Source organism: Chryseobacterium edaphi, assembly GCF_025628985.1.
GTDB classification, from domain to species: Bacteria; Bacteroidota; Bacteroidia; order Flavobacteriales; family Weeksellaceae; genus Chryseobacterium; species Chryseobacterium edaphi.
The window spans coordinates 346,029-403,699 of record NZ_JAOTEM010000001.1 but is presented as its reverse complement, the minus strand read 5'-3'; the positions used below and the strand labels follow the sequence as shown (position 1 = coordinate 403,699).

The 57,671-nt window shown below is 34.7% G+C and carries 44 protein-coding genes (2 of these 44 cut by a window edge); 19 read left to right on the top strand and 25 right to left on the bottom strand.

What is annotated here, in order from left to right:
- The 7 genes from NZ698_RS01935 to NZ698_RS01905 form a co-directional block, all read right to left on the bottom strand.
- Positions 1-682, bottom strand: the 5' end (the start) of a protein-coding gene (locus NZ698_RS01935; RefSeq protein WP_263001324.1) for a choice-of-anchor L domain-containing protein. 1,685 nt of this gene lie to the left of the window's left edge; 682 of the gene's 2,367 nt are visible here — the first part of the coding sequence; it begins with the start codon at positions 680-682; its stop codon lies beyond the left edge, outside the window.
- 131 nt (positions 683-813) lie between these two features.
- Positions 814-1,344, bottom strand: coding sequence for a hypothetical protein (locus tag NZ698_RS01930; RefSeq protein ID WP_263001322.1), 531 nt, complete (start codon positions 1,342-1,344; stop codon positions 814-816).
- Between the two features lie 10 nt (positions 1,345-1,354).
- Positions 1,355-2,125, bottom strand: coding sequence for a TIGR02757 family protein (locus NZ698_RS01925; protein WP_438265544.1), 771 nt, complete (start codon positions 2,123-2,125; stop codon positions 1,355-1,357).
- Between the two features lie 6 nt (positions 2,126-2,131).
- Entirely contained in the window at positions 2,132-3,046 is a 915-nt protein-coding gene (locus tag NZ698_RS01920; protein WP_263001320.1) for a ribonuclease Z, read from the bottom strand.
- 121 nt (positions 3,047-3,167) lie between these two features.
- A complete protein-coding gene (gene rdgB / locus NZ698_RS01915; protein ID WP_263001318.1) occupies positions 3,168-3,743 on the bottom strand; it encodes an RdgB/HAM1 family non-canonical purine NTP pyrophosphatase in 576 nt (191 codons plus the stop codon).
- Between the two features lie 15 nt (positions 3,744-3,758).
- Complete coding sequence (locus NZ698_RS01910) at positions 3,759-4,268, bottom strand: hypothetical protein (protein WP_263001316.1); 510 nt, start codon at positions 4,266-4,268, stop codon at positions 3,759-3,761.
- Between the two features lie 3 nt (positions 4,269-4,271).
- A complete protein-coding gene (locus NZ698_RS01905; protein WP_263001315.1) occupies positions 4,272-5,102 on the bottom strand; it encodes a CPBP family intramembrane glutamic endopeptidase in 831 nt (276 codons plus the stop codon).
- Between the two features lie 170 nt (positions 5,103-5,272).
- Here NZ698_RS01905 and NZ698_RS01900 point away from each other — a divergent pair, with 170 nt between their 5' ends.
- Positions 5,273-6,454 carry an MFS transporter gene (locus NZ698_RS01900; RefSeq protein WP_263001313.1) on the top strand — a complete coding sequence of 394 codons (1,182 nt, stop codon included), beginning with the start codon at positions 5,273-5,275 and terminating at the stop codon, positions 6,452-6,454.
- A 275-nt stretch (positions 6,455-6,729) separates the two neighbouring features.
- Positions 6,730-8,325, top strand: a complete 1,596-nt coding sequence (locus NZ698_RS01895) for a peptide chain release factor 3 (RefSeq protein WP_263001311.1) — start codon at positions 6,730-6,732, stop codon at positions 8,323-8,325.
- Between the two features lie 75 nt (positions 8,326-8,400).
- Here the strand turns inward: NZ698_RS01895 and NZ698_RS01890 are convergent, their stop codons facing one another.
- Positions 8,401-10,758: a reprolysin-like metallopeptidase gene (locus NZ698_RS01890; protein WP_263001309.1), complete on the bottom strand. Its 2,358-nt coding sequence runs from the start codon at positions 10,756-10,758 to the stop codon at positions 8,401-8,403.
- Between the two features lie 415 nt (positions 10,759-11,173).
- Between NZ698_RS01890 and NZ698_RS01885 the strand changes: the two genes are divergently transcribed.
- Entirely contained in the window at positions 11,174-12,109 is a 936-nt protein-coding gene (locus NZ698_RS01885; protein WP_263001307.1) for a DUF4349 domain-containing protein, read from the top strand.
- 214 nt (positions 12,110-12,323) lie between these two features.
- Here the strand turns inward: NZ698_RS01885 and NZ698_RS01880 are convergent, their stop codons facing one another.
- Both NZ698_RS01880 and NZ698_RS01875 read right to left on the bottom strand, forming a co-directional pair.
- On the bottom strand, positions 12,324-12,689 hold the full coding sequence (locus tag NZ698_RS01880; protein ID WP_263001305.1) for a hypothetical protein: 366 nt from the start codon (positions 12,687-12,689) through the stop codon (positions 12,324-12,326).
- A 32-nt stretch (positions 12,690-12,721) separates the two neighbouring features.
- Complete coding sequence (locus NZ698_RS01875; protein WP_263001303.1) at positions 12,722-13,861, bottom strand: acyl-CoA dehydrogenase; 1,140 nt, start codon at positions 13,859-13,861, stop codon at positions 12,722-12,724.
- Positions 13,862-14,100: 239 nt separating this feature from the next.
- Between NZ698_RS01875 and NZ698_RS01870 the strand changes: the two genes are divergently transcribed.
- Entirely contained in the window at positions 14,101-15,879 is a 1,779-nt protein-coding gene (locus NZ698_RS01870; RefSeq protein WP_263001301.1) for an AMP-dependent synthetase/ligase, read from the top strand.
- A gap of 244 nt (positions 15,880-16,123) precedes the next feature.
- Here the strand turns inward: NZ698_RS01870 and NZ698_RS01865 are convergent, their stop codons facing one another.
- Together NZ698_RS01865 and NZ698_RS01860 are read right to left on the bottom strand one after the other, a co-directional pair.
- Positions 16,124-16,900, bottom strand: coding sequence for a zinc ribbon domain-containing protein (locus tag NZ698_RS01865; protein ID WP_263001299.1), 777 nt, complete (start codon positions 16,898-16,900; stop codon positions 16,124-16,126).
- 2 nt (positions 16,901-16,902) lie between these two features.
- On the bottom strand, positions 16,903-18,000 hold the full coding sequence (locus tag NZ698_RS01860; RefSeq protein ID WP_263001297.1) for a Nif3-like dinuclear metal center hexameric protein: 1,098 nt from the start codon (positions 17,998-18,000) through the stop codon (positions 16,903-16,905).
- A gap of 63 nt (positions 18,001-18,063) precedes the next feature.
- On the opposite strand from NZ698_RS01860, the gene NZ698_RS01855 reads away from it, so the two are divergent.
- Both NZ698_RS01855 and NZ698_RS01850 read left to right on the top strand, forming a co-directional pair.
- Positions 18,064-18,891: an ion transporter gene (locus tag NZ698_RS01855; protein ID WP_263001295.1), complete on the top strand. Its 828-nt coding sequence runs from the start codon at positions 18,064-18,066 to the stop codon at positions 18,889-18,891.
- Between the two features lie 45 nt (positions 18,892-18,936).
- A complete protein-coding gene (locus NZ698_RS01850) occupies positions 18,937-19,098 on the top strand; it encodes a hypothetical protein (protein WP_160316003.1) in 162 nt (53 codons plus the stop codon).
- 79 nt (positions 19,099-19,177) lie between these two features.
- Here NZ698_RS01850 and NZ698_RS01845 read toward each other — a convergent pair whose 3' ends face one another.
- The 5 genes from NZ698_RS01845 to dnaE form a co-directional block, all read right to left on the bottom strand.
- Positions 19,178-21,142, bottom strand: coding sequence for a T9SS type A sorting domain-containing protein (locus NZ698_RS01845; protein ID WP_263001293.1), 1,965 nt, complete (start codon positions 21,140-21,142; stop codon positions 19,178-19,180).
- A 211-nt stretch (positions 21,143-21,353) separates the two neighbouring features.
- Positions 21,354-22,949 carry a GEVED domain-containing protein gene (locus NZ698_RS01840; protein ID WP_263001291.1) on the bottom strand — a complete coding sequence of 532 codons (1,596 nt, stop codon included), beginning with the start codon at positions 22,947-22,949 and terminating at the stop codon, positions 21,354-21,356.
- 240 nt (positions 22,950-23,189) lie between these two features.
- On the bottom strand, positions 23,190-25,871 hold the full coding sequence (locus tag NZ698_RS01835) for a T9SS type A sorting domain-containing protein (RefSeq protein WP_263001289.1): 2,682 nt from the start codon (positions 25,869-25,871) through the stop codon (positions 23,190-23,192).
- Between the two features lie 321 nt (positions 25,872-26,192).
- Positions 26,193-29,462 (bottom strand): fibronectin type III domain-containing protein, encoded by a 3,270-nt coding sequence (locus NZ698_RS01830; protein WP_263001287.1) that lies wholly within the window; start codon positions 29,460-29,462, stop codon positions 26,193-26,195.
- A gap of 308 nt (positions 29,463-29,770) precedes the next feature.
- A complete protein-coding gene (gene dnaE / locus NZ698_RS01825) occupies positions 29,771-34,438 on the bottom strand; it encodes a DNA polymerase III subunit alpha (RefSeq protein WP_263001285.1) in 4,668 nt (1,555 codons plus the stop codon).
- A 238-nt stretch (positions 34,439-34,676) separates the two neighbouring features.
- Here dnaE and NZ698_RS01820 point away from each other — a divergent pair, with 238 nt between their 5' ends.
- A complete protein-coding gene (locus NZ698_RS01820; RefSeq protein ID WP_263001283.1) occupies positions 34,677-36,749 on the top strand; it encodes an alpha-ketoacid dehydrogenase subunit alpha/beta in 2,073 nt (690 codons plus the stop codon).
- A gap of 79 nt (positions 36,750-36,828) precedes the next feature.
- Complete coding sequence (locus NZ698_RS01815) at positions 36,829-37,854, top strand: bestrophin family protein (protein WP_263001281.1); 1,026 nt, start codon at positions 36,829-36,831, stop codon at positions 37,852-37,854.
- A gap of 352 nt (positions 37,855-38,206) precedes the next feature.
- On the opposite strand, the gene NZ698_RS01810 is transcribed toward NZ698_RS01815, so the two are convergent.
- The 3 genes from NZ698_RS01810 to NZ698_RS01800 all read right to left on the bottom strand — a co-directional run bounded on the left by NZ698_RS01810 (position 38,207) and on the right by NZ698_RS01800 (position 41,032).
- Positions 38,207-39,211 carry a glycosyltransferase family 2 protein gene (locus NZ698_RS01810; RefSeq protein WP_263001279.1) on the bottom strand — a complete coding sequence of 335 codons (1,005 nt, stop codon included), beginning with the start codon at positions 39,209-39,211 and terminating at the stop codon, positions 38,207-38,209.
- Between the two features lie 247 nt (positions 39,212-39,458).
- Positions 39,459-39,857, bottom strand: coding sequence for a branched-chain amino acid ABC transporter substrate-binding protein (locus tag NZ698_RS01805; protein ID WP_263001277.1), 399 nt, complete (start codon positions 39,855-39,857; stop codon positions 39,459-39,461).
- 5 nt (positions 39,858-39,862) lie between these two features.
- Positions 39,863-41,032, bottom strand: coding sequence for a THUMP domain-containing class I SAM-dependent RNA methyltransferase (locus NZ698_RS01800; protein ID WP_263001275.1), 1,170 nt, complete (start codon positions 41,030-41,032; stop codon positions 39,863-39,865).
- Positions 41,033-41,168: 136 nt separating this feature from the next.
- Here NZ698_RS01800 and NZ698_RS01795 point away from each other — a divergent pair, with 136 nt between their 5' ends.
- Positions 41,169-41,918: a class I SAM-dependent DNA methyltransferase gene (locus NZ698_RS01795; RefSeq protein ID WP_263001273.1), complete on the top strand. Its 750-nt coding sequence runs from the start codon at positions 41,169-41,171 to the stop codon at positions 41,916-41,918.
- A 272-nt stretch (positions 41,919-42,190) separates the two neighbouring features.
- Positions 42,191-42,910 carry a ZIP family metal transporter gene (locus NZ698_RS01790; protein ID WP_263001271.1) on the top strand — a complete coding sequence of 240 codons (720 nt, stop codon included), beginning with the start codon at positions 42,191-42,193 and terminating at the stop codon, positions 42,908-42,910.
- A 155-nt stretch (positions 42,911-43,065) separates the two neighbouring features.
- On the opposite strand, the gene NZ698_RS01785 is transcribed toward NZ698_RS01790, so the two are convergent.
- Both NZ698_RS01785 and NZ698_RS01780 read right to left on the bottom strand, forming a co-directional pair.
- A complete protein-coding gene (locus NZ698_RS01785; protein ID WP_263001269.1) occupies positions 43,066-44,472 on the bottom strand; it encodes an OmpP1/FadL family transporter in 1,407 nt (468 codons plus the stop codon).
- 55 nt (positions 44,473-44,527) lie between these two features.
- Positions 44,528-45,607, bottom strand: a complete 1,080-nt coding sequence (locus NZ698_RS01780; RefSeq protein WP_263001267.1) for a prolyl-tRNA synthetase — start codon at positions 45,605-45,607, stop codon at positions 44,528-44,530.
- 146 nt (positions 45,608-45,753) lie between these two features.
- On the opposite strand from NZ698_RS01780, the gene proS reads away from it, so the two are divergent.
- The 7 genes from proS to NZ698_RS01745 all read left to right on the top strand — a co-directional run bounded on the left by proS (position 45,754) and on the right by NZ698_RS01745 (position 53,610).
- Positions 45,754-47,229, top strand: coding sequence for a proline--tRNA ligase (proS, locus tag NZ698_RS01775; RefSeq protein WP_263001265.1), 1,476 nt, complete (start codon positions 45,754-45,756; stop codon positions 47,227-47,229).
- A gap of 126 nt (positions 47,230-47,355) precedes the next feature.
- Positions 47,356-48,693 carry an OmpA family protein gene (locus NZ698_RS01770; RefSeq protein WP_263001264.1) on the top strand — a complete coding sequence of 446 codons (1,338 nt, stop codon included), beginning with the start codon at positions 47,356-47,358 and terminating at the stop codon, positions 48,691-48,693.
- A gap of 122 nt (positions 48,694-48,815) precedes the next feature.
- Entirely contained in the window at positions 48,816-50,138 is a 1,323-nt protein-coding gene (locus tag NZ698_RS01765; protein WP_263001262.1) for an Nramp family divalent metal transporter, read from the top strand.
- Between the two features lie 251 nt (positions 50,139-50,389).
- Entirely contained in the window at positions 50,390-50,926 is a 537-nt protein-coding gene (locus NZ698_RS01760) for a nucleotide exchange factor GrpE (protein WP_263001260.1), read from the top strand.
- Between the two features lie 65 nt (positions 50,927-50,991).
- Positions 50,992-52,113 (top strand): molecular chaperone DnaJ, encoded by a 1,122-nt coding sequence (gene dnaJ / locus NZ698_RS01755; protein ID WP_263001259.1) that lies wholly within the window; start codon positions 50,992-50,994, stop codon positions 52,111-52,113.
- 87 nt (positions 52,114-52,200) lie between these two features.
- Entirely contained in the window at positions 52,201-52,551 is a 351-nt protein-coding gene (locus NZ698_RS01750; RefSeq protein WP_263001257.1) for a prevent-host-death protein, read from the top strand.
- Between the two features lie 45 nt (positions 52,552-52,596).
- Complete coding sequence (locus NZ698_RS01745) at positions 52,597-53,610, top strand: glycoside hydrolase family 43 protein (protein WP_263001255.1); 1,014 nt, start codon at positions 52,597-52,599, stop codon at positions 53,608-53,610.
- Between the two features lie 5 nt (positions 53,611-53,615).
- Here the strand turns inward: NZ698_RS01745 and NZ698_RS01740 are convergent, their stop codons facing one another.
- Both NZ698_RS01740 and NZ698_RS01735 read right to left on the bottom strand, forming a co-directional pair.
- Entirely contained in the window at positions 53,616-54,533 is a 918-nt protein-coding gene (locus tag NZ698_RS01740; RefSeq protein WP_263001254.1) for an acyltransferase family protein, read from the bottom strand.
- A gap of 118 nt (positions 54,534-54,651) precedes the next feature.
- Positions 54,652-55,536 carry a DUF808 family protein gene (locus NZ698_RS01735; RefSeq protein WP_263001252.1) on the bottom strand — a complete coding sequence of 295 codons (885 nt, stop codon included), beginning with the start codon at positions 55,534-55,536 and terminating at the stop codon, positions 54,652-54,654.
- 156 nt (positions 55,537-55,692) lie between these two features.
- Here NZ698_RS01735 and NZ698_RS01730 point away from each other — a divergent pair, with 156 nt between their 5' ends.
- Together NZ698_RS01730 and NZ698_RS01725 are read left to right on the top strand one after the other, a co-directional pair.
- Positions 55,693-56,604, top strand: coding sequence for a hypothetical protein (locus tag NZ698_RS01730; RefSeq protein ID WP_263001251.1), 912 nt, complete (start codon positions 55,693-55,695; stop codon positions 56,602-56,604).
- Between the two features lie 56 nt (positions 56,605-56,660).
- Entirely contained in the window at positions 56,661-57,521 is an 861-nt protein-coding gene (locus tag NZ698_RS01725) for an alpha/beta hydrolase (protein ID WP_263001249.1), read from the top strand.
- A gap of 39 nt (positions 57,522-57,560) precedes the next feature.
- On the opposite strand, the gene NZ698_RS01720 is transcribed toward NZ698_RS01725, so the two are convergent.
- Positions 57,561-57,671 carry the 3' end of a DedA family protein gene (locus NZ698_RS01720; RefSeq protein WP_263001247.1) on the bottom strand. 606 nt of this gene lie beyond the right edge of the window, so the window shows 111 of its 717 coding nt (coding positions 607-717); its start codon lies off the right edge, out of view; it ends in the stop codon at positions 57,561-57,563.

Sequence of the window (57,671 nt, the reverse complement as noted above, 5' to 3'; positions counted from 1 at the left end):
CAAGTCCTGCACCACCTGGTAATACGGCAAGATTGGTATAAGTGCTTCCAGGAGTATTTGGTTTTAGAAGAAGAGCAAAAGCATCTTCATATCCTTGACATGGGTATCCACCATCATACTCTTCCGAAGCAAAAATATAATTAAACTTCATTTGTGAACTTGATGGAACGAAATCAAATTCTAAAATGACTGCATCTTCCAAATCAAGAGTATTACCTGCTAAAGCGGTTTCCAGATCGGTATCTGTACCCGTAGTAAGGTCAACCCCAAGTTGCGGTTCCGGGTTATTTCCTGCCAAACGTGCTGTACCTGTTGTTAAGACAATTCCTTCTGCAAAAGGAAAATTTGAAGTACCTTTATTAAAGTATCCCCAAAATCTCTCATTATTAGTTACGGGTTGAACCGGTGAAATTGTAACATTTGAAATATTTGGCGTTCCACATGAAGTTGAACTTCCCACTAAAACATCTGTAACCAATTGCGCTGGTGTAAAATTGGATGCAGGATAAGGAGTTACATTTACGTCTATTAAATCGCCAGCTTTGGCTGAAGAAGACGGCTTTGAATTTTTTGCTTCCTCTAATCTTCGCTGCTTTACAGTTTGTGCATTGGAAAAGGCACTTATAAGGAATAACAAAAAGAAACTTAACCTAAAGTAGTTTTTCGATCGATATTTTAACATTTTGTAATTGTTTGTCCAAAAATAATAAAAATAATCCTAAATGATTAAGATTATGTCTATAGATTTACGAATTAACATCAAATTTACAATATGATTTAGAAAAACAAAAATTACGTATTTTTACTATCAGATCAGTCCTTCTTTAGATCATCAATCATATTCTGAAGTTCCTGAATTTTATCTTTCAGCAATTTAATTTCGTTTTTATTAGAATTTACATTACTTTTCAAAATCGCTTTTTTCGCTTTTTCGATATGATCTTCATCGTCGTCTTCATCATTAATTTCTTCAATATCTTCCTGGATATCTTCAATATCTTCTGTTATCTCTTCGATGTCTTCACTGATCTCCTCTAAGTCTTCCTGAATATCTTCGATATCTTCACTGATCTCTTCAATATCTTCCTGAATATCCTCAATCTTTTCATGACTTTTATTCACCGACATCTGAATAAGTATTGAAAGGTAAATTGCCTCCAGAGAAAGCACTGTTGTTAACACAAGCAACATTTTATCAAAATCGACAACATCAAAGAAAGGCAGCAAAAATGAAGTGATAAAAAGTAGGGTATGAATAATGAGAGACGGTATCGAGCCAATCCATGAGGTGATTCCGTCTGCAAGTTTCTCCAGAGATTCTCTTCTTTCGTGTGATGTTTTCATTATTTTTTGTTTAAAATAATTCTTTTGTTACCCCCAAACCGAATAGAGCAAAATCATATTTTGCAGGGTCTTGATCGTCAAATTTTCTGATAATTTCATCCAGTTCTAAAACAGTTTTCCAGTCGTTCTGAGTTCTTAAAATTAAGCCTAATTTTCTCGAAATATTTCCGGTATGAACATCTAAAGGTATGGATAAATGTTTTGAATCAATATTCTCCCAAATGCCAAAATCTACGCCACGATTGTCATTTCGTACCATCCAACGCAAAAACATGATGATTCTTTTCGAGGATGAATTTTTATAAGGTGAACTGATGTGTTTGTGACTTCTATGCTTCTCAACATTCAAAAACTCAGTCCTGAATCTTTCAATAGCGTGATAAAAATTGGTTTCGGAACCTTTAATAATAAATAAATTTTCCAGACTTTCATTTTCACTATAAATTCTGTTGAATTGCTTAATAAAATATACAAAATCTTCACCATTAAAAGTTCGGTGAATACTTTTTCCTTCAATTGATTTCAAATCATTTTCAGAATAATTTTTCACAAAATCATACGGAGAATTGCCCATTATATCGAGCATCTTCTCAGCAGATTTAATGATCGCCTTCCTGTTTCCCCAAGAAATTGTTGCAGCGAGAAAACCAGCAATTTCAATATCCTGCTTTAAAGAAAAACGATGCGGAATCTGTATAGGATCATCCTGAATGAATTCAGAATTATTGTAGATATCGGCTTTTTCATTTAGAAAATCTCTTAATTCTTCAAAATTCAACATAACAGTTTAAATTTTCACAACTTCTAAAGCTTTCGGTAAAAACGTGTTTGGAAAAATGGTTCGTGCCTCGTCCGTAAAAACAGTCAAGTCGCCGTATCTGTTAGAAAAATGACCTAAAATAAGCTTTTCAACTTCAGCTTTTCTGGCAATTCTCGCAGCTTCCAAAGCTGTGGTGTGACCCGTGTAATCTGCCATTTCTTTCAGATCATGCAAAAAAGTAGACTCATGATACAAAACAGTAACATTTTTAATGATCGGAATTACAGATTCCAAATATCTTGTATCACTGCAAAAAGCATATGAAACAGGTTGCGCAGGTTCTGTCGTCAGAATTTCATTTTTCAGAACATATCCATCGCTCAATTCAAAATCTTTTCCGGCTTTTAAATTGTGATAATCGCAGGTTTCTATTTCTTTATATTTTGAAATTTCCTGCATATTCAAATGTCTGTCTTTCGTTTTTTCTTTAAAAAGATAACCGTTACAGTAAATTCTGTGATCCAAAGGGATTGTGTAAACCTCTACTCTATTGTCTTCATAAATTTTTTCTGAATAATCTTTATCCAATTCATGATAAATTACTTCAAAACCACGATGGGTTTCCGTAATCGTGAAAATGGTTTCCAGCATTTTTTTAATTCCTTTCGGACCATAAACATGCAACGGAACCTCTCTTCCCAACAAACGAAAAGACGCAATCAGTCCCGGCAAACCAAAACAATGATCGCCATGAAGATGGGAAATAAATATATGATTGATTTTTGAAAATCTTGCTTTTGCTTTTCTCAGCTGTACCTGCGTTCCCTCACCGCAATCAATCAGAAAACATCTTTCTTCCATTTCTAGAAGCTGAGATGTTGGTGACGTGTTGATGGTAGGAATTGCTGAATTAAAGCCTAAAATGGTTAAATAAGTACTCAAATCAATAGTTTATTACGAGCAAATGTACGATAAAAGTTTGAGGCAAAGGTTGAGATCAAGGTTGAGGTTGAGTTTAAAAACAGTTATCTTTAAATTAATCTAAACCCTTTCTATTATAAAACTAACCCTTTAATTTTAAAAAATCTAAAAATAAATCGAGAGCCTTTTTTCTATGACTAATCTGGTTTTTATCTTCAGGATTCATTTCTGCAAAAGTCATTTCATATCCTTCAGGAACGAAAATCGGGTCGTAGCCAAAACCTTTGTGTCCTTTATTCTCCGTGAGTAAATTTCCGTGAGCTCTGCCGTCAAAATACTTTGCTCCGTTTTCGTCGTAGTAACATAAAACTGTAATGAAATATGCTTTTCTGTTCTGAACATCTTCCATTTCGCCCAAAACTTTCTCAATATTTTTGGCGAAATCGTGATCTCCTGCGTAACGTGCAGAGAAAATTCCGGGTCTTCCGTCCAAAGATTCTACAACCAAACCGCTGTCATCTCCCAAACTTGGAATTCCCGTTTTTTCGAAACAATATTTAGCTTTAATTAAAGCATTGGCGTTGAAAGAATCTCCGTCTTCCACAATTTCTTCATGTATATTGTAATCTGTCAAACTTTTCACGATAAATTGATCGCCTAAGATCTGCTGAATTTCTTCTTTTTTGTGTACGTTATGTGTGGCAACTAATAATTCCATGATATTTTTAAAATTTTATTTCTTTAAAAAGAAACTTATTATTAATGTAATAAACGATAAGAATAAACAGATTATTGAAATGATATAAAATAATATAATCCTTGAATTCACATGTTCATCTTTTAATATGGTCACTTCTTTTATATGATTATTTTTTGAGTATGATTTAAGAAAATATTTTCCTTCGTGACTAATATTAAATTCTGAGTAAGATGTATATTTTTTATCCCTAATTGTGACAATATCTGTCGTAAATATCCATTTTGGATTCAGTGAGTCGGGAAATTTTCTGACTATTCTATTTTGCGCATCTTTTAATTCAAAAAAATAATTTTGATAGTTAGACTCTTCATGATTGTCATCCATAAGATAAACAGTATATGCACCCTTATCAAGATTAATTTCAGATTCTCCAGGAATCTTTACTTCAATAAAATTAAATTTTAAAAAAGTAAAAGTTAGCAAGAAAACAAGTATTGATGTGAGAAAAAAAATGCCTGCAATTATTCTAAATTTCTTTTTCATAAATTAAATTTCCGAATAATGCACTTTATATTTCTTCATAAACAAATAGTAAAACAAAGAAAAAAGTACAATCCCAACTCCTAAAATCACCCATTCTGAAACCTTGAGAGCTTTCGAAAAGCTTTCATTTTTCGTATAAAGGATTAAAACTGATGAACAAAGATTGTTGAAACCATGTAACAACATTGGTAACAACAAAGATTTTGTTTTGTGATATACCAAACCTAAAACGCATCCCAACAAAACCGCACCTACAAATTGCCAAGGATTTGCATGTACCAAACCGAAAATAATTGAAGCAAAAACAATCGCTTTCCACGGTTGCATTCCATTATTGATCATGCCTTTCTGAATAATTCCTCTGAAAATAATTTCTTCAAAAATCGGAGCTATAATCACAGCGGTGAGAACCATGACAACAGGATTATCTGTTAATTGACTCATTAGATCCGTAAAAAAATCATAATACTTTCCGAAAAACGGTCCTGTAGTCGGAATTTGAGACGTTACAAACTCACCGATAAACATCATTCCCAACATCATCGGAAATATGAGTAGATAAGTGTAAAAATTAGTAGGTGAAAAGTTGAAATTCAGTTTTTGTTTGGTCTGTAATCTTACTACAAAAAAATCGAAAAAAGCAATTGATATTAAAAATACAACTGCATTTGAAGCCATCAAAAACCAATCTTTGTATTGCAGATTTTCTTTAAAAAACAGCATCCAGAAAACATTGAAAAATCCTACAGCCAAAGATCCTACGACAAAACCTGCGAATAATATCAAACCTCCAATCCAGGTGAATGTAAATTTCGGGTATCTGCTGTTTTCCATTTTTTAAATTTGAAAAACAAAGATAATTGATTTTATGAAAATACAGGATAATAAAGCTGCTATGAACAATAGTGATTTATTTTAAAAACGATTTATCTTATCTATTTAAAACTTATAACCCATTTTAAATTATTTTTCTGAAGTATCTTTGCACCTTAATTTTTATGAATATGGATCATGCAGTCAAACAGCCGGAAAATGTTAATTTACCATTACTTACCTACGTTGGTTTTACTTTTTTAGGATACTTTATTATAGGTCTATCACTTTCGGTTCTTCCGATTTTCATTAGTAAAAGCTTAGGATTCAGTTTGGTGATTGCCGGATTGGTGATCAGTTTACAATACGTTGCCACATTTTTTCTAAGAGCGTATTCCGGGAAAATTATCGATGGAAAAGGCTCTAAACCTGCAGTTTTATCCAGCATGTTGGGATTTTCTCTTACAGGAATTTTCCTGATTCTGGCTTATTATTTTAAATTTTCACCATTAATCAGTTTAGGATTTTTAATCATCACACGACTTCTGACGGGTTGCGGAGAAGGAATGATTGGTGCAAGTCCGATCAATTGGGCAATTATGGCTTTGGGTGAAAAACATACGGCAAAAATTATTTCTTACAACGGTGTCGCATGTTACGGAGCTTTAGCAATCGGTGCTTCATTAGGAGTTGTTATTGAGCATCAGTTTGGTCTTTACGGAATCGGAATTCTTTCTATTTTAGTTGGAATAGTCGGTTTTCTCTTTGCTAAAACTAAAACAAACTATACCAATTCTCATACTCAGGATTCTCAATCATTCTGGAAAGTTTTAGGAAAAGTTTCACCTTTCGGAATTTGTCTGGCTTTAGGCGGAATTGGTTTTGCAAGTATTTCTACTTTTATTACATTATACTACAACTATTTTCATTGGAATAACGGTGCTCTTTGTCTCACTGTTTTTGGTGGATTGTTTGTTGCAGGAAGATTGGTATTCAGCAACGTCATCAATAATTATGGTGGAATAAGAGTCGCAATCGCTTGTCTTTTAGTAGAAACAATCGGACTTTTAATCATATCCTTTGCCAACAATTCTGAAATGGCACTTTTTGGAGCTGGAGTTACAGGATTAGGATTTTCATTAATTTTTCCTGCACTTGGTGTTGTTGCTATTAAAAGTGTTTCTCCGTCAAGTCAGGGTTCTGCATTGGCAGGTTACGGACTTTTCATTGATCTTTCTCTCGGTATTGCAGGTCCGCTGATTGGAGGTGTTGCAGATATTTGGGGAATGAAATATATTTTTCCGTTTAGTGCTTTGATGGTTTTGACAGGTTTAGGAGTTGCTTATCTGCTTAAAAGAAAATCTAACTTTTAATTTGATTTTACCGCAAAAGACACAAAACATTTTAACACATTAGTTTAGTTAAGATTAAATTCTTTAAACACAGAAGAACACATTAGTTTTAGAAAATCTTTGATTTTTAGTCTTATGTGAACTTTTTATTTTCAATTTATTTTAGCTAAAAAACTTACGTGATCTAATGTGTTTAAAATTATAATTTTTGCAATTTTAAACATCAGATAAAAGTTTAAAAATCCGATTTTCAGAATCCGATAAAAATCCCGATTTTTGCAAATTCAAAATACACTATGTCAGACTTAATCAAAGAAATAGAGAAAAGAAAAACATTCGGAATTATTTCTCACCCAGATGCCGGAAAAACCACGCTTACAGAAAAACTTCTACTTTTTGGAGGTGCAATTCAGGAAGCAGGAGCCGTAAAATCGAACAAAATTAAAAAAGGGGCAACCTCCGACTTTATGGAAATCGAGAGACAGAGAGGAATCTCGGTTGCAACTTCCGTATTGGCATTCGAATATAAAGGTTTCAAAATCAACATTCTTGATACTCCGGGTCACAAAGATTTTGCTGAAGACACCTACAGAACCTTAACAGCTGTAGATTCTGTAATTGTTGTCATCGACGTTGCAAAAGGTGTTGAGGAACAGACTGAAAAATTGGTGAAAGTCTGCAGAATGAGAAACATTCCGATGTTGGTTTTCATCAATAAGCTTGACCGTGAAGGTAAAGATGCCTTTGATCTTTTGGATGAAGTTGAGCAGAAATTAGGTTTGAGAGTTGTTCCGCTTTCTCTTCCGATTGGGATGGGTGCAGATTTCCAGGGAATTTATAATATCTGGGAAAACAATATTCAGTTATTTTTAGAAGAAAAGAAACAGAAAGTTGGTGAAGCCATCAAATTCGACGACATCAACGATCCTACAATAGATGAAATCATTGGTGCAAAACCTGCGAAGAATTTAAGAGAAGAATTAGAATTAATACAATCTGTTTATCCTGAGTTTAGCCGTGAAGATTATATGAATGGCGATTTGCAGCCTGTATTTTTTGGTTCAGCTTTAAATAATTTTGGTGTGCGTGAATTGTTGGATGCATTTATCGAAATTGCTCCAATGCCGCAACCGAAAGAAAGCGAAACCCGTATGGTGAAACCAGAAGAATCTGCATTTACAGGCTTCGTTTTCAAAATTCACGCAAACATGGATCCTAAACACAGAGACCGTTTGGCTTTCGTGAAAATTGTTTCAGGAACATTTAAAAGAAATGAAAACTATCTATTAGTGAGAGAAGGCAAAAAGATGAAATTCTCCTCTCCGAATGCTTTTTTTGCCGATAAAAAAGAAGTTGTGGACGAAAGTTTCCCTGGAGATATTGTCGGACTTCATGATACCGGAAGTTTCAGAATTGGTGATACTTTGACAGGTGGTGAAAAAATCAGCTTCAAAGGAATTCCAAGTTTCTCTCCAGAGCATTTCAGATATATTAATAATAATGATCCTTTAAAGGCTAAACAATTGGCAAAAGGTATTGATCAGTTGATGGATGAAGGTGTTGCTCAATTATTTACTTTAGAAATGAACAACAGAAAAATAATCGGAACGGTGGGTGCACTTCAATACGAGGTTATCCAATACCGTTTGGAACACGAATACGGTGCAAAATGTACTTACGAACAACTTTCTATGCACAAAGCTTGTTGGATTGAAGCGGATGAAAAATCTGAAGAGTTTAAAGAATTTGCAAGATTAAAACAGAGGTTTTTAGCAAGAGACAAATACAATCAATTGGTATTCTTAGCTGATTCATCATTTACAATTCACATGACACAAGAGAAATTTCCGAATGTGAAACTGCATTTCATTAGTGAATTCAGACAGAATTAATTTTACCACTTATTTTTAAATCATAAAAAAAACCGTTCATCTGAACGGTTTTTTTTATGAGTATGATGATCAATATTATTTATTAAGCATCAATAATTTCTTAACAATCTTCTCATCATCTACTGTTACATGAATCATGTAAGCTTCTGTAGGAAGAGTTCTCAAGTCAATTTTCTCATCTGCTCTATTGTCAACAGTTCTTGAGAATATATGTCTTGTTCTTTTTGGTACAACCAGTTTTCCGTCCATAGAGTAAATTTCGTAAGTAACTTTATAAGGAGCAGGAAGTCTTTTGTCATCAAACTTCGGAGGGAAATCAGTTTTAATGTAGATATATCCGTTATTAGATGGTACAGGATAAATCATCATTCCTTGGAAAATTGGTGACTGAACTGCTGGGTTACCCGGATTTCCACCACCACTTGGAGGAATTACAACTGCTGAAGAATTGATTGTAAAGCTTTGTGAGTTAACATTTAAAAAAATATTATTTAGACCCTTAACCATAATTCTTGCATTTGCCACAGTTCCTAAACCTCCTGGTACAGTATAAGAATAAGATCCATTGTTAGGAGCACTTGCAACTAACACTGTAGGGAATGTAAGACCTCCATCTTTTGATAATAAAATGGTAACATTTGGTGTACTCACAGGAGCAGCTGTTGTTCCCGCTACATTCCAAGTGATTGTCTGTGCCTGACCTTCATTCCATACTACTCCTGCAGTATTTTGAGAAGTAACAATAAAAGGTCCTGCAGCAGCATTTACTGTTACAACCGCATCATCAGAATTGTTTCCGGAACCTCCAGCCCTGTTATCACGAGTTGTAAATCTGAAATTGTATGTTCTGGCAACATTTGACAGAGCCTCTACAACGATTCCTGAAGGAGTACCAGCTGGGCTTGACAATGTTGTTACCCCTGCAACTATTCGATCTAATGGTGGAAAATATCTGTAAGGAACTGTTTGTGGAGTGTGTGATCTAAAAGTAGGTCCACTAGCTTTTGTCGCAGATGCTACAGAGTTTGCTCCTGTTTGACCGGCAACTGCGGTGTCCATTTGTTCCCAAATAAACGTCAGTGGATCTCCGTTTCCATCAGTACCCGCTCCAGTAAGCATAAATGGAGTTCCTTTTGGGATGGTATAATCTAAGCCTGCATCAGCTGTGGGAATTGCATTTCCTGTGTTTGTAACTACAGGACAAGTTTTATTTTTAATATTATTAGTAATTTGTTGAATACTTACAGCATGAAAATACGCATCTGAATTCAACTGTACATTCTGATTCGTAATACCTGCATAAGCCATGATAGTTGATCCAGAGCCAACTTCCATATTTACTCCAGTTCCTTCAATATTATGAGAAAAAGTGTGATTTCCTCCAAACTGATGACCTAATTCATGAGCTACATAATCAATGTCAAAAGTATCTCCCGACGGAACTCCATTTGCAGGAGAAGTATATCCTCTTCCTTTCGTTCCATTAGTACAAACACAACCAATACAACCTGCATTACCACCACCTCCGGTGGCACCAAACAAGTGACCTACATCATAATTGGCTTCTCCAATTGTTGCTGTAAGATTGGTTTGCAATTCTCCATTCCAAGCTCCACCTGTTCCGGCTGCAGCTCCAGAGTAAGGATCTGTAGATGCATTTGTATAGATAAGTGTACTATTGTTGGCGATAAGAATCATTCTTGCAGCAAAATCCTTTTCAAAAACTCCATTTACACGAGTCATTGTATTATTCATAGCTGCTAAAGCACCAGCTACTGTTCCGCCGAAATAAGTTGTATATTCTCCAGTACAAGATAAAGCAAGTCTGAAAGTTCTTAATTTCCCGTCATCCGCATTTGGTCTTGCAGTAAGGTTTGAATTGTCAAGTCCTTTTTGAGCGACATCAATTACTGAACATTCAAATTTATCTAAACTCTGCTTTTTGTCAGATTTTTTATAAACAACATAAGTAGAAAGATCTTTTGTATATGGTTCAATAAAAACTGCAGATTTATTATCATAAAGCTCCATAGAAGATAAACCTAAAGGCGACATACTAAAATACACTGTAAAATGCGAATCTTCCAGACTCTCACCTACATAAGATTTTATATCCGGATATTTTGCTGCCAATTCCGGAGCAAAGTTTGAATTCTCTCTTACTTTGAAATTTTCAAGAACTCCTTCAGCATTTGGAAAAGAGATGATAACATCAGATTTTCCACTCGTTGAAAAACTTTGTGGTGCTTTTGATAGTGCATTTTTTAAACCTGCAAAATCTAGACTGTAAACTTTTGGATGAAGAATATTAGTTTTATTTTCTAATATCTCAGAAGTATTTTTTGGAGAAACTTCCTTCCAAAGGCGGTTTGTTTGTGCTGAAATAATATTGGAAATAAAAAGCACTCCCATCAAGAGTAGTTGTTTTTTCATGTAAATTCTATTTTGATTACGAAATGTCAAAATTAATGAAAATTTATAACACTAAAAACAAAATTATTTAAGAAACTTTTAGAAATATAAAGAAACATATCATAAATATTGAATAATTTACTTTTTAATCGATAAAATATCCTGTCAGTTCCAAAAATTTGATTCTTTTATTACAATTGACATATCCAAAAAAAAATATGGTTGTCAGTAAAAAAGTTAATCCTCGATCTTTGAAAGATCATTTTTAAATAAAAAAATTGAATTTAGAAATAGAAAATATTGTTGTAAAACCTTTACAAACAATTTACAAAAACCTATCTATCAACACATTAAACATTTACTAAAATCATACACTTCTTTTACAAGCCACAGCAGATTTAACCTTCTAAATTTACTTCAACAAAAAAATAATCTTATGAAAAAGTATATCTTATTAGTTGCTGTATCAAGCACTTTCATTATGTGTAAAAAGGGAGAAGCTGCAACTTCTCAAATGGAAAACACCGTAGCAAAAGCCGACAGCGCTTTAACAAATACTGCTGAAAAAGTAAATTCGGTAAGTAAAGATGCGGAAGCTGTTTTTGATTCGGCAAGTATTAAAATTAAAGATTTTGAAAAAACGAAAAGTGATGTTACCGAAAAAATAGAGTCAACTTCTAAAAGCATCGATTCTATATCAGACAAAATCGCCAATATGAAATTGGAGTCTAAAATTGAGAAAAAAGATTCTTCACAAACAAAAAATGAAAAAATTGTAGTAAATGTTCCTGCTCCGAAAATCATTAAAGAAACGAAAATCGTTTACAAAGACAAACCGAAAACAAATTCTGAAATTTTAACCGTTTCTAAAAACAGAATTCAAAAATCCGGAGTTCTTGAAATTAATGTTAATAATGCTGAAACTGCTAAAGAAATTGTAAAAGAACAGGTCAAAAAGTATGACGGTTTTATCAGAAGTGAAAATATTTCACTTAACAATAATGATAAGAAAATTGCTTATTTAAAAGTAAAAGTTCCTATTCAGAAGTTTGATTATTTAATGGATGATCTTAGCTACAATATTGGAGAAGTTGAAAATAAAGGCATTGATGTTTCAGGTCACGATTTTGTGAACAATACTTTATGTGATGTAGAAATTACTTTATACGGAGCTGATTCTGATCTTGCCGTACAAAATAAACCGGAAGGTTTCGGTGACAAATCTCTGGCTGCAGTTTCTTCAGGATGGAATGTCATTACTTCTATTTTCCTTTTTATTCTTCCGCTTTGGCCTATGTTTTTGATTGCCGGGATTGCTTATTATTTTTATAAAAAAAGAAATAAAAATCTTCCCGGAAATAATCCTGATTAAAAAATTAATAAATTTTTAAGGAAAAAATATTCATTGAAAAGAAATTCCTCATACATTTGTATTAATAAATGTTAAACTTTCAACAAAAGTCAAATTGTATTTAACTTAACTCTTTAAATACAATCAAACAATAAAGAAATTAATAATTTTCATATATTAATATTTTGTGATTTGGTGTAAAGTAAAAGGCTCTCGATTTGAGAGCCTTTTATGATTATTTCATGTTCACTATTTTATCTACAACAAACTTTGTATTTCCTCTCCAAGGCAAAGTACCATTGTATTCTTTGTAATGAAGATCAAAGGTTTTACCACTGTTGAGTTCCAATTGTTTGAAAATTTCAGGATCTTTTACAGAAAATTCAAACTCATAGCTTGTAATTGTTCCCGTTTTTCCTCTTCCGAAACCTTCCTGAATCAATTTTCCTTCGTAGGTTTTGAAAATATAGCCTTTATTAATGGCGTAATTCAAATATCCGGATTTTACACCTTCTCCAAAAACGAAGTAAAATTTATACCAGACAAAAACTCCTACAAGAAGTAAAATAACTCCTAAAGTGATTAACCAAGATTTTTTCATACAAAATATTTAGTGTTTTAAATTTACATCGATTATTTTGAAATACTTCTCGAAATCACAATTTTCTGGATTTCCGAAGTACCTTCATAGATCTGAGTGATTTTTGCATCTCTCATTAATCTTTCTACGTGATATTCTTTTACATATCCGTATCCTCCATGAATTTGTACCGCTTCAATCGTAGTATCCATCGCAACCTGAGAAGAATATAATTTTGCCATAGCTCCGATTTCAGAAATATCTTTTCCGGCATCTTTTTCTACAGCAGCTTTGAAGCAAAGCATTCTTGCAGCCGTAATCTGAGTTGCCATATCTGCCAATTTGAAAGCGATTGCTTGATGATGGATGATTTCAGTTTTGAAAGCTTTTCTTGTTTTGGCGTATTTAAGAGCCATTTCGTAAGCTCCGGAAGCAATTCCTAAAGCCTGAGAAGCGATCCCAATTCTACCACCGTTCAAAACAGCCATTGCGAAATTGAATCCGAAACCGTCTTCACCAATTCTGTTTTCTTTAGGCACTTTTACATTATTGAAAAGCAAAGAATGCGTATCACTTCCTCTGATTCCCAATTTGTCTTCTTTTGGTCCGATCTCAAAACCTTCCCAACCTCTTTCTACAATGAAAGCGTTGATTCCTTTATGCTTTTTCTCAGGATCTGTCTGAGCAATTACCACATAATAAGAAGCTGTTCCTCCGTTGGTGATCCAGTTTTTCACACCATTTAAAAGATAATAATCACCTTTATCTTCGGCTGTCGTTTTCTGAGAAGTTGCATCAGAACCCGCTTCCGGCTCAGACAAAGCAAATGCTCCGATCACCTGACCGCTTGCCAAAGGTGTAAGATATTTTATTTTTTGTTCTTCAGAAGCATATTTTTCAAGACCTGCACAAACCAAAGAGTTATTTACAGACATCACAACTGCTGCAGAAGCATCAATTTTTGCAATCTCTTCCATTGCCAAAACGTAAGAAACGCTGTCCATCCCGGCTCCACCGTATTTTGGATCGACCATCATTCCCAAAAGTCCCATTTCTCCCATTTTCTTCACCTGCTCAGTAGGAAATTTCTGGTCACGGTCTCTTTCTATTACTCCCGGTAATAGCTCGTTTTGTGCAAAATCTCTTGCTGCCTGCTGAATCATCAGCTGTTCTTCTGATAAATTAAAGTCCATAAAATTATAATTAGATGGTCGTAAATTTACACTTTTTAACCAAATCTGAAAATACTAATGATATTTAGTGAAACTAACTTCAAATTTTCCAGTATTCATCAGGTTTTACCGCTGAATTAATTATTGAAAATTACTGTAGAGATCTGATCTTTTTATACTTAATTATTTATTTCAAAAATCTAAATTTATAATTAAAAAAAATGCTTATATTTAAATTCTTTACTAAATATATAATAATTATGTCAATTAAAAGATTATTCGATATACCCCACCTTGCATTAGAAAAATTTCCTAATGATGTCATGTTTGCCACAAAACATCAGGGAGAATGGCAAAAAACATCTACTCAGGAATTTATTAATCAAGGGAACAAAATTTCAAGAGGTCTTTTAAAACTGGGAATCAAACCTGGAGATAAAATCGCTTTGATCACTACCAATTCCCGTACAGAATGGGCAATAATGGATTTGGGAATTTCTCAGATCGGCGTAGTTTCTGTGCCTGTTTACCCAAGTATTTCACCGGAAGACTATGAATTTATTTTTAATAATGCCGAAATAAAATACTGCTTTGTTTCGGATAAAGAACTTCTGGCGAAAGTGATGAAGATCAAGCATAATGTAGCTTCTCTTCAGGGAGTTTTTACGTTTGATAATATTACAGGAGCTGCAAACTGGAAAGAAATTCTAGATCTTGGAGAAGATGATTCTACTCAAATCGAGGTGGAAGATCTTTCAAAAGCTATCAATACACAAGATTTAGCAACTTTAATATATACTTCAGGAACAACAGGAAAGCCAAAAGGTGTTATGTTGACTCATGAAAATATTGTTTCAAACGTTTTAGGTTCGGTTCCTAGAATTCCAAAAAAGAAAAGTTTAGATTATAAAGATACAAGAGTTTTAAGTTTTTTGCCGATCTGTCATATTTTTGAAAGAATGCTTTTTTATCTTTTCCAATATAATGGTTTTTCAATTTACTTTGCTGAAAGTATTGAAAAAATGGGTGAAAACGTAAAAGAAGTGAAACCTCATTATATGAGTGTTGTTCCGAGATTAGTGGAAAAAGTTTATGACAAAATCTATAATACTGGTTCTTCTGCAGGCGGATTTAAACAAAAAATATTCTTCTGGGCTTTAAATCTAATTCAGAAAAAGAAGGAAGTTACAAAACCTACAGGCTTGTCAGAAATTATCGCCGACAAACTTGTCTTCAAAAAATGGAGAGAAGGTTTGGGCGGTGAAATTATCACTTTGGTTTCGGGTTCTGCTGCTTTGTCAACAAGATTGAATTTAATGTTTCAAAATGCCGGAATTCCAATTCTTGAAGGATATGGTTTAACAGAAACCTCACCAGTGATCTCAGTAAACTCTTTTGGTAAAATGAAGGTTGGAACTGTAGGTCATCCTTTAGACAACTTAACCGTGAAAATTCAGGAAGATGGTGAAATTACCGTGAAAGGACCATCTGTATTTAAGAGCTACTTTAAAAATGACGTGCAGACTAAAGAGACTTTCACAGAAGACGGATTTTTCAAAACCGGAGACATCGGACATATCGACAGCGAAGGATTTTTGCAGATCACCGACCGTAAAAAGGAAATGTTTAAAACTTCCGGCGGAAAATATATTGCTCCTCAAACGATTGAAAATTTAGCCAAAGCTTCAAAATTTATTGAGCAGGTGATGGTTGTTGGTGACGGCGAAAAAATGCCTTGCGCATTTGTACAGCCGGATTTTGAATTTGCTAAAAACTGGGCAATGAGAAACAACCTCAACATTGGTACTACTCCAAAAGAAATTGCAAACAGCCCCGAACTGAAAGAAAGAATTGAAAAAGAAATCGACAATATCAACGAACATTTAGGAAATTGGGAACAGATCAAGAAAATTGAGCTTACTCCTGAAGTCTGGAGCATTGAAGCGGGGCTTCTGACTCCAACGCTGAAACTGAAAAGAAAAGCAGTGAAAGAGAAGTTCAAAGATCTTTACGATAAAATGTATGGTCATCATGATTAGAATAAATAAACCGTTTCAGATTTGAAGCGGTTTTTTGTTTTTGTTATAAACACTAATTCACAAGTAATTAAAATTCCAAGATTTTTAAATAGGTAAAATTAAAACCACCCCGTCAAAAATTTACTCTAAATTTTCGCCAACCCTCCAAAGGATGGGAATTATGATTGCGTTTATTGAAAAGTTTAGGTAAATAGAAAACGGCTTCAAAATTTGAAGCCGTTTTTTTATTTTATAGAAGTCTGTATTAGAATTTGATTACAGAATTCATTTTTTCAGTTTCTTCGTTTACCAACTCGTCGTCAACAAGAATTTTTCCTGAATGCTCATCGATGATGATTTTTTTTCTCTGAGCAATTTCCATTTGCTTTTGTGGTGGAATTGTGAAGAAAGATCCTTTCGGAGCACCTCTTTCAAGACCTACAACTGCAAGACCTGTAGAAGAGTTGGCTCTGATTCTGTGATAAGAAGCCAATAATCTTTCGTCGATTTTAGAAGCAAATTCTTCAGATTTTGTGATCAGATAATCTTCTTCTTTCTGAGTTTCAGAGATCAATCCTTCCAATTCTTCTTTTTTGAATTTAAGGTGATTTTTAAGATCGTCGATTTTAGTATTCAACTCATTCAGAGTTTCTTCTTTATGACCGATTTTAGCTCCGAATTCTTTGATTCTCTTGTCAGAAAGTTGAATCTCAAGTTCCTGATATTCAATTTCTTTTCCTAAAGCTTCAAATTCTTTATTGTTTCTTACGTTATCCTGTTGAGATTTGTATTTATCGATTAAAGTTTTTGCATGATTGATCACTTCATTTTTGTTGCTGATCTGATCATTCTGCTCTTTAATCTCTGCGTGAAATTTTTCCGCTCTCTTTTCCAGGCCTTCAATCTCAATTTCAAGATCTTCAACCTCGATTGGCAACTCTCCTCTTGTATTTCGGATCTCATCCAATCTTGAATCGATGATTTGCAAATCGTATAAAGCTCTTAATTTTTCTTCAACTGAAATTTCGGTGATTTTTGCCATATCTATAGGAAATAATTTACTGGGTTTGTTTTTTCACTAGATTTTAAGACTGCAAATGTACTAAATTTTTGTGACAAAATTTCAAATAATTGTTGACTTACCAATTGCTCCGATTCGTAATGTCCGATGTCGCAAATCAGCATTTTAGATTCTGCCAGGAAATAATCGTGGTATTTGAGATCTCCGGTAAGATAAGCGTCACATTTTTTTGAAAGTGCAGCTTTTATTCCACTCGCTCCGGAACCTCCCAAAACTCCTACCCTTTTTATTTTTTTATGATTTAAATCTGAATGTTTAATCACATTTAAATTAAATTTTTCTTTAACGAAATTCAGAAAATAATTCTCATCCACTTCAGTTTCAAATTCGCCATACATTCCCAAGCCTGAATATTGATTTTCATTTTCGAGCTGATAAATCTGATGTGCTACTTCCTCGTAAGGATGTGCAGATTTCATGGCGGTAACGATTTGATTTTGTTTAAAAGATTCAAAAATCACAGAAATCATATCTTCTTCAGCATTTTCACGAGTATTTTGTGTTCCCGAAAACGGATTCGAACCTTCAATCGGTCTGAATGTTCCTTTTCCCTCAATTTTAAAACTACACTCATCATAAAATCCTATATTTCCGGCTCCTGCAGAGAAAAGTGCTTCTTTTACATTTTCAGAATGATCTTTTGGAACATAAACATTTAACTGCTTTAAATTATTTTTTTTAGGCTGAAGAATTTCAAGATTTTTTAAACCTAAAAGATTACATATTCCTGCATTGACTCCATGAAAATCGTTATCAAAAGCTGTGTGAATGGCGTAAATCGCTACTTTGTTTTCAATCGCTTTTAAAACCGCTCTTTCAACATAATTTTTTCCCGTCAAAGATTTTAAACCTGAAAAGATAATGGGATGAAAACATACTATTAAATTACAATTCCGATGAATTGCCTCATCCACAACGTTTTCCAGAGCATCGTGACAAACGAGAATCCCTGAAACATTTCGTTCCGGCAAGCCACAAAGAAGTCCAACGTTATCAAAGTCTTCTGCCTGCGAAATGGCAATGTGTTTTTCTATCTCTGCAATTACTTTTTGTATTGTCATTTTATTATGTATGTTTGTTACGAAAATAGGGATAATTTGCTAAATTTAAAAAAAACTCTGATCATGGAGAAAGAACACAATCTTGTTCCCGGAGATAAGCTCTGGAAAAGATTTCTGTACCGCGTAATTTACCGTTCGGATACTAAACTGGGCAAGTTATTTGACGTTGCACTTCTTTCTCTGATCCTCGTAAGCACTTCTATCATCATGATGGAAAGTATACCGAAACTTGACAAAAAGTTTCATGTTTATTTTATCATTTGTGAATGGATCATTTCCGTTATTTTCACTGCAGAATACTGGATGAGAATTGCAGTTTTAAAAAATAAGAAGCACTACATCTTCAGTTTCTTCGGGATTATAGATTTCCTTTCACTGGTTCCTTTTTATTTGAGTTTCTTTTTTCCTATTACAAAATATTTTTTAATTTTCAGAATGTTGAGAATGCTGAGAATCTTCAGAATTTTTAACTTACTGGACTTTATGAATGACGGTTTTGTCATTGTAAGAGCTTTGAAAAACAGTTCTCGAAAAATTTATATTTTCCTTTTATTTTTAATAATATTTTCTGTCATTGTCGGTTCCCTGATGTTTATGGTGGAAGGAGGAAGACCTGGTTTTGAGACTATTCCGCAGTCGATTTACTGGGCGGTTGTAACGGTAACGACAGTTGGGTATGGCGATGTTTCTCCAATTACACCGATGGGGAAATTCTTCGCAGTGATATTGATGTTGGCCGGTTATTCTATCATTGCAGTTCCTACAGGAATTGTAACTGCCGAAATGAGAAACAAAAGACAGAACCTTGAACTGATCTGTGAAAGGTGCGGAAATGAAGATATTGACGATGACGCAAGGTATTGCAAACAGTGTGGCAAGAAATTAGCATAGTATTTTTTATCAAAGTTATCTATTAATCTAATATTACAAAAAATCATGGAACCACAAAAGAAAAACAGACCCAACAGTTTAGTGATTATCTTATTCGCAATGATCGCTTTAATGATCGTCATTTACTTTATACTCGTTATGTTTTTCCCGACAGTATTTGATCTGATGAACACGGGAGATATCAAACCAGTACCTCCGACCGAATAAAAATCTATTTATATAAATATAAAAAAGGATGCAGTTATAATTTATCTGCATCCTTTTTTGTTGTTAAATCTTATTGAAATTATTTTTTTATAACTTTCAATGATTGTTTGGAGCCGTCCTTCATCACTAAACTTAAAATATACATTCCTGATTTTAAATCATTTAAATAAATAACTGAACTCGGATTTTCTATTGTTCTTAAAGTTCTTCCAACCATATCGGTTACATAAATTGATTTTACATTCTCAGTATCTGAAATATTGATCACATCTGAAAAAGGATTTGGATAAACCTTCACTTTATTTGTTTTCACTTGTGAAACCTCTGCTGTTGCGAGAAAATTTGATGTGATGTTAATCGTGAAAGTATCTTCCATATCATTACTGGAGCTATCGTAATGACCTACATTTACATAATAAACAGTTCCTGAAATAGTTGGTATGGAAAGTACTTCTGTTTCGCCATTTCCACCACTATCTTCAGTATCTACGCAGGTAAAAGAGGAGCAACTTCCCGTAAAGACAGCAACTTGAGGATCAAAAGAACTTCCTGAAGGTACGTTGACAACTACATCAACATCACCACCATTTCCTACAAAACTAAACCACGTTCCGTCATTCATACCGTCTGTACAAGTGGTTAAAAACCCCGAATTGTTGGTAGCTCCTAAAGCATCAGTTTGAGTGTAAGAATATGGCAAAGTCGCCGACAAAGCTCCCGAACATGCATCATTTGTAGGCGGTGGCGGAATTGTTGCAACACAAATATTAAAACTTTGATTACTTCCCGCTCCATCATAACTAAATACTCTTACATAATACGTTGAGCCGACTGCTAATCCTGTGACCAAAGCAGAATTTGGATCTGAACATAAAATACTAGTTAAATTCCCACAAGCTCCGCTGAAAACCTGAAAATAGAGATCATCATTATTAGTTGTACCAATAGACACAATATTATTCAGAGAAATTTTATGTGAACTTGCTGTAGCAATAAATTTAAACCAAACATCATCATCCGGATTTCCGTAGCAAGGAGCTGCAGCCAATCCTGAACTTGTCGCTCCTAAAGTATAACCTTGCATAGAAGCTGTACAGACAGCATTAGGATTCACCGTTAATGCAACAGCATTGGTGCATTCATCATTTGCGGGTTGTCCCGGTGTTGTTCTAAACATAACAGATGAACATCCCTGAGATTCTCCCGAAGCGTTTACTGCAACTACTTTTAAATAATAAATAGTGTTTGCTGCTAATGTCGCAGGAACCAAAAGACTATTGGTAGTAACAGATTGCTGATTGATAATATTCGTACCACCAAGCGTTGTACCTATAGAAACTTTATAACTTGTTGCTCCGGAAACTGCATTCCATTGTACGGTCGGTGATAAAGGAATAAATGTATCATTATTAGCGGGATATGTGATATCTGGACAGGCGATTGTAGAACCTGCAGTCAAACCGTTAAAAGTGATCACAGATTTTTTTTCATCCAAAGATCCGTTTGGCGGAAATAACGGATTAGGATTTATATTATCGTTTTCATAATACAAAACCGAACCGGAAGTAGAATTGTATCCGTAGAAAGCATCATCAAAACCATTCTCATCATATCCCGCTGAATTTTCTTCTGTAGCAACTACCAGATTATTCAAATTGTTATATGCAAAAGGTGTGGGAAAATTAATTGTTACCACTCCGTTTACACTGGTAACAGTTCCCGAAAAGACCTGTGTAAGTTGAGAAACAGGAATCCAGTCTGAGTTTGATAAAAAAGTAGTTTTTGAAGTTGTTCCTAAATAGATGACCCAGCTTGAAGAATTTACAATACTCGATGACGGACTTAAATAAAATTTTAAGCCTGTAATATTTCCTGCAGCATTCGCATTGATTTCGTTTTTTGTAAAGATTTGCTGAACATACGAATATCCATAATAGGTACTTATTGGCGCAATGCCAACTGAACTGCTACCTGTACCCAAAGTAATTTGGGCATTCATTGCCATATTTAATGTAAATAGGCATAAAAGTAAAATTTTTCTCATAATACAACACATTTGACTATATTAATGCGAATTTATGACATTTTACTGATTTATGATTTGAATTTTCTAATAATAATTTGTTACAGAAATAATAATCAATAAAAAGCTACTAATATCTTTAATATGGTCAAATACTTCTCAGCCAACAATAAAAAAGAGGCTGAAAAATTTTCCAGCCTCTTTTAAATCATATTTGATTTTGAATTTTAAATTATTTCTTAATCGCTTTAATAGTTTGTTGAGAACCATCATTCATATTAAGTACAATAATATACATTCCAGATTTCAAATCTCCCAATTGAAGAGTTGAACTTGGTTTTTCTATGGTTTTTACTATTCTTCCAGCAATATCAAGTACAGATACTGTTTTCACATTTTTAATATCAGAGATATTTAACACATCAGCAAATGGATTAGGATATACTTTAACAGTATTTTTAACCTGAGAAACCTCAGATGTTGACAAATTAACTGACTCAACAACAAAATTATCTATAGAGAAATCTACATCATTTGTATCTGCAACACTTCCATTTGTTGCATAAAAACCAAATTTGGTATTTGCTCCTAAATAATTGCCCAAATCAAAAGTATATTGTGTGCCTGTATTTGATATCGAACTTGATGCATTCCAGGTTTGCAGTACCGTCCATGTAACTCCTCCATCCTGAGAAATCACAAACTGAACCACATCATCTGATCCCAAACTTGCAGCTGTTGTATCCGCAAACTGAGTCAATCCGTAGTCAAACTTTACACGATAACCGCCGGAAGAAAGATTAAATACCGGAGTAATCAGCCAGGAATCAAATGTAGTTGGGAAAAATGAACTTGTATACAGATTAACTTTCATTGCACCCGTATATCCGTTATTTAAGAATCCTGATTCATACCAATTTGAAGAGTTTCCTGAAGGTGCAGTCGCAGGAGTTCCGGAATCAGCATTTTGCCAACATGTATTTACCCCAGAAGCAAAATCAAAAGTGAAATTTGGAGTTACCACACCGCACAAAGTTGTAAATGTCGCAGATGCGGACCAATCACTTTTTGAAGTTGTCGTACAAACCGACCTTACCCAAACATGATATCCGGTAATTGGAGACAAACTATTTAGTGGTGTTGTCAAGGTAGAACTTCCTACCGAACCAGTTGGAGTAACAGTTGAAGAAGGTGCCGCACTTGATGTGGTGACATAATACTCATAACCTACACCAACACTCGATGTCGGAGCAACCCAAGACAGAGTTGCAGAATTAGAACTCACAGCTGTCACAGATAAACCACTTGGCGCCAAACAGCTAGGTGCAGCACCAACATTTACAATATAGTCATGCGCTTCTCCATAACCATCAACATTACAAGGAATCGGGTCATTATCATAACGATCTGCAACACGCATTCTGTGTAATCCCACCGGTGCATTTACTGGCATTGAAATCGTACTATTGGTAGCAGCAGAAGTCCCGGTACCAACACTAGTGCCCATTGCTACTAATTCGGTCGCATCATCAAAAGTAAAATCGTTGTTAAAATCAATCCAGATTTTCACATGCTGACTGGCATAATCGTGAGTAACTGTGAAAGGATAGTTGACTCCAGCATTCATACTGATTGTCTGCGCAGTAAAATCACCATATGCAGCTGTTGAACAACCTGTACTTAGATGGCTGAAACTGGCATTTGGTATTGTAAAATTATTAATCTGATCACCATAATTGCAACCGCTTGCAAACTCCGGCGTACAATATGTCTGAGCAGACGTTAAAACACCCATCACCGCAAAACTGCAGAGTAAAACTTTTTTCATTTTTATTATTTTATGATTATGATTCGAAAATAGCAATATAAAACAAATCATACAATTAATTTATAATAAATTATTTAAATTTAACATAATGAATATAGTCTATACATAAATTAAATGATGTATCAGTATAAACAATACTATTTTATTAAAGTATTAATAATCCAGATAAACCTTTATTGTATTATGTAAACAAAAATAGCGACCAAAATATGGTCGCTATTATTATAGTACTTAAAATAACTATTTTTTAATTGCTTTAATAGTTTGTTTAGAACCGTCATTCATATTAAGAACAATCACATACATTCCTGATTTCAAATCTCCTAACTGAAGAGCCGAACTTGGTTTTTCTACAGTTTTCACTAATCTTCCGGCAATGTCAAGTATAGATACTGTTTTTACATTTTTAACATTTGAGACGTTCAACACATCAGCAAATGGATTAGGATAAACTGAAAGATTGTTTTTAACCGGAGTAGCTTCTGAAGTTGCTAAACTTGCATCATAAGCAGAAATTCGGAATTGACCATTTGTAGTAGATGTGTTACCAAATATCCAAACACTTACCAGCAATGTAGCTCCTGGAGTTTGACCCGTCATTTCAATTTTAGAGAATGCATCTACACCATTGTCATCATCACAATACAATGAAGTAGTAGAAGAACAATTAGCAAATACTGAAACAACCGTATCAGTTAAAGCAGAACCAGTAACAGGACCTGTTTCAATAGTTAAATTACCTGAAGCAGGTACAACTACACTATACCAAACATTTCCTCCAACATTTGTAGGCGTAAATAAACAACTAGCACTCAAAGCAGGAGTATTTGTAGCACCAATAGTAGTTCCGGTTAAAATATTTTGCGCATATGTAGCACCTGGAGTAAGTACAGCTGGAGACGAACAAGCATCATTTGCAGGAGGCGCAGCTAATGTTGTAAATGATCCAGATACCCATGCACTTTCTGAACCAGCACACATTGATCTCACCCAGTAATAATAAGTAGTAGAAGGTGCTAATGGAGAAAGCGGAACTGATACTGCTGTAGTTGGTGTTCCTGATGTTGGAGGCGTATTCGTAGTTGAATAATAATATTGATATCCATTTGCAGGAGCTACCGTTGTAGCCGTCCATGAAAGTGTAGCACTTTGTTGAGTTATTAAAGAGACAGATGGATTTAATGGTGCTTCACATGATGGTATTGCTTCAACTACAAAATCATCTACATGAAAATCAATATCCGGAGATGTACTAGCAGTTGTAGCCACAAATGCAAATTTAACAGTGCCGGTGTACCCTGTAAGATTTACGATTTCTGTTTGCCCCGTATTTGAGTAAGTTCCTGCTCCTGTATAAGTTTTTATCACATTTGCATTACTCCAAGTAGTACCTCCATCAGTAGAAACAATCAATCTTACTATGTGTGTAGCTAATGTCGCCTGTGCTGTAGTACCTAAATAATCTGTTACCGCCATTCTGTATTTTACACGGTAAATTCCAGATGTGTTTCCAAGATTTATAGGTTGTGAAATCAACCAATCTCCAGGATTATCACTGTATAAATTGATTCTCACTGCTGCATTAGTTCCCGTATTCGCAAAGCCGCTTTCAGATGCCCATTTACTTGTGCCGTAAGTTAAAGTCGAAGAGGCAGAAACCGCTCCTTTCGCTGCAGACCAGCAAACAGGTAAATAAGAAGCAAATGATTGTGATACTGTAGGAGCATTTTCTGTGTTACACAGTGTAGTAAAGTTTCTTTCAGAGCAAGAAGACGATGTATTGGTAGCATCGTTTGAATTTACTGTATAATAGTATTTAGTAGACGGATTTAATGGTGTTGTGAACGTATAAGTCAGTACATTTCCAACATTTTGATTATTCAAGACATTAGTACCTCCTGCAGTTGTTCCTACACTAAGTTTATAACCTGTAGCTCCAGTAACAGCAGCCCAAGTTATTGTAGGCGTTAAAGCAACTCCTGTTGCATCTGCAGCAGGCAACGAAACAGCAGGACATGGAATATTCATTGTTGTAAATGATCTTTCTGAACAATTTACAGATGGAATAGCACCATTATATGATTTTACAGTATAAAAATATTGTTTATTATATTGTAAAGTTGTAGAAAACACATATGACGTTACATTTCCTAAATCCTGATTATTTACAATATCCGTTCCTCCAGCAGTCGTACCAACTGACAATCTATATCCAGTAGCACCACTTACAGCAGCCCAACTAATTGTAGGCAAAGCTGCAACACCCGTAGCAGCAGCCGAAGGTGCAGTTACTACAGGACAGTTAGGAACAGAACTAGGAGAAAGACCCAATAATGTCACTACCGACTGTGTTGTAGATCTCGTTCCTGTTTGGGTAATAGCTGCAGGATCAGGATTTGTTCCATCACTTCTGTAGTATATTGTTTTATTATCTCCGTTTGGATATGTGTAAAAGTATTCACCACCATCATCACCAGATTTATTTTCATCTACTGCGATAACCAAATTATTTATATTATCATAAGGAAATGGTGTTGGAAAAGTTATCTCTACAACTCCTGCATTATTTGTTGCAGTCCCACTAAAAACCTGCGTAAGTGCTGTAGTCGGAATCCAGTCTGAAGTTGAAGTAAATGTAGCTTTGTTTGTAAGACCCAAATAGACAACTATTTGATTTGAATTTGTAATAACTTGCGAAGCTGCCAAATAAAACTTCAAACCGGTGATATTTCCTGACGCACTAGCGTTGATATCAGCTTTTGTTATAATTTGCTGAGCATAACTGTAACCATAATATGTACTCCATGGCACAGTTGCAACTGAGGTGGATACGCCACCACTTGTAGTTCCCGACCCAAGCGTAATTTGGGCAGAGATCAAAGTACCGATTAACAAAAGGTACGTTAGTAAAAATTTTCTCATACTTTATTTATTTAAAATAGATAATAAATTTACTAATTATTACAATATAATTTATTAAAACATCTTATTTTTTTAAATAATCGTTATAAAGTTAAAAATTCAATGAATAATTTTTATTTAAATAAGAACTCACAACTTCAATTATACACATAATTATTTAACAAAAATCACCCATAATTAATAATTAATTAATAATTATAAATATTAACAAATATTAACATTATATTGTAGTATATATTTTATCTATTTAGAAAATCCCAGTAAAAAAAATAGCGACTATCTCTAGTCGCTATTAAAATTATTAATTATAATTATTTTATATTATTTCTTAATTGCTTTAATAGTTTGTTTAGAACCATCATTCATATTAAGAACAACTATATACATTCCTGATTTCAATTCTCCTAACTGAAGAGCTGAACTCGGTTTCTCTATAGTTTTCACTAATCTTCCAGCAATATCAATTACCGATACAGATTTTACATTCTTAACATCTGAGATATTTAACACATCTGCAAATGGGTTTGGATAAACTTTGATGTTATTATTTTTAACGTTAGTAGTCTCACCTGTCGCTAAGACAGATGTCATATCATACTTAACATCATCTAAAATAACACTGTAAGCAGGATTACCCGTATGTTTCAACGCCAATGTTGTAACACCTGCAGGAACACCAACTATAGGCAAGACAAAATTATCAATTACTGTAGTGCTTGATGCAGTATAAGTCCCTAATACAACAAATGTTGAGGCATTACTAGCATCTGTCATATATCCTATTTGCACTACTCCACCCGCTGTAAAATTAGCACGTCCTTTAAATGCAATTGAATAGTTACCACTACTCAATGTACTAATTTGAGGCAATTTCACTATGCAAGTTTCAGTAGCCGCAGAAGCATAAATATATAGATTATTAGGACCACTCATTACTGTTCCTGCTTGAACATATGAATTTGCGGAACCAGTAACAATTTTTGACCAACAATTTGGTAAAATATTCCCACTAGAAGATGTGTTATCAAAATTCTCAGAAAGGTTTGATACTACCCCACATGCAGTTGCAAATGAACCGTACATTGACCAAGCACTCTTATCAGTTGTACTACACACAGAACGCACCCAAACATAATAAGTTGACGATGGTAAAAGTGAAGACAAACTCTTAGAGGTTGTGGTACTAGTTGTAGTTGCTGGAGTTGTTGCACCAGGAGCAGTACTTGTTGTACTATAGTATATTTCGTAGCCATTTGCTGGAACTGTTGATGGAGCAGTCCAAGCTACATCTGCAGTTGTTGTAGTAATATTAGATGCGGTAACAGCTGTTGGCTCTACACATGTAGGCGTTGTTTCAAATCTAAAGTCATCTACACCTAAATAAGTAGGAGTACTATTACTAATTACTCTAACTCCAAAGTAATACACACCACTAGTTGTAGGTACAAAAGTTCTTTTCACTTTAGCATAAGTAGAAGTTGAAGTTGTAGAACTTGCAATAAAAGTAGAACCAATTACTGTTGCACCAGTTGCACTTTGAGATGTATTCTGTACTACATCACCAGTCCATCCTGTATATGTGTCTCCCGCAAAAAAGAAACTATAATCATAAGATACTCCTGCTGTTAATTGAAAAGCTGGACTCCATAATATTGATGCTGTTGTATTGCTCCATGCAATAGTAGCATAATTTGGAGCTGAAAGAGGATCATTTACAGAGGTATAGGCAGCATTAGAAGTTACCCAAGATTTGCTGCCTTGAGTTTGCCCCCAACATGTAGGAAATATTCCAGAGCCCACTGTTGACATTGAATCAAAATTTTCAGTCCAAGGTAGGGCTGTAATTGCAGGACATACTGTTTGAAAAACTCTAACTGTACATGGTGTTGCCGGAGCAGCCGTAGTAGCAGTATAAGCAGTTACAGAATAATAATAATTAGTACTATTATTAAGTGGTGTTGTGATAGGGTAACTTGTTGATGTTCCACCAGTAACGTTAAAATTACCTACTTCAGTTCCACCAGAAGTTGTACCTACTTTCACTATATAACCAGTAGCTCCATTTATTGCAGTCCAAGTTATTGTAGGTGTAGTTGATACACCAACTGCATTAGCCGCAGGAGCAGTAACGGTAGGACAAAGACCTAATGTAGTGAAGTTTGCAGAACTAGACCAAACCCCCTTATCAGTACCATTACAATTTCCTCTTATCCAATAATAATATTGTGTAGATGGAGTTAAACCTGATAAGTTTGCAGTAATTACGCCTGCAGTAACAGAACCAGATGGTGTAGTAGTTGAAAGTGGCGCAGTTGAAGACGTACTATAATAATATTCATATCCATTCCCTGGAGCCGTAGTAGAGGCTGTCCAACTGATAGTTGCTGTATCAGGAGTTAATGCAGAAGAAGCAAGACCTGTAACTGTACTTGCACAATTGGCTACGGTTGTAAATGATCCAGCCGCAGCATATCCATTACCAGAACCAGCTAAATTTGGTATATGAGAATACATTGATACTGCATTACCATTTAAAGCCTGTACCTGAACCTGATATGTTGTATTCTGAGCTAAACCTGCAAGAGTAGCAGAGGTTGCAGCGACAGGATTACCACTAAAGTCAGTCCAGTCACAACTTCCTAAAGCTCTGTACTGAACATTATAAGCAGTCGCACCAGTTGGAGCTGTCCAACTTAGAGTAGCTCCACTGTTGGTTACCGCAGTTGTAGCAGCAAAAGTTCTTACTGGTAACTGAGTACCAGGAGTCCAAATATATACTAATCCTGTTGGTATTTTAACATTTACGCTAGATCCTGAAAAAAGCATAGTACTGGAATTAGCATTTCCTGTAACAGCTTTTGACCAGTCACAAGTTGTTCCTGCAGGTACATTCCCGATAGTTAATGGGCTTACATTTGTTGCAAAAGTTGTACTATTTCCTCTAATACCAACTTGCGGTGTAATTCCACTTGTTGTATCAACAGTTCCTGGATTAGTACAAGCTCCGTAAACTATTTTTATTTCACCTGTAGCATACATTAAACGAATCTGAAAGTTTAATCTCTCCGTAGTTCTGTTATAGTAATTTGCGTGATCCTGATATTGAATTACAAATTCAGTACTTGAATCTAAATAACTTACTTCCGGCACAGCACCTGTAGCTGTAGAAGATCCCGCATCCTGACCAAAAGCTGAAATTGCTCCTGTAGTTGTTCCTAATGTTGATAAAGGAGTGTAAGTTGTTCCACTTGGTGCTGCTCCGAAAGTCACATATCCGTTTGCACTCACATAAATACTTGTAACAGCAACACCTCCAAAAGTGAATGGTGATGATAAAGTGATTGCTGATGAAACTTCATTATCATATGAAGTATTAGTACCAGTAGGAAACAATTTTGTTCCTCCCGTAATTGGAGTGTAGGTAGCACCCGTACCTTTAGCAAATGAATAATTTGCAACATTTGTCTGTGCATAACTACTACCTCCTAAAAGTAGAGCTGCAGCTGCCAAAGTACCCAATAACCATCCATTTTTTTTAGGATTGCCCGTCGTTTCTTTGCGACGCAACAAACCAATGTAGTTTTTTTTCATACTTAGTTAAATTAAAATTAGGGGGTGAAATTACTAAATATTTACAATACAATTCAAAAATTTCCTTAATTTTTTATGTACATTACATTGAAATCAAAAAATAATTGAATATTATTTAAACAAACATTTAATTATTTTCCAAACTTATCTGAACATAAAATTATAAGATATTGATTTGCAATGATTTAATTTAAGAATATATAAATTCAACATCAATTGATTTATTAATAAAGGATTTTTATTTATTTTCATTATAAACAAAAAAAAGCGACCATGAAGGTCGCTTTTTGACTAATTTTTACCATCTCTTAATTGAGATAAAACTCGTACTTATTCAACAATTGGATTTCTTTAATCAAATCACCATTCAAATCAACAGAATACCTCATTGATTGCAGTTCCATATCAGAGTTTTCTTCTGAATTTTTGATTAGAAATTTGAATTTTTGATTGCCTTTATTTTGATCTAAAACATTTCTGAAAAACTCCAGATCTTCTTTTCTGAAATCCATAATATCCATAACCAGCGAAATGCTTTTTGCAAACTTTTCAAATGCTTCCTGAAGCTCAATTACATCAACAACATTTACGAAAACACGTCCGTCTTTTACCTGGGCAAATTTTATTTTTAAAATTACAAAACGCTGCACTTCCAGTTTTTCTTTCAATCGCATATAATCACGATCACCCAATCGGAAAGAATACGAACCCGAATAGTCCTCCAACGTCAGAAAAGCTACTTTCTCGCCACTTTTAAAACCGTCTTTTACTACATATTCTGTAATTAATCCCGCGACCGTATACTCTTTTCCGCCTCCACCATTTTCTCTTTCTTTCTGAAGCGTTTTCCAGTCTTTCTTTTTTTCTTCAAATAATTCCGGTGGTTTATTCGCAAAAGCCTGTTCTTTATAAGCATCAACTTCATCAAGATTCAAAAACCCGAAGTTCCCTTTTGGTTCTGCTTTTTTTGTGACTTCTTCAATAATTTCTTCTTCTCCTGCAACAATATCATCAGAAATAATCTCTGTAAGATCTACAGTTTCATCCTTATCATCGGCTTCCAGAATCGGAACTTCATCAATCACTACTTTTACCTCATCTTCTTTTTCAAGAACAGCCTTTTTGGAAAGTTTCCCCTGCATAAACTGATAATGATATTTAAATTCATCAAGCGGGTGAGCTGAAAGATAGAAGCCAATAATTTCTTTCTCCTTATTTAATTTATGCATATTTGGCCATTCCGGACAAGGTGCTAATTTTGGCTGCTCAATCTGAACTTCATCGGCAAAATCGGCAAATAGAGAATTTTCCATCTCATTTTTGCTTTCCTGAAAGCTTTGTCCGTATCTGATCAATCGCTCAAGATTTGTTCTTCCGGCCATATCAATATCAAAATACTGACCTCTGTGATACATATTAAACTCGTCAAAAGCTCCTGCTAAAACCAAACTTTCCGCTACTCTTTTATTCATTTGAGAAGGAAGAATTCTTTCAAAAAAATCATAAATATTTTTGAATCTTCCATTGGCTCTTTCCTTTGTAATTCCTTCACTTGGACCTTCACCTATTCCTTTGATTGCTCCCAAACCGAAACGGATCTGACCTTTTTCATTTACCGAAAATTTGTAATGAGATTCATTCACATCGGGTCCCAAAACATCAACACCAATACTTTTACAATCTTCCATGAACATGGTGATCGAATCTGTATTGTTGATATTGTTACTCATTACGCTCGCCATATATTCCGCGGGATAGTTTGCTTTTAAATATGCCGTTTGATAAGCAATTAGCGCATAACACGTTGAGTGAGATTTGTTGAAAGCATATTCGGCAAAGGCTTTCCAGTCATTCCAGATTTTGTTTAATGGTTCTTCTGCAAGATTATTAATTTTTCCACCTTCAATAAATTTCGGGTACATTTTATTCAGAACTTCGATCTGCTTTTTACCCATTGCTTTTCTCAAAGTATCGGCTTCACCTTTCGTAAAGTTGGCCAGTTTTTGAGACAAAAGCATTACTTGCTCCTGATAAACCGTAATTCCGTAAGTTTCCTTTAAATATTCCTCAGTTTCGGGTAAATCGTAAATAATTTCCTCAATCCCATGTTTTCTATTGATAAAGTTTGGAATGTATTTTATCGGACCGGGACGATACAACGCGTTCATGGCAATCAAATCGGCAAAAACCGTTGGTTTCAATTCCCTCATATATTTCTGCATTCCCGGACTTTCATATTGAAAAATCCCGACCGTTCTTCCTTCCTTAAATAATTGATATGTTTTCGCATCATCCAGAGGAATCAAATCCGGATCAATATCTATATTATGTCTTTGCTTAATTAATTTTAAAGCATCTTTAATAATAGTAAGAGTTCGAAGACCCAAGAAGTCCATCTTCAATAAACCAGCACTTTCTGCAACAGAGTTATCAAACTGTGAAACCAAAATATCCGCATCTTTGGCCGCAATCGTCACCGGAACCAGATTACTGACATCTTCCGGCGTAATAATTACTCCACATGCGTGAATTCCGGTATTCCTGATACAGCCCTCCATCTTTTTAGCACTTCCCAACACATCGTGACGCGGATCATCAGGATTTCCAAGAACAAACTTCATTTCATCGACCAACATTTGCTCTTCGGGTTTCAGTTTGTCATATTTTGCTAAAGCTTTCGCAATGTTCATTCCCGGACTTGGAGGAATCAATTTAGCAATATTATTCGTGTCAGGAATTGGTAAATCTAAAACCCTTCCTGCATCTTTAATTGCAGACTTCCCACCCAAAACTGAATAAGTAATAATCTGCGCTACCTGATTTTTACCGTATTTTTCAACTACCCATTTGATAATTTTATCACGGCCTTCATCATCAAAATCAATATCAATATCGGGCATTGAAATCCTTTCCGGATTCAAAAATCTCTCAAATAGCAAATCATATTTTATGGGATCTACATTGGTAATTCCTGTACAATAAGCAACCACAGAACCAGCTGCAGAACCACGACCGGGACCAACCCAAACCCCCATGTTTCGGGCCTCGTTACAGAAATCCTGTACAATCAAAAAGTAACCCGGATAACCCGTATTGGCCACAACCTCAAGTTCAAAATCAAGACGTTCTTTGATTTCGTCTGTAATTCCGGTTTCAACATACCTTTTTTTTGCTCCTTCGTAGGTTAAATGAGTCAAATATGCCATTTCACCTCGTTTTCCACCATCAACTTCATCCTCTGCATGTAAAAATTCTTCAGGAATATCAAATTTCGGAAGAAGTACATCTCTTTTTAAAGTGTAAGGACTAAATTTTGCAAAAAACTCCTCGTATGTATCAAATGCATCCGGATAAGCCAGAAAAGTTTCTTTAATTTCATGAGAATTTTTAATATAATATTCTCCTGTAGCCAAACCTCTTCTCTTTCCAAAACCTTTACCGACAGGTGTTGTCAGCTTTTCACCATCTTTGATGCAGCTAACAATATCCTGAATATTAGAATCATCTTTATCAGTATAATAGGTTTGATTTTGAGCTAAAATTTTAACGTTATATTTATCCGCAAAATGCAGTAAGACATCATTCAGATGTTCTTCTTCAGGCAGTTTGTGATTTTGAATCTGAACATAAAAATCATCTTCGAAAGTTTCTTTCCACCACTTGAAAAGTTCCTCCCCTTTTTGCTCTCCCGTATTTAAAATAGCATCAGGAATATCTCCGTTGATTCCGGAAGTCAAAGCGATTAATCCTTCTTTATATTCAGCAATCAATTCGCGACTGATTCTCGGCACTCCGAAATAGAAACCTTTTAAAAATCCGATACTCGAGAGTTTGGCTAAATTTTTATATCCGTTAAAATTTTTCGCCAACAAAACAACCTGCGTTCTTCGGTCTGGATCATCTTTGGTAAATTGTTTTTGCTCGTAACGGTCGGAAATATAAAATTCACATCCAACAACTGGAATGAGTGAATCAGAAACGGGCTCGTTTTCATTAAATTCAATTCCGTTTTCTTCCGCCTCATGTTTTTTAGCTAAATATTCCTTATGCTTTTTTGAACGGTCAGAATTAGTTGATTCAACAGCAGAAACGAATTTGAAAGCTCCCATCATATTTCCCAAATCGACCATTCCGACAGCAGGGAAATTATCTTCTGTAGCTTTTTTAATTAGATCGTTAATGCTCGAAGTCGCCGTCAAAGTTGAGAAAACACTTTTATTATCGAAATTGAAATATTTTCCTAAATCAATATCATCAATACTGCCGACATCGGATTGCTTTTTCTTATTATTAAAATCTGCAACCTGCCTTCTGATAATGATTCCGAAAGGTTTGATTGGATTGGGATGCAATGTTTTAAAATATGCTAACTGATCTTCCGATGTTTTTAAAACCTCAGCGGGAATAATTCCGATACGCATCATCTCAAAGAAAACCTGAGCAGTTGCATTTACATCAGCTGCAGCATTATGCGCTTCATCAAACTTATGACCGTATAATTTCTCGTATAATTCTTCCAGTTTCGGAGACTTGTATCTTCCTCCTCTTCCACCGCCAAGCTGACAATAATCTGTTCCCAGAATCATCGTATCTGCCTTAGGTTTTTCCTGAAGATTATCTTTAATATTTTTTCTGAAAAATTCGGCTCCGACAATATTGTAATCGAACTCAACGTTGTGACCGGAAACAACTCTCACTCTTTCTAAAACTTCAGTAAATTCATTCAAAATTTCTTTAAGATCACGACCTTCTTCATTGGCAATCTTAGTAGTAATCCCGTGAATTCTTGCAGCATTAAATGGTATATCGTAACCTTCCGGTTTAATTATATAATCTTGATTTTCAAGCAAATTACCATCATCATCGTGCAGTTGCCAAGCAATTTGAACCATTCTTGGCCAGTTGTCTGAATCTGATAACGGTGCGTTGAAATTTTTTGGTAAACCCGTGGTTTCTGTGTCAAAAACTAAATACATGTATTTCTTTTAACTTTTTATGAGAAAATAGTCTGTAAAGTTACTGCATTTTTATTGTTTTTTCTCAACATTTGGACATCGAAATTAACAATAAAAGGTATCAATTTTTTATGAACATTACGTGACTTAATAATCAAAATATCTATTAAAAATTTAAAAATCAACCAATTAAAAGATCACCTATCAATTGTTAGGCAATTATTTTTAAAAATCCAAAATATGTTTATCTTTGCTTTCTATGGAAAATACACTTCACGAAAAAGTTTCACAGGATATTTTACTTAAAGCTTACAACCACATGATGCTTGCCAAAGCAATGGCAGATATTTATGAGGAAAACAGAAATGTTTGCAAATATGTACACAGTACTTCGAGAGGACACGAAGCCATTCAGTTGGCGACGGCTTATCAGTTGAAAAAAGAAGACTGGGTTTCTCCGTATTACAGAGACGAAAGTATTTTGTTGGGAATTGGTTTTGAGCCTTATCAATTGATGCTTCAGTTATTAGCAAAAGCCGATGATCCTTTTTCGGGTGGAAGATCATATTATTCCCATCCTTCGAGCAGAAACGAAAATATGCCGAAGATGATTCACCAAAGTTCTGCAACCGGAATGCAGACCATTCCTACAACCGGTGTTGCTCAGGGAATCAAATATATTGAAGATTTTGAATTAGAAAAGTTTGAAAATAACCCTGTCGTTGTTTGCAGTTTGGGAGACAATTCTGTGACGGAAGGTGAAGTGAGTGAAGCATTGCAGTTTGCCGCTTTACACCAATTACCAATCATTTTCCTGGTTCAGGATAATGATTGGGGAATTTCCGTGACTAAAGAAGAAGCTAGAACTGTTGACGCATATGATTTTGTAGCCGGATTTGAAGGTTTGGGAAGAATGAGAGTTGACGGAACTGATTTCGCTCAAAGTTTTGAAGTGATGAAAAAAGCTGTCGATTTTGTCCGTGAAGAAAGAAAACCTTTGGTTGTCTGCGCAAAAACAGTCTTGATCGGTCACCACACTTCCGGTGTAAGAAGAGAATTTTATAGAGACGAGGAAGATTTAACCAAACACAGAGCAAAAGATCCAGGAGAAATCCTTAGAAATCAGTTGCTTGAATCTGGAACAGACGAAGAATTATTAAAACAAATTACCAAAAAGGCAAGATTAGAAGCTGAAGAAGCATTCGAAAGAGCTCAAAAAGCTGAAGATCCGAAGCCCGAAACGGTGATGCAACATATTTTTGCACCGACTCCGATTACGGAAGAAGTGGGAACTCGTGAACCTGAAGGCGGAGAAAAAATTGTAATGGTTGACGCGGCAATTCACGCGATTCAGGAGATTATGTGGAAACACCCTGAAGCGTTATTGTACGGACAAGATGTTGGTGAAAGAATTGGTGGCGTTTTCCGTGAGACGGTGACTTTAGGTAAAAAATTCGGAAGCAAAAGAGTTTTCAATACTGCAATTCAAGAAGCATACATTATCGGCTCTACAACCGGAATGAGCGCAGTAGGTTTAAAGCCAATTGTTGAAGTTCAGTTTGCAGATTATATTTATCCGGGAATTAACCAGTTGATTACGGAGATTTCAAAATCTAATTATTTAAGCAACGGGAAATTTCCTGTAAGCAATATCATCAGAGTTCCCATCGGAGCTTATGGCGGCGGCGGTCCTTATCACAGTGGAAGCGTAGAGAGCATTTTAGCTAATATTAAAGGAATTAAAATTGCTTATCCAAGTAACGCTGCAGATTTTAAAGGTTTATTGAAAGCTGCTTACTACGACCCAAATCCAGTTGTAATGTTAGAGCATAAAGGTTTGTACTGGAGTAAAGTTCCCGGAACGGAAGATGCAAAAACCATAGAACCTGCCGAAGACTATATTTTACCATTCGGAAAAGGAAAAATCGTTATCGAAGCTGACGAAAATGAGATTAAAAAGGGAAACACCGTTGTTGTTATCACTTACGGAATGGGTGTTTACTGGGCAAAAGAAGCTGTGAAAAACTTCGGTGGCAAAGTAGAGGTCATTGATTTGAGAACCATTATTCCTTTGGATGAAGAATTGGTTTTTGAAAGAGTAAAAGCTCATGGAAAATGTATCGTTCTTACAGAAGAACAACTCAACAATTCTTTCGCTGAAGCCTTTGCACACAGAATTTCTAAGAATTGCTTCAAATATCTCGATGCTCCTGTTGAAACGATGGGATCACTTGATACACCTGCAGTTCCAATCAATTTAATTTTAGAAAAGGAAATGCTTCCAAACGCTGAAAAGCTTTCAAAGAAAATCGACGAAATGTTGAAATATTAAAAATTAAAACCTCTAAATATCATTTAGAGGTTTTTTTTGTACGGTTTTTGTTAACTTGGTTTCATTAATTTATTCTTAGATGATCACAACAAAATATTTCAACTATAAACAAATTGCGAATCTCGCAGGGTTGCATCTTGTGTGGCTTACTGCGTGGAGCACATTCGTAGCTGCAATCTATTATTTTTTTCAATGGCAATGGATGACGATTCCTTTGGTTCCGTTGACTTTGGTGGGTACTGCGGTTGCTTTTTTTGTGGGTTTTAAAAGTAATCAAGCTTACGACAGACTTTGGGAAGCGAGAAAAATCTGGGGCGCAATCGTGAATTCCAGCCGGTCATTTACTTCAATGTTGTATGCATTTGACACCGAAAAAGGCGAAATGCATTATATTAAAGATTTTAAAAAGCAGCTCGTTTACCGTCACATTGCGTGGCTTTACACTTTGAGAGAACAGCTTTTGGTACCGACAGAATGGGAACATATGAGCCTTGAGAGACATTTTGGAGAAATCAACACCAAGAGAAACCGTCTGATCAAGGCCGGATTTCCCGATTATGTAAGAACGCATCTTTTTCAGCAGAAATATCTTTCAGAAGACGAATTGGGAGTGCAGGAAGATTATAAAAATTTCGCAACTTATCTTAATTCAAAACAGGCAAAAGATTTGAATTATTTAAAAAATAAAAAAGTCATCACCGATTTTGATCACATGCAGCTTCAGAACTGTCTAAATGATTTTTATGATTACCAGGGACAGTCGGAAAGGATTAAAAAATTTCCTTCACCAAGACAGTTTGCAAATTCCGGGTTTATCTTTATTGTCATTTTTATCATTCTTTTACCTCTAGGTTTGGTAAGTGAATTCAGTAAACTGGGAGATTGGGGAATCTGGACTTGTATCCCGTTTTGTGTGATTGTAGGTTGGATCTATATTATTATGGAATTGGTCGGTGATTATTCTGAAAATCCGTTTGCAGGACTGATGTTTGACGTTCCAATGCTTTCAATTTGCCGAACGATTGAGATTGATCTTCTGCAGATGATTGGTGAAAACGATGATCTTCCGGAACCAATTGCTTCTAAAAATGGAGTTTTAGTTTAAACTTAAAAATTATATATAGAAAATGCTGTTGAGATTTCGACAGCATTTTCTATATTATTTTAAAACATTAAGGTAGTTAAATTTTGAAGGTTTATTAAGTTTAATCATTCTGATTTTAAGCTGATAGCAAAGTTCACCTGAGAAACTTTACAACGCAAAAAATCTTAATGGTTTAAAATGATTAGTTATAAATAGAAAATGCTGTTGATATTTCGACAGCATTTTTTAATTCTAAAACATTATAATTAAATTTTTGAAGTTTTATTATGTTTAATCATTCTGATTGTAAGCTTAAAGCGAAGCTCAACTTAAATATTCTTACAAGCTAAAATATCTTAATGTTTTAAAAAAATTAATTTTTATAAAAATGTTTCGGGAACGCATCTTCCGGTTTCATTCTGAAAACATTCAGCAAAATCCATGATTTCAGAAAACCGTAACCGTATGAAAACATTTGAATATAGGTTGAAATAACCGCCATTCCTGCAATTGCAATATTCTTTGTCACAATCATTGCATGAATCAAAACCATAAATGTATAAAGACCGTAAAATGCGAGAATGATTCCTTTATGAAAAATAAAATATTCAATAAAACCTAAAATATATCCCAACAAAAACAGAGTCGGAAACGCAAAGGAGATTTTCACATATTTCGGATGTCTTTGATTTAAAATTGGTCTCGCACAACCAAATTGATACACTTGTTTTGAAAACTTGCCAAAATCGACGCGTCTTTTATGATACACAGCAATATCATCGAAAAAAGCAGTTGTAAAACCGTTTTCCCAAAGAGTCATCGAAAGATCCGGATCTTCACCGATTCTCATTTCTGAAAAACCTCCTACTTTTTCAAAAACTTCCTTCTTCACTCCCATATTAAAACTTCTCGGCTGAAACTTTGAAACTGCCTTTTTATTTCCTCTGATTCCGCCAGTTGTAAAAACCGAAGTCATCGAATAGGATATTGCTTTTTGCATCAGATTAAAACCTTTGTGCGCCTTATCTGCACCGCCAAAAGCATCACACGGAATGGTGATAATGTCTTTTTTAATATTCTGAATATAATCTTTCTCCACAATCACATCGCTGTCTACAAAAACAAGCCATTCATTGGAAGCTCTTTTCGAACCGTAATTTCTTGACAATCCGGGACCAGAATTATCTTTCCTGAAATATTTAATATCTAAAATCCCCCCAAAATTATTGATTGTCGGTTTCAAATCGATGAGTGAACCGTCATCAACAATGATGATCTCAAAAACCTTATCAGTTTGAAAAGTAAGAGAATTAAGAAGCTCAAAAAGCTCGTCTCTTCTATTAAATATAGCAACGACAATGGAAATGGTTGGGTTCAAATGGAATTTTTTTCAAAATTAATTATTCAGGAATGAACTTACAAACTGTTTCGAGTTAATTAAAATATAAAAATGGTAATACACAGTTTGTCATTTTGTAGCAATCTACATTCATGCCTTACAAACTTTGCTAAGATTCCTTCGGAATGACAAAAATGTCATTGAGTAGCAGCTGAAGAAAAAAACATTATCCTATTTAAGGCTACAATTCATATACTTGAAGTTCTGTTTTATTAAATTCTAAAATTTATATAAATATTCCTGATTTAAAATAAACCACCAAAACTACTGATACAACGAATAAGATTTGTGAACTGCTAAACAATAGAAATTTAAAAAGACTTTTAAAATAATAAAGTCCTAAGTGATAAAGTGCAAAAAACACAACAAAGGAAATAACCAATCCGATCATTGAACAAACAATCAAAGTCTGTGTAAAATTTTCTGCCGGTAATGGATTTTTAAAAACGAAAAAAATTAGAATGGCAGATAACAGAAGTAAACTTCCACTCCACCATTCTACCATATATTTTGATTTTTTCTTTGACTTTTCTTTTTCGTTAAAAGACTTAAAATCCGAAGAACTTCCAAAGAAACTCAACAGATCATCAATAAATCCTAAGCCATCAAAAAAGTCAAAATTCATAAATTTTAGTCTTCTTTATTCTCAATCTTATGCAACTTCTTTGTTCCTTCATACATTTCGTACTGCAAAAATCTGGTTTCCAGTTTTCCGTTAAAAAGCTTGATTTTTCTTGAAGGTCGCAATCCTATTTTCTTTGGTGCATCCAAATCTGAAGAAATCAGCCACGCCAAAGTATTCGGATAGCTTGTTTTGAAAGTATCTCCTATTTTCTTGTAAAAATCGTCATCATTGATAGAAATTCTCTCGTCATAAGGTGGATTGAAAACCATTAATAATGGGAATAAATCTTTTTTGGTATCAAAGAAATTTTCTCTTCTCACTTCGATCACGTCTTCCATTTCTGCAGATTCTATATTGTCTCTTGCAGCATCCAGCATTCTTCCATCGATATCATAACCAACGATTTTCCCGTGAAATTCTCTGATCCTCTCTATTCTGAATTCTTTAATTTTAGTAAATAATGCTTCATCATAATTTTTCCAGTTTTGAAAAGCAAATCTCTTTCTGAAAAGCTGTGCAGGAAGATCCATTGCGATCATTGCTGCTTCGATCAAAAGAGTTCCCGAACCGCACATCGGATCAAGAAAGTTTCCTTTTCCGTCCCAACCTGCTAACTGAAGCATTCCGCTTGCCAGAACCTCATTGATCGGTGCTTCACCCTGTTCTTTTCTGTACCCTCTTTTAAACAAAGCATCACCCGAAGAATCCAGCGAGATCGTCACCAATTCTCTGTCGATATGAAGGTGAAATTTAATATCCGGAGATTTTGTTTCGATGCTTGGTCTTTTTCCGTATCTGTTTTGGAAAAAATCAACAATCGCATCCTTCATTTTAAAGGTCATAAACTGAGAATGGCTGAATCTTTCGGAATTTACCGTAGAATCGATCGCAAAAGTCTGATCAACACTCATAAAATCGTCCCACTCAAATTTGAAAAGCTTTTCGTAAAATTTTGTTTCGTTGTAAGCTTTAAATTCTTCGATGGGAACAAGGATTTTCAAAGCCGTTCTCGCAGAATAATTGATTTTGTAGAGAAAACCAAGATCTCCTTCACAATTTACCGCACGATTTTTAAGTTCTACGTTTTTTCCGCCGAGTTTTTTGATTTCTTCCCCTAAAACAGTTTCTAATCCGAAGAATGTTTTTATCTGAATTTTTATATTTTCTGTATCCATAAGTTATCATTAAAAGATTTAATTATTTAAAAATCAAAAGATTATAGAGTCAATTCTTATTTTAATTGAATGTCTCAATTCTTCAATATTTAAAATACATTTCTTTTAACCGCACAAATTTAGTTATTTTTGCATTATGGAATGGTTTGAATCTTGGTTTGATACGCCTTATTATCATTTGCTTTACAATAATAGAGATTATACGGAGGCAGAAAATTTTATCACAAAACTGACACAGGAACTTCAGCTTCCACAATCTTCAAAGATTATAGACCTTGCCTGCGGAAAAGGAAGACACTCGGTTTTTTTGAATAAATTGGGCTACAACGTTCTTGGTTTGGATCTTTCTAATCAAAGTATAGAATTTGACAAACAATTTGAGACTTCGGCTTCGCTCAGTCCGACAGAACCGGAATTGCGTTTTAAAGTTCATGATATGCGCAATCCTATCGATTCTGAACCTGTAGACGCAGTTTTTAATCTTTTTACGAGTTTCGGATATTTTGATAATGAAGCTGATGATAAAAATGTTTTCCAGTCAGTTTACAATGCTTTAAAACCTAATGGATATTTTGTTCTCGATTATCTGAACGAAGAATATGTAAGACGAGTGATTGTTCCTGAAACGACCGTTCACAGAGAAGGTATTGATTTTAATGTTTCTAAAAAAATTGAGGGAAGACATATCATCAAAGACATCCGTTTTGAAGACGATGGGAAATCTTTTCATTTTTTTGAAAAGGTAAAGCTTCACACTTTGGACACAATAAAAAACTACGCTGAAGAATGTGGTTTTGAAAGGGTAAAAATCTGGGGAGACTATCAGTTGAATGATTTTGAGAAAGAAATTTCGCCTCGTTGCATCAATTTATTTAAGAAAAAATAATTGAAAACCAAGACTCTTTTATATGGTTTTCAACAGTATTTATTTAGTTTTAACATTGTTTTCAATTTATTTTGGATGGGAATTTGGATTTGGAAGCAGTCATACACCTCCACTTCCGTTTGTCGTTTCCACTTTATTATTGATTATTGGAATAATTTTAATTTTTCTTAAAACACTTTTCAAAGATAAATACAGTTATAAAATTCATTTAGGTTTAACATTTATAAATTTTTTAGTTGTTATAATTTGTTTACTATTAACTTTTATTTAAAATGATTTTCATTCTATTAATATTAAGTGTAATTGCTGGAGTTTTTCTAGGGAAATTCTTTGGTAAGAAAGAGCAGTTTGCCAAAAATCTACTGATTTTAAGTGCCGGTTTTTTGATTACCATTTGCTTGAACGAAGTTTTTCCACAGGTTTACGCATCAGAAGTGAGCGGAAATTTAGGAATTTTTGTGATTGGCGGAGTTTTACTTCAAATGATTCTCGAAGCACTGACCAAAGGTTTTGAGCACGGACATTTTCATCACCATAATGAAAGCAGCAATATTTTGCCTGTTGCGTTAATGGTTGGACTTTTCATTCATGCTTTTATTGAGGGAATTCCTTTGGCAAATGAAACCAATCCGTTATCGCCTTATCTTTTAGGGATTTTGTTTCACAATCTTCCGATTTCTTTTATTTTGGGTGCGTTTTTGTTTAACAGATCGGGCTCGAAAGCTTCATATCCCTCATTGTTGATCGTGGCATTATTTGCTTTAGCATCACCGATGGGAATGTTATTGGGAAATTATTTCAATCCAGATTTACAGCCTTATTTCCTAGCAATTGTGGGTGGAATTTTCTTACATATTTCATCTGTGATTATTTTTGAAAGCAATAAGAATCACAATATCAATTGGTCAAAAATAGGCTTGGTGATTTTGGGTGTTTCTTTGGCATTACTGATGCATTTATTTCATTCTCATGATCATGGTCATCATCATTAATCGATTATTCAATTTAAATGAGTTAGTTTAATTTTTAAGCTCTCGCGGATTAAGCTAATCAAGCAGATTTAAAAAAATATTTATTCAATTCAATAAAACAGGAAAGGCTTCGAAATTGATTCGAAGCCTTTTTATATGTTTAAGAAAATTTATGATTAGAATTTCCAGCCTAAAGTAAGGAAGAAATTGTTTCTCACATTTTTCACATCCGATACTACTGAATTTGGAGTTGTTACGTCAAAGTCTCCTGAGTAATAACCTGTATTGTAATTATTAAACTCATATCCAGCCAAAAATGGATTCTTGTAATCTGAGCTAATATTTTGATAAGCTGCATCAACATAGAATGGTCCGAAATCATATCCGATACCTGCACCGATTGTACTTCTATCACCTAAAATAAAATTGCTATAGCTGTTATTGCCTACACCTCCCGTATTAGAAAAAGAACTGATCGTCGTGGTATCAAACGGGCTTGAAGCATAAGAGTAACCTCCTCTCAGTCTAAATGCCTTGATTCTGTATTCTGCACCAACTTTTATTTCTGATAAGTTTTTATAGCTGTCGCTAAAAAAAGAATTTAATTCTGCTTCCGCGTCACCCTGCACTTTATATCTCGGCTTCGTTAAACCTAAAGTATAATCTACGTTGATCGCAAAATTTTTGTTCGGAACAAATGCACCACTCAAAGTTGCTTTCATTGGAGATCTGAAAGTTCTGTCTTCAACGAAATTATCATAGTAAATTCCGTCTCCACCATCATAATAATCTCTGTAGGCTCTATCGATTGTCCACCAAGTAGGTGTTTCAATTGAAGCACCCAATCTCAACTGATTGCTCATTTTGCCAATAATCCCTAAAGTTCCCGAGAAACCGCTAGACTTCTCAGAATATGGAGTGTATTGCTTATCGAAAGTCGTAACAGAATTATCTAAATTTAAACCAAAAACTGCACTGTCATACTGCTCCATATCAACTCCGTGCATATTCAAACTGGCTCCGAAATACCAAGCATTGTTGTAATTTGCACCTACACCGACATTAAATTTAGTCTGAGTACCGTATCTGTTGTAAGCATGACCCAAATAAGACATATTTCCCACAACATTATTTCCTCCTGAATCAACAAGGTTTTTAGCGATAGAAACATTAGAATTTCCCGGTGATTCAATATAATCTTCTAAAGATGTTGTTGAAATATTCGCAGCTACATTAATAAACTTCCAGGGAGTTTCTGTCATGAGCTGAAAAGTTGCAACACCATTTACGTTCCCAACATTGAACTTATCAATATTGTAGTTTATCGATGAGCCAGCTAAAGACGCTGTATTTTTGTTATTAGTAAATGATAAAGTTCCTGAAATATCTCCCGCAATAGCAACACCAATACCTGCAGGGTTGGTAAGCAACGCAGTACCATCACCACCTAAAGCTCCATTTGAACCAGCCATCGCATTGAATTTCGAAGAACCTACCATCGGAGTATTGGAATATACATCAATCGAGTTTCTGATTACTGAAATATCCTGAGCCTGCACAAAAAATGCTGCAGAAATACTCATTATGACTAAAGATTTTTTTAACATTATTTTATTAATAGTTATTGAGTTTTAAAAATTATCTACCACCAGATCTGAAACCGCCGCCTCCGCCGCCTGATCTCATACCACCTCCGCCACCAGAAGAACCTCCGGATCTGAATCCGCCACCTCCGCTATTACCAGAGTTGAAACCTCCTGATCTGAAACCGCCGTTATCATTTGATCTTGGTTGAGATTGTTGTTGGTTATAATTTGGTCTTGTGTTGTTGTAATTAGGTCTTGGTTGTTGATAGTTAGGTCTATTTCCTGACTGATTTCTAAAACCACCGTTCATAGTTCCTTGTTGTCTGAATCCGCCATTTGAAGAACCTTGTCTGAAACCGCCGTTGTTATTTCTAAAACCACCTTGTCCCTGACCGTTTCTCATACCAGAACCATTATTTCCATTTCTGAAACCAGAACCGTTTCCGTTATATTTATTGATTCCTATAGTATTGTTAGTAAATCCTCTACCGTTTGCACCGCTTCTTCTGTAAGTAGGTCTATAATAGTTTCCTCCCCAATATCCTGCTCCACCGTACCAGCCGCCATAACCGCCACCGTATCCCCAGTAAGGATTATACATTCCCCAATAAGGAGAATTCCATCCCATACCCCAATATGGGTTATATCCGCCCCATCCCCAAGAGCTTCCCCAGCCGAATGACATTCCCCAACCAGAGCCCCAGTAAGGACTGTAACCGCCGTACCATCCCCAAGGTGAACCAAATCCCATTCCCCAACCCCAAGAGTTGTCGTAGATGTTGGTTTCGTTCCCAGCGAAATTACCCCAGTCAGAATCTGTAGCATTGCTATTATTTGAATTACTCCAAGTGTCGAATCTGTTGTCGTATTCGGATGAATTGATCTGAGAATTTTCTACAATGCTAGATTCAGGATAGTAATCGTAATATTCTCCTACTCTGTTTCCTTGATCACCATTGATAATCACTCCTTCAGGAAGTGTATCTTTATTAGGATCATAATATACTCCGTCTGTTTCACTATAACCTCCCACCTGAGCACCGCAAGACATTAATAGTAAACCACTTGAAACGGCCAAAATCCCTTTAGATTTTAGCATCCCAAGTAAATTTTTATGTATATTTCTTTTCATGATAATGTAAAAATTTTTAATTTAAATTATATTTGCAATCTGTACCAAAAATATACCAAATCGTTGGTAACAAATATCTATCAAAAATAGATTTTTATTTTTAGATTACAATAAAAGAGAAAAGTTAAAATATTAAAATAAAATTAATGGCAAAATTAACCTCAAGAAGCGAAGATTACAGCAAATGGTATAATGAATTGGTTGTAAAAGCAGATTTAGCTGAAAATTCCGGAGTACGAGGATCGATGGTTATCAAACCTTACGGATATGCAATCTGGGAGAAAATGCGTGACGAAATGGACAAAAGATTCAAGGAAACTGGTCACGTTAACGCTTATTTTCCGCTATTCGTTCCCAAAAGTTTATTTGAAGCAGAAGAAAAAAATGCAGAAGGTTTTGCCAAAGAATGTGCAATTGTAACTCATTACCGTTTAAAAAATGATCCGGATAATCCAGGAAAATTAATTGTTGATCCAGAGGCAAAATTAGAAGAAGAATTGATCGTACGTCCAACTTCTGAAGCAATTATCTGGAATACTTATAAAGGTTGGATTCAGTCTTATAGAGACTTACCGATTTTGATTAATCAATGGGCAAATGTTGTTCGTTGGGAAATGAGAACCCGTTTGTTTCTAAGAACTTCCGAGTTTTTGTGGCAGGAGGGTCACACCGCTCATGCTACAAAAGATGAAGCTTTGGAAGAAGCAGAAAAAATGAATAATGTTTATGCAGATTTTGCAGAAAAATTCATGTCGATGCCCGTTGTAATGGGTTTAAAAACTCCGTCAGAAAGATTTGCAGGAGCTGACGATACTTATTGTATCGAAGCATTAATGCAGGATGGAAAAGCACTTCAGGCAGGAACTTCTCACTTCTTAGGACAGAATTTCGCAAAAGCTTTTGACGTAAAATTCACCAATAAAGAAGGGAAAATAGAGCACGCTTGGGCAACATCTTGGGGAACATCAACCCGTTTGATGGGTGCCTTAATTATGACGCACTCTGATGATTTCGGCTTAGTTTTGCCTCCAACTTTGGCTCCAATTCAAGTGGTGATTGTTCCTATCTTTAAAGGTGAAGAACAATTAAATCAAATTAGTGAAGTTGCATTGGAAATTCAGAATAAATTAAAATTGAAAGGAATTTCCGTGAAATTTGATGACGATACTCAAAACAAGCCAGGCTGGAAATTCGCTGAATACGAATTGAAAGGTGTGCCTTTAAGAATTGCAATGGGACAGAGAGATTTAGAAAATAAATCTGTAGAAATTGCAAGAAGAGATAATCTTACAAAAGAAACGCGTCCGCTGGAAGGTTTAGATTCTTATATCGAAGATCTTTTGAAAACGATCCAACAAGATATGTACGATAAAGCTCTTGATTTCAGAAAAAACAATATTACTAAGGTAGATTCTTATGAAGAGTTTAAAAAAGTTTTAGAAGAAAAGGGAGGTTTCATCTATGCACATTGGGACGGTACGGATGAAGAGGAAGCTCAGATAAAAGAAGAAACCAAAGCTACAATTCGTTGTATTCCTTTGGATGATGATATTGAAGATGGCGTTTCCCTCATCTCGGGAAAACCATCAGCCAGACGAGTTTTATTTGCGAAAGCTTACTAAAACTTAACTTAAAAAAATTAGGGAATCTTTAAAAATTGATGAAATTTTTAAAGATTTTTTTTTGAAATTAATATTTGGATAGATTTTTGTTTAAATTTATAATACATTAATCTCAAATAATTTATTATGTCATTAAACATCATCGACTTAATCAAAGGACAGCTTGGTTCCGCATTGGTAACGCAGGCTGCATCGCAATTGGGCGAAAGTGAATCCGGTATTTCAAAAGCTATCGGAGGATTGTTACCTGCTGTTGTGGGGGGCTTGGCAAACAATTCAGACAACCCGTCAGTTTTAGATGCAATTAAAACTGCTCCTTCTCAGGGAGTTTTGGGAAATCTTTTAGGATTGGCTTCAGAAAATACCTGGATTCAAGGCTTGTTGGCATCAATTTTTGGTGATAAACTGAGCGGTTTGGTTAATTCTATTGCAACTTATGCAGGAATAAGCAACAACTCTTCATCTTCTTTACTTAATTTAGTTACAGGAGCAACTGTAGGCGCTGTAGGAAAGTATGCCGCTGACAATAATCTTGACCAATCTGGAATTTCAAGTTTACTGAATGATCAGAAAGGTATCGTTTCTTCATTATTACCTGCAGGTCTGTCTTTAGCATCATTAAATGTTGGAGATTGGGCAAAAGGATATAAGTTCGACAATGATAACGATGCTATCAAAACTTCTCCAATTTCCACTCCTACTCCAACACCAACTCCTGTTTCAAATGAGGAGCCGAAAATCGAAGTAACAAAAAGTGTTGCTGACGGAGGAACTTTCCCAGACAGACCCACTACTACTTCAGATGGCGGATCAATCTGGAAATGGCTTTTACCTCTATTGCTATTAATTGCTGCCTCATACTTTTTATGGAAGCAGTGCAATAAGAAAGAAACTACTACAACGACCACTGTCGCAGGTGATTCTTTGAATACAACAACAGATAGTTCTTCAATGCAGAATGACACTGTGACCACAATGACCACTACAAAAGTGGATGAAGACATTGATTTAAACGGTACAGCATTGAAAGGTTACAAGGGAGGAATGGAAGACAACATGATTACTTTCCTGAAAAGCGGATCTTATGCAAGTGCAGCCGATGATGCAGCTTTAAAAGATAACTGGTACAACTTCGACCATGTTAATTTCAAAATGGGAAGTGCAAGTGAATTGGAATCTGGTTCTCAAGGTCAGTTAGAAAATTTAGTTGCTATTTTAAAAGCATATCCTGAAGCTAAAATTAAAATTGGCGGATACACTGACAAAGTGGGTAACGAGGCTGCCAACGTAAAACTTTCTGGTGAAAGAGCGACTTATATTAAAGATTGGTTGGCTAAACAGGGAGTTGGTGCACAAGTTACAGGAGCAGATGGGTACGGAAGTAAATTTGCAACCGTTGATGCAGCTGCTACTGACGCAGAAAGAGCTGCTGACAGAAAGATGGCAGTAAGATTTACGAAATAATCTTATTTTTAAATATCAAATTAATCCCGAAGAATATTTTCGGGATTTTTTATGTGAAATTCATTTCCATTTCATTTATTTAATTAAATTTGTTAGTCATTTCTAACAAATGAAACTTCAGTATGAAAAACGCCTGGCGAAAAGATAAAATATCCAACTCATTACCAGAGGTATTCTCCTCAATTTCCATACCTAAAGGTTCAAGTTTTTGGAGAAAATATTTGGCTTTTGCGGGTCCCGGATTAATGGTTGCAGTTGGTTATATGGATCCCGGAAACTGGGCGACCGATATTGCCGGCGGTTCACAATTTGGGTATACTCTACTTTCTGTAGTTTTGATTTCGAATATTTTCGCAATGGTCTTGCAGCATTTATCAGTAAAACTGGGTGTTGTTGCTGAACGGGATCTTGCTCAGGCGTGCAGAGATCATTTTAGACCAACGACCAATTTTATTCTATGGCTATTTTGTGAAATTGCCATTGCCGCCTGTGATTTGGCAGAAGTCATCGGTTCTGCTATTGCTTTAAATTTACTTTTTGGAATTCCGTTGACTTGGGGAATCGTGATTACTACAATTGACGTTTTAATTATCTTATTGCTTCAGGCAAAAGGTTTCCGCTGGATAGAAAGTATTGTCGCAGGATTAATGTTTATCATTCTTGTTTGTTTTGGATATGAAATTATTATTTCTAAACCTGAAATCAATGCTATTTTGGGCGGATTAATACCTCAAAAAGAAATCATCACCAATCCCGCAATGCTCTACATTGGCATCGGAATTTTGGGAGCTACCGTTATGCCTCACAACTTGTATCTTCATAGCAGCATTGTTCAGACAAGAGATTACACCCGAGACAAAGAAGGTAAGAAGGAAGCTATCAAATATGCAACGTTAGACAGCACAGTTTCTCTGCTATTGGCCTTCTTCATTAATGCTGCCATCTTAATTTTAGCTGCAGCAACTTTTCACACAACAGGAAATAAGCATATCGCAGATATTCACGATGCTTACAAAATGCTGACTCCAATTTTGGGCGCTTCCATGGCGAGTATCGCCTTTGCAATTGCACTTTTAGCTTCCGGACAAAACTCTACACTTACCGGAACGCTTGCCGGACAAATCGTGATGGAAGGCTTTTTAAACATCAGATTAAAACCATGGCTGCGACGTTTAATTACAAGATTAATTGCCGTAATCCCCGCTTTAATTGTGACAATCATTTATGGCGAAAAAGGAACGACAGACCTTTTAGTTCTAAGTCAGGTTATTTTATCAATGCAGCTAAGTTTTGCCGTAGTTCCACTCGTTATGTTTACCAGTGACAAAGCAAAAATGGGTGAATTTGTTAACAAATCATTCTTAAAAATTTGTGTCTGGATTATCACAGCAATTATAATTATTTTAAACCTTTATCTTCTGTATCAGACATTTTTTGGGGAATAATTAATTTCACAATCGAGTTTGAAAAAATTGACTACAAAGTACTTGACCTTTCACAATTATATTTTTTCAGGAGCTTTTTCCCGCTTTCCGCTACAATCTTTTTTTTCAAAAAAGGATTTCCACTGCAATCGGGGCTATGGGATTAGTGATCATTTTCAACATTTGTTATTGATACATTGTCTGCCTAAATGTCCTGATTTTTTCTTTGGCAAAATCTTTGACAAACATGGAGTATAAAAAGTTATTGAAACATGGAAAATCAGGATATCAACGAAGAAAATATCAATAATCAGGAAGAGATCAATCCACAAACGGAAACGACAACAGAAGAAAATGTGACAGAAACGCCTACCGCAGAAGAACTTTTGGCAGTAGAAAAAGACCGTTACATCAGATTGTACGCAGAGTTTGAAAATTATAAAAAAAGAACTTCAAAAGAGAAGATAGAATTCTTTACTTATGCTAACCAGGAAATGATGGTTTCTATGCTTGGAGTTTTAGATGATTTTGAAAGAGCTTTAAAAGAAATCGCTAAAAACGGTAATGAAGCAGATCTTCAAGGCGTTGAGTTGATTTACAACAAGTTTAAGAACAAATTAACGGAGAAAGGATTAAAAATTATGGAAGTAAGAGCTGGTGACAATTTCAATGTTGATTACCATGAAGCGATCACTCAGATTCCTTCTCCTTCAGAAGAATTGAAAGGTAAAATTGTAGATGTGATCGAAACAGGATATACTTTAGGTGATAAAGTGATCCGTTTTGCAAAAGTTGTAACAGGAAATTAATTATCAGCAATGGGTAATGAGTGATCAAAATTACTTATTACCCATTGCTCATTACTTATAAAAATATGTCAAAGAGAGATTATTACGAGGTTCTTGAGGTCAGCAAATCTGCGAGTGCCGACGAAATAAAAAAAGCATACCGAAAAATGGCGATCAAATATCACCCGGATAAAAACCCAGGAGATAAAGATGCTGAAGATAAATTTAAAGAAGCTGCGGAAGCTTACGAAGTCTTGAGTGACGACAACAAGAAGGCGCGTTATGATCAATATGGTCATGCAGGAGTTGGCGGAGCAGGAGGCTTTGGTGGCGGTGGTTTCGGTGGTGGAATGAATATGGAAGACATCTTCAGCCAGTTCGGAGACATTTTTGGCGGCGGCGGTTTCGGTGGATTTGGCGGCGGCGGAGGAGGTCGTCAACAGGTAAAAGGTTCTAATTTAAGAATCAGAATCAAGCTGAATCTTGATGAGATGGTGAACGGAACCCAAAAAACTCTTAAAGTAAAAAAAATGAAGATGGCAGAAGGTGCCACTTCAAAAACGTGTCCTACATGTAACGGAGCCGGAGTTCAGATGAAGGTGATGAACACAATGTTCGGACAAATGCAGACACAGACTACTTGCGGAACTTGTCAGGGAATCGGTAAAGTTGCCGATAAAATTCCTGCAGGAGCTAACGCGCAAGGTTTAATAAAAGATGAAGAGGAAATCTCAATCAACATTCCTGCAGGTGCAAGAGACGGTATCCAGCTAAATGTAAGAGGAAAAGGAAATGATGCACCTTTTGGTGGAATTCCCGGAGATCTATTGGTGATTGTAGAAGAAGAAGTAGACAAAACCATTAAAAGAGAAGGTGATAACCTTCATCAGGAATTATACGTTTCCTTTGCTGAAGCAGCGTTGGGAACTAAAAAAGAAATTCCTACGGTTGGCGGAAAGGTAAAAATTACCGTTGATGCAGGAACTCAATCAGGAAAAATCTTAAGATTAGCAGGAAAAGGCTTACCGAGCATTGACAGTTATGGAAAAGGTGATATGTTTATTCACATCAACGTATGGACTCCTCAGACGCTGAATAAGGAGCAAAAAGATTTCTTTGAAAAACAAATGTCAAGCGGTGATATGGTTGCAGAACCTTCCGGAAAGGAAAAAACTTTCTTTGATAAAGTGAAAGATTTATTCAACTAAAAATAAAAAAAGAGACTTTTTTGCAAAAGTCTCTTTTTTCACTTCATCTAATATTTAATTTTATATATTTAAAGGTAGCAATTCATTATGAACTATCAACTTCAGCTTCGCACACCAGATTCTAATGGTAATCTGGTTTTCAATACAATTATTTTTGATGCATTCAAAGTCAATATTGTAGAGAGATATTATGGTATGGTTCCAAAATCATGCGATGTCTTATTCAAAGTGAGAACTCTGGATGATCAATTGATCAAAAGAAAAGATGGACACGTAAAAATCAGAATCAAAGATGAAGATTACGACACTTATAAAACTTTAATCAAAGTTTTCAGCACTTACGAATATAAAAACAAACTCATTAGCAGAAATGATGCACAACAAGATTTTGTACATTTTATTTTGAGATTGGTGATTATAAATTATAATTTAAACTAAAAATTTTCTCTATTTTCGTATTTCAAATACGGAAAATTCAAGTCTATGAGAAAATTGATTATTCTTACATTGTTTAGTGCAATCGGTTACGCACAGGAAAGTCCCAAATATTTATTTGATGATTTGTACTTTGCAGATCCTTCCGTTCATGTATTCAATGATAAAATTTACATTTATCCATCACATGATATCCAGACTGATGTGAAAGATGCCGCCAATGGAGCACATTTCAACATGAAAGATTATCATGTTTTGACTTTGGATAACGTTAACCAAAAAGCAAAAGATTATGGAATTGTCTTAAAACTTGAAGATGTTTCCTGGGCAAAACAGCAACTTTGGGCTCCTGATGTTGCTAAAAAAGGAAACAAATATTACCTCTACTTTCCTGCAAAAGATAAAAATGATCTGTTTAAAATTGGAGTTGCTTCGAGTAATAACCCATCCGGACCGTTTAAAGCTGAAAAAACTCCAATTATTGGAACTTACAGCATTGATCCGACAGTTTTAAATGATAATGGAAAATATTATATCTACTTTGGAGGTTTAAAAGGTGGTCAACTTCAGGAATACAGAAATAATAAACATTCTAAAGTCTATCCTGAACTCCAAAAAGAAGAAAATGCTTTATTGCCAAAGATTGCTTTATTGAAAAGCAATATGAAAGAATTGGCTGAAGAACCAAAAGATGTTTTAATTCTTGATGAAAACGGAAATCTTTTAAAATCAGAAGATCAAAACAGACGTTTTTTTGAAGGTGTTTGGATTCACCAATACAACAAAAAATACTACCTTTCCTACTCTACGGGAGAAACTCACAAACTTGTTTACGCAATCGGTGAAAATCCTTACGGACCATTTACTTTTAAAGGTGAAATTCTGACACCTGTCGTTGGATGGACAACCCATCACAGTATTGTTGAAATCGGCAAAAAGTGGTATTTATTCTACCATGACAGTAAAAATTCCGGTGGCAAAAGTTACCTGAGAAGTTTAAAAGTGCGTGAATTGAAATATGATGATCAAGGTTTAATTCAGACAATGAACGGTCAGGATTAAATTTTTTAAAGTAAATATTTTAATTTATTATTGAGGTAAACCAAAGCAAAACTTACTGGAATCAATATCGCCAAGAAAATCAGGATTTTAAAAGATTGAAGTTCTTCGTAAAAAGTAGATTTCATGATTAGCGGATGTACAACATAAATTGCTGTGGAAAGGTTTGCTAAGATTTTAGTATTGGTTTTTACATAAACATTCTTAAAATATAAAAACACTAAAGGACACGCAAACAACAACGAAAATAAAATATCTGTACTTTCTGAACCGATCCAATAATAGTCAAGAACAGCTTCTCCAATGACGCAAAAAACTGTCAGAATCACCAAAAAATACGAATATCTGTACTTTGAAAGATCTATTTGATGCTTATTGATTAGAAAACCAATCGTCAGAAAAGGAAAACATACAAAGAGAAAATTTCTGTAAAAAAGATACATATTCAAAACCGAATCCTGTTCTTTTTCAAAATAATGAAGATTTCCTAAAACCTGTACAGCATATCCGATTAAAAATAAAAAGACAGTCAAAAAAATCAGTATTGAAGAACTTTGTTTTCGTAAAAGAAAAAGAATAGTTCCCGAAAAAAAAGTCCCAATCAAATACCATAAATGATGATACCCGAAAATAATCATGAGTAAAATCTGGTCATTATCTTTCCAATATGAAATATAAATCAACATCCAGATTGCGTACAAAAGGAATGTTCTGAAAAGCCATTTTTTAAGCTTTTTAGAATGATCAATATGCAAAAAGTAAAATCCTGTTATGACCAGAAAAACAGGAACTGCGATTCTAAATAATCCATTAACTAGTACATAACTTAACTGCGGATAAGTATCTTTTAAAAAATTCATGTGCAAAAACACAACAAAAAATGCCAGGATAATTTTTAAAATATCAATTGTTAAATTTCTGCCCATATTTATAACAGCAAAAAGTCAGTTAAGACTCGGTTTTTGCAAAAGTAAATGAAATTTATATTTAAATAAAAAAACCTGCTCAGATAAAAGCAGGTTTAAATATTTGTAGTTAATTCTTTTAAGCTTTTTTACTCAACATCTTAAATATAGATTTTCCAAGCGTGAAAACAGCCACTGCAGCCAAACCTCCAGTTAGACCAAAAACTATTTGTTTCAAAATGTTTGGCCACTTTGGTAAAATGTGATGGAGATATTCTACTCTATGTGCAAAAATATCACCGGCAACCATTATCAATGCAATGGTTCCTACAATCCCCAATCCTTTAATAATCCAAGGTAAGGCATCAACCAAAAACTGACCTAGCTTCGCAAAAAATCCTTTACCGTTACTTTTTTTAATTAATTTAAATCCTGCATCATCCATTCTTACAATCAAAGCAACAATTCCGTAAACTCCTACTGTTGCGATAATTGCAACCAAACTCGTTACAAGAATCTGAGTAATAAAAGGATGACTTTCCTCTAAAACTGTCCCCAAAGCAATGATCACAATTTCGATAGACAATATAAAATCAGTCGTAATTGCAGATTTCACTTTCGCTTTTTCAGAATCTTCAGCACTTTCTTCTTTTTCAATTTCTTCTACTACTTCATGACCTTCTTTTTTTCGGTGAAATAAAAACTCGATGATTTTTTCAACTCCTTCAAAAGCAAGATAAAAACCTCCCAAGATCAGAACATAATTGATTGCAGGTTGGTACAACCAGTTCAAAAGAAATACCACTGGAAGAATGATCAGCTTGTTAATAAACGAACCTTTTGTAATCGCCCAAAGTACCGGAATTTCTCGTGAAGACATAAAGCCAGTTGCTTTTTCTGCATTTACCGCCAAATCATCACCTAATATTCCCGCCGTTTTTTGGGTCGCAATTTTACTTGTTACTGCAACATCATCCATCAAAGCAGCGATATCATCTAAAATCGCAAAAAAACCAGAAGCCATAGTGTTTTAATATTTTTTTAATAGTAGTTAAAAGACAGACAAAAATAATGTTTTAATTTGGAATTGGGAATTGTTTTGGGCTAAGAATATTATTAAAATGGCTTACAATCTAATCTTAAAAATTAATACTAGTTTTGTTACATCTTAAAAATTTCAATGAAAAATTTTCTACTATTTACTTTTTTAGCATTTGCAAATTTATATCTATCTCAAAGCAATCAACGCGTTTCGGTATCCGGAACGAAGTATAGCATGATTCCTCCAGAGGGCTTTGAAAAATCTCAATCTTTCAGCGGTTTTCAACATACGGAATCAGGTTCATCCATAATGATCAATGAGCTTCCGGCATCTTATGAAGATCTTGTGAAAGAATTTACTTCAGAAGCACTAAAATCTAAAGGCATGAATCTATTAGACAAGACCATTATCGATTTTAACGGTTCAAAAGCCAATGTCTTTAAAATAACTCAGGTAGCGAATGGAAAAATTTATTTAAAACAACTTTTAGTATTTGGTGATCAGACAAAAACAGTTTTAGTAAACGGAATTTATCCGGAGATAAATAAAAATCTAGAAGAATCAATAAAAAAATCAATCCTTTCCACCATCTATAATTCAGAACAAAATGTTGATCCGGCAAATGTTGTCAGTTTCTCTGTGGATATTGCAGATAGCGGTTTCAAATTCATCAAATATATGTCTGGAAGTTTACTTTATTCTATTGATGGAAAAATTCCGACAGATAAACCAACTATTATTGTTGGAAATTCAATTTCTAAAATATCAGTAAAGGATTTTAAAAAATTTGCAGAAGATAGATTCAGAAGTCTTCCCGGAGCTAAAGATGCGGTTTTTAAAAATGTGAATAAAATTACGATAGATAATCTTAACGGCTATGAAATTATTGCAGAGGTTAGTGAGAAAGAAGATCAACCACAAATGATTTACCAGACAATTTTATTTAATGAAGATTCTGGCTATTTTATTATAGTTGGCCAAACAAAAGAAAATTTCGAAAAGTACAAATCCCTTTTTCAAAAAATTTCAAAAACGTTTAAAAGAAAATAATTCAGATGTACTTGTGAATAATAAAATAAAATCTTTTTTCTCCTTACCTTTACTCTATGAAAAAGCTGATTCTCAATTACCATTTCTTTGTTTTAGGATTGATTGGCTTTGTTTTAAATTCATGTAATTCTAAATTCCGGGTTTGGGTGGGAAAAGACAGTCAGAAAATTTACAATCTTAAATACGGTCAACACAAATGTCAGAAAATGGACGTTTTTCTCCCTGCTGAATTCGCAAAAGATTCTCCAGTTGTCCTGATTGTTCATGGTGGAGCCTGGAAATACGGTCGTAAAGAACACATGATTAAGATTCAGAAAATGCTTTTTGAAAATAATATTCCGAGTATCAATATGAATTACCGCTTGGTTTCCAAACATTTAACTTACAAAGAACAACTCGAAGACATCAATTCTGTTGTTGAAAAATTTAATTCCTTAGCTGAAAAAGCTGAACTTTTAACTAATAATTATATTCTTCTTGGCGAAAGTGCAGGTGGACATTTGGCATTACTTTACGGCTATCAAAATTCAGATAAAATCAGGAAAATTATTTCCTTAAGTGGTCCTACAGATTTTTATTCAAAGGAATATTTAAATTCATTTTATTCAAAATATACTTCTGGAACAGTTCAGAAAATGGTGGGAAGTAAATTTGACCGGAAAAATTTGTCTGAAGAATTCCAAAAAGCCAGTCCGATCGCGAATATTTCGAATGTTCCAACGCTCTTATTTCAGGGAAATCAGGATTTTTTGGTTAATCAGAAACAGGGTTTAGCATTAGATTCTGCATTGACAGTAATGAATATTCCACACAAATTGGTTTTTATGGAAAATACGGGTCACGCTCCCAGATTTTTCAGTAAAAAGAAAAGAGACAGTATCATTTACCCCAATATTCTTGAATGGATAAAAAATTAACCCACTCAAAAAGCAGGTTAATTTGTATATTTAAATTGATTATTTTTCTTTATCAATCAGATCATCCAAAGTTTCATCTTCTAATTTGGGATTCTCTTTTGGTGCTCCCAACATAAATTTAAGAATAACAGGAAGTGTTGTAATCAATAC

Excerpts from the sequence above, each read along its gene's own strand:
- NZ698_RS01930 (WP_263001322.1), bottom strand. The coding sequence starts at position 1,344 with ATGAAAACATCACACGAAAGAAGAGAATCTCTGGAGAAACTTGCAGAC.
- NZ698_RS01925 (WP_438265544.1), bottom strand. The coding sequence starts at position 2,125 with ATGTTGAATTTTGAAGAATTAAGAGATTTTCTAAATGAAAAAGCCGAT.
- rdgB (WP_263001318.1), bottom strand. The coding sequence starts at position 3,743 with ATGGAATTATTAGTTGCCACACATAACGTACACAAAAAAGAAGAAATT.
- NZ698_RS01910 (WP_263001316.1), bottom strand. The coding sequence starts at position 4,268 with ATGAAAAAGAAATTTAGAATAATTGCAGGCATTTTTTTTCTCACATCA.
- NZ698_RS01905 (WP_263001315.1), bottom strand. The coding sequence starts at position 5,102 with ATGGAAAACAGCAGATACCCGAAATTTACATTCACCTGGATTGGAGGT.
- NZ698_RS01900 (WP_263001313.1), top strand. The coding sequence starts at position 5,273 with ATGGATCATGCAGTCAAACAGCCGGAAAATGTTAATTTACCATTACTT.
- NZ698_RS01895 (WP_263001311.1), top strand. The coding sequence starts at position 6,730 with ATGTCAGACTTAATCAAAGAAATAGAGAAAAGAAAAACATTCGGAATT.
- NZ698_RS01890 (WP_263001309.1), bottom strand. The coding sequence starts at position 10,758 with ATGAAAAAACAACTACTCTTGATGGGAGTGCTTTTTATTTCCAATATT.
- NZ698_RS01885 (WP_263001307.1), top strand. The coding sequence starts at position 11,174 with ATGAAAAAGTATATCTTATTAGTTGCTGTATCAAGCACTTTCATTATG.
- NZ698_RS01880 (WP_263001305.1), bottom strand. The coding sequence starts at position 12,689 with ATGAAAAAATCTTGGTTAATCACTTTAGGAGTTATTTTACTTCTTGTA.
- NZ698_RS01875 (WP_263001303.1), bottom strand. The coding sequence starts at position 13,861 with ATGGACTTTAATTTATCAGAAGAACAGCTGATGATTCAGCAGGCAGCA.
- NZ698_RS01870 (WP_263001301.1), top strand. The coding sequence starts at position 14,101 with ATGTCAATTAAAAGATTATTCGATATACCCCACCTTGCATTAGAAAAA.
- NZ698_RS01865 (WP_263001299.1), bottom strand. The coding sequence starts at position 16,900 with ATGGCAAAAATCACCGAAATTTCAGTTGAAGAAAAATTAAGAGCTTTA.
- NZ698_RS01860 (WP_263001297.1), bottom strand. The coding sequence starts at position 18,000 with ATGACAATACAAAAAGTAATTGCAGAGATAGAAAAACACATTGCCATT.
- NZ698_RS01855 (WP_263001295.1), top strand. The coding sequence starts at position 18,064 with ATGGAGAAAGAACACAATCTTGTTCCCGGAGATAAGCTCTGGAAAAGA.
- NZ698_RS01850 (WP_160316003.1), top strand. The coding sequence starts at position 18,937 with ATGGAACCACAAAAGAAAAACAGACCCAACAGTTTAGTGATTATCTTA.
- NZ698_RS01845 (WP_263001293.1), bottom strand. The coding sequence starts at position 21,142 with ATGAGAAAAATTTTACTTTTATGCCTATTTACATTAAATATGGCAATG.
- NZ698_RS01840 (WP_263001291.1), bottom strand. The coding sequence starts at position 22,949 with ATGAAAAAAGTTTTACTCTGCAGTTTTGCGGTGATGGGTGTTTTAACG.
- NZ698_RS01835 (WP_263001289.1), bottom strand. The coding sequence starts at position 25,871 with ATGAGAAAATTTTTACTAACGTACCTTTTGTTAATCGGTACTTTGATC.
- NZ698_RS01830 (WP_263001287.1), bottom strand. The coding sequence starts at position 29,462 with ATGAAAAAAAACTACATTGGTTTGTTGCGTCGCAAAGAAACGACGGGC.
- dnaE (WP_263001285.1), bottom strand. The coding sequence starts at position 34,438 with ATGTATTTAGTTTTTGACACAGAAACCACGGGTTTACCAAAAAATTTC.
- NZ698_RS01820 (WP_263001283.1), top strand. The coding sequence starts at position 34,677 with ATGGAAAATACACTTCACGAAAAAGTTTCACAGGATATTTTACTTAAA.
- NZ698_RS01815 (WP_263001281.1), top strand. The coding sequence starts at position 36,829 with ATGATCACAACAAAATATTTCAACTATAAACAAATTGCGAATCTCGCA.
- NZ698_RS01805 (WP_263001277.1), bottom strand. The coding sequence starts at position 39,857 with ATGAATTTTGACTTTTTTGATGGCTTAGGATTTATTGATGATCTGTTG.
- NZ698_RS01800 (WP_263001275.1), bottom strand. The coding sequence starts at position 41,032 with ATGGATACAGAAAATATAAAAATTCAGATAAAAACATTCTTCGGATTA.
- NZ698_RS01795 (WP_263001273.1), top strand. The coding sequence starts at position 41,169 with ATGGAATGGTTTGAATCTTGGTTTGATACGCCTTATTATCATTTGCTT.
- NZ698_RS01790 (WP_263001271.1), top strand. The coding sequence starts at position 42,191 with ATGATTTTCATTCTATTAATATTAAGTGTAATTGCTGGAGTTTTTCTA.
- NZ698_RS01785 (WP_263001269.1), bottom strand. The coding sequence starts at position 44,472 with ATGAGTATTTCTGCAGCATTTTTTGTGCAGGCTCAGGATATTTCAGTA.
- NZ698_RS01780 (WP_263001267.1), bottom strand. The coding sequence starts at position 45,607 with ATGAAAAGAAATATACATAAAAATTTACTTGGGATGCTAAAATCTAAA.
- proS (WP_263001265.1), top strand. The coding sequence starts at position 45,754 with ATGGCAAAATTAACCTCAAGAAGCGAAGATTACAGCAAATGGTATAAT.
- NZ698_RS01770 (WP_263001264.1), top strand. The coding sequence starts at position 47,356 with ATGTCATTAAACATCATCGACTTAATCAAAGGACAGCTTGGTTCCGCA.
- NZ698_RS01765 (WP_263001262.1), top strand. The coding sequence starts at position 48,816 with ATGAAAAACGCCTGGCGAAAAGATAAAATATCCAACTCATTACCAGAG.
- NZ698_RS01760 (WP_263001260.1), top strand. The coding sequence starts at position 50,390 with ATGGAAAATCAGGATATCAACGAAGAAAATATCAATAATCAGGAAGAG.
- dnaJ (WP_263001259.1), top strand. The coding sequence starts at position 50,992 with ATGTCAAAGAGAGATTATTACGAGGTTCTTGAGGTCAGCAAATCTGCG.
- NZ698_RS01750 (WP_263001257.1), top strand. The coding sequence starts at position 52,201 with ATGAACTATCAACTTCAGCTTCGCACACCAGATTCTAATGGTAATCTG.
- NZ698_RS01745 (WP_263001255.1), top strand. The coding sequence starts at position 52,597 with ATGAGAAAATTGATTATTCTTACATTGTTTAGTGCAATCGGTTACGCA.
- NZ698_RS01740 (WP_263001254.1), bottom strand. The coding sequence starts at position 54,533 with ATGGGCAGAAATTTAACAATTGATATTTTAAAAATTATCCTGGCATTT.
- NZ698_RS01735 (WP_263001252.1), bottom strand. The coding sequence starts at position 55,536 with ATGGCTTCTGGTTTTTTTGCGATTTTAGATGATATCGCTGCTTTGATG.
- NZ698_RS01730 (WP_263001251.1), top strand. The coding sequence starts at position 55,693 with ATGAAAAATTTTCTACTATTTACTTTTTTAGCATTTGCAAATTTATAT.
- NZ698_RS01725 (WP_263001249.1), top strand. The coding sequence starts at position 56,661 with ATGAAAAAGCTGATTCTCAATTACCATTTCTTTGTTTTAGGATTGATT.